Source organism: Neisseria benedictiae (assembly GCF_958267435.1).
Lineage (GTDB): Bacteria > Pseudomonadota > Gammaproteobacteria > Burkholderiales > Neisseriaceae > Neisseria > Neisseria bergeri.
The window spans coordinates 1-55,868 of sequence record NZ_CATQFV010000027.1; the positions used below are offsets into that span (position 1 = coordinate 1).

55 protein-coding genes, 2 tRNA genes, 3 pseudogenes and 1 CRISPR repeat array (1 of these 61 running past the window's edge) are annotated in these 55,868 nt (G+C 53.3%); of the genes and pseudogenes, 32 read left to right on the forward strand and 28 right to left on the reverse strand.

The features are described 5' to 3' along the window. Positions 1 to 228 precede the first annotated feature (228 nt). From lbpA to cas1c, 4 genes are all read right to left on the reverse strand, one after another. The gene (gene lbpA, locus Q3O12_RS02185; RefSeq protein ID WP_301669127.1) at positions 229 to 3,063 is read right to left on the reverse strand and encodes a lactoferrin/transferrin-binding protein LbpA; all 2,835 of its coding nucleotides are present in this window, start codon (positions 3,061 to 3,063) and stop codon (positions 229 to 231) included. Further along, the gene (locus Q3O12_RS02190) at positions 3,060 to 5,273 is read right to left on the reverse strand and encodes a transferrin-binding protein-like solute binding protein (RefSeq protein WP_301669128.1); all 2,214 of its coding nucleotides are present in this window, start codon (positions 5,271 to 5,273) and stop codon (positions 3,060 to 3,062) included. The genes lbpA and Q3O12_RS02190 overlap by 4 nt, the downstream gene beginning before the upstream one ends. Positions 5,274 to 5,506: 233 nt before the next feature. Then, positions 5,507 to 6,267: a CRISPR direct-repeat array (repeat unit 32 nt; unit sequence GTTTCAACACACAGCCGCCTGAAGGCGGCTGA). A 189-nt stretch (positions 6,268 to 6,456) separates the two neighbouring features. Beyond that, the gene (gene cas2 / locus Q3O12_RS02195) at positions 6,457 to 6,750 is read right to left on the reverse strand and encodes a CRISPR-associated endonuclease Cas2 (protein WP_301669326.1); all 294 of its coding nucleotides are present in this window, start codon (positions 6,748 to 6,750) and stop codon (positions 6,457 to 6,459) included. Positions 6,751 to 6,804: 54 nt separating this feature from the next. Continuing rightward, positions 6,805 to 7,818 carry a type I-C CRISPR-associated endonuclease Cas1c gene (cas1c, locus tag Q3O12_RS02200; protein ID WP_042508244.1) on the reverse strand — a complete coding sequence of 338 codons (1,014 nt, stop codon included), beginning with the start codon at positions 7,816 to 7,818 and terminating at the stop codon, positions 6,805 to 6,807. Positions 7,819 to 8,250: 432 nt separating this feature from the next. Here cas1c and Q3O12_RS02205 point away from each other — a divergent pair. Further along, positions 8,251 to 8,643 (forward strand): annotated as a pseudogene (locus tag Q3O12_RS02205) (heme anaerobic degradation radical SAM methyltransferase ChuW/HutW); the annotation flags it as partial. 333 nt (positions 8,644 to 8,976) lie between these two features. After that, positions 8,977 to 9,162, forward strand: a pseudogene (locus Q3O12_RS02210) (polyamine aminopropyltransferase); the annotation flags it as partial. 88 nt (positions 9,163 to 9,250) lie between these two features. On the opposite strand, the gene era reads toward Q3O12_RS02210, so the two are convergent. Continuing rightward, entirely contained in the window at positions 9,251 to 10,174 is a 924-nt protein-coding gene (era, locus tag Q3O12_RS02215; RefSeq protein ID WP_301669129.1) for a GTPase Era, read from the reverse strand. 46 nt (positions 10,175 to 10,220) lie between these two features. Next, positions 10,221 to 10,940, reverse strand: coding sequence for a ribonuclease III (rnc, locus tag Q3O12_RS02220; protein WP_301669130.1), 720 nt, complete (start codon positions 10,938 to 10,940; stop codon positions 10,221 to 10,223). Positions 10,941 to 11,105: 165 nt separating this feature from the next. On the opposite strand from rnc, the gene Q3O12_RS02225 reads away from it, so the two are divergent. The 3 genes from Q3O12_RS02225 to nusB all read left to right on the forward strand — a co-directional run bounded on the left by Q3O12_RS02225 (position 11,106) and on the right by nusB (position 12,455). Next, positions 11,106 to 11,429: a DUF2185 domain-containing protein gene (locus tag Q3O12_RS02225; protein ID WP_013449308.1), complete on the forward strand. Its 324-nt coding sequence runs from the start codon at positions 11,106 to 11,108 to the stop codon at positions 11,427 to 11,429. A gap of 46 nt (positions 11,430 to 11,475) precedes the next feature. After that, positions 11,476 to 11,952 (forward strand): 6,7-dimethyl-8-ribityllumazine synthase, encoded by a 477-nt coding sequence (ribH, locus tag Q3O12_RS02230; RefSeq protein WP_301669131.1) that lies wholly within the window; start codon positions 11,476 to 11,478, stop codon positions 11,950 to 11,952. Between the two features lie 77 nt (positions 11,953 to 12,029). Further along, positions 12,030 to 12,455 (forward strand): transcription antitermination factor NusB, encoded by a 426-nt coding sequence (gene nusB, locus Q3O12_RS02235; protein WP_301669132.1) that lies wholly within the window; start codon positions 12,030 to 12,032, stop codon positions 12,453 to 12,455. Positions 12,456 to 12,620: 165 nt separating this feature from the next. On the opposite strand, the gene Q3O12_RS02240 is transcribed toward nusB, so the two are convergent. From Q3O12_RS02240 to Q3O12_RS02255, 4 genes are read right to left on the reverse strand one after another with little or no spacing between them, the layout of a single operon-like run. Beyond that, positions 12,621 to 13,103: an immunity protein RhsI2 family protein gene (locus Q3O12_RS02240; protein WP_301669133.1), complete on the reverse strand. Its 483-nt coding sequence runs from the start codon at positions 13,101 to 13,103 to the stop codon at positions 12,621 to 12,623. An 18-nt stretch (positions 13,104 to 13,121) separates the two neighbouring features. After that, positions 13,122 to 14,156 carry a dihydroorotase gene (pyrC, locus tag Q3O12_RS02245; protein ID WP_301669134.1) on the reverse strand — a complete coding sequence of 345 codons (1,035 nt, stop codon included), beginning with the start codon at positions 14,154 to 14,156 and terminating at the stop codon, positions 13,122 to 13,124. Positions 14,157 to 14,216: 60 nt separating this feature from the next. Further along, on the reverse strand, positions 14,217 to 14,810 hold the full coding sequence (locus tag Q3O12_RS02250) for an NMCC_0638 family (lipo)protein (protein WP_441338420.1): 594 nt from the start codon (positions 14,808 to 14,810) through the stop codon (positions 14,217 to 14,219). A 12-nt stretch (positions 14,811 to 14,822) separates the two neighbouring features. Beyond that, positions 14,823 to 15,047, reverse strand: a complete 225-nt coding sequence (locus Q3O12_RS02255) for a sulfurtransferase TusA family protein (RefSeq protein ID WP_301669138.1) — start codon at positions 15,045 to 15,047, stop codon at positions 14,823 to 14,825. Between the two features lie 107 nt (positions 15,048 to 15,154). On the opposite strand from Q3O12_RS02255, the gene Q3O12_RS02260 reads away from it, so the two are divergent. Next, positions 15,155 to 15,766, forward strand: a complete 612-nt coding sequence (locus Q3O12_RS02260) for a CNP1-like family protein (RefSeq protein ID WP_301669139.1) — start codon at positions 15,155 to 15,157, stop codon at positions 15,764 to 15,766. A 59-nt stretch (positions 15,767 to 15,825) separates the two neighbouring features. Here the strand turns inward: Q3O12_RS02260 and accD are convergent, their stop codons facing one another. The 13 genes from accD to mltG all read right to left on the reverse strand — a co-directional run bounded on the left by accD (position 15,826) and on the right by mltG (position 26,242). Next, the gene (gene accD, locus Q3O12_RS02265) at positions 15,826 to 16,698 is read right to left on the reverse strand and encodes an acetyl-CoA carboxylase, carboxyltransferase subunit beta (protein WP_301669140.1); all 873 of its coding nucleotides are present in this window, start codon (positions 16,696 to 16,698) and stop codon (positions 15,826 to 15,828) included. Between the two features lie 36 nt (positions 16,699 to 16,734). Then, positions 16,735 to 17,520, reverse strand: coding sequence for a tryptophan synthase subunit alpha (gene trpA / locus Q3O12_RS02270; protein ID WP_301669141.1), 786 nt, complete (start codon positions 17,518 to 17,520; stop codon positions 16,735 to 16,737). Between the two features lie 397 nt (positions 17,521 to 17,917). After that, positions 17,918 to 18,421, reverse strand: coding sequence for a c-type cytochrome (locus Q3O12_RS02275; RefSeq protein WP_301669142.1), 504 nt, complete (start codon positions 18,419 to 18,421; stop codon positions 17,918 to 17,920). Positions 18,422 to 18,915: 494 nt separating this feature from the next. Beyond that, positions 18,916 to 19,008: transfer RNA gene (locus Q3O12_RS02280), tRNA-Ser, on the reverse strand. Positions 19,009 to 19,164: 156 nt separating this feature from the next. Then, complete coding sequence (locus tag Q3O12_RS02285; RefSeq protein WP_301669143.1) at positions 19,165 to 19,680, reverse strand: 3-deoxy-manno-octulosonate cytidylyltransferase; 516 nt, start codon at positions 19,678 to 19,680, stop codon at positions 19,165 to 19,167. A 23-nt stretch (positions 19,681 to 19,703) separates the two neighbouring features. Beyond that, the gene (kdsB, locus tag Q3O12_RS02290; protein WP_301669144.1) at positions 19,704 to 20,465 is read right to left on the reverse strand and encodes a 3-deoxy-manno-octulosonate cytidylyltransferase; all 762 of its coding nucleotides are present in this window, start codon (positions 20,463 to 20,465) and stop codon (positions 19,704 to 19,706) included. Further along, a complete protein-coding gene (locus tag Q3O12_RS02295) occupies positions 20,462 to 20,644 on the reverse strand; it encodes a Trm112 family protein (RefSeq protein ID WP_002221286.1) in 183 nt (60 codons plus the stop codon). Before Q3O12_RS02295 ends, kdsB begins: the two co-directional genes overlap by 4 nt. 211 nt (positions 20,645 to 20,855) lie before the next feature. Beyond that, positions 20,856 to 21,437, reverse strand: coding sequence for a DUF2059 domain-containing protein (locus tag Q3O12_RS02300; protein ID WP_301669145.1), 582 nt, complete (start codon positions 21,435 to 21,437; stop codon positions 20,856 to 20,858). Positions 21,438 to 21,630: 193 nt separating this feature from the next. Beyond that, a complete protein-coding gene (lpxK, locus tag Q3O12_RS02305; RefSeq protein ID WP_301669146.1) occupies positions 21,631 to 22,665 on the reverse strand; it encodes a tetraacyldisaccharide 4'-kinase in 1,035 nt (344 codons plus the stop codon). Between the two features lie 38 nt (positions 22,666 to 22,703). Continuing rightward, complete coding sequence (locus Q3O12_RS02310; RefSeq protein WP_301669147.1) at positions 22,704 to 23,048, reverse strand: hypothetical protein; 345 nt, start codon at positions 23,046 to 23,048, stop codon at positions 22,704 to 22,706. 16 nt (positions 23,049 to 23,064) lie between these two features. Further along, positions 23,065 to 24,345, reverse strand: coding sequence for a malic enzyme-like NAD(P)-binding protein (locus tag Q3O12_RS02315; RefSeq protein ID WP_301669148.1), 1,281 nt, complete (start codon positions 24,343 to 24,345; stop codon positions 23,065 to 23,067). Between the two features lie 221 nt (positions 24,346 to 24,566). Then, positions 24,567 to 25,187, reverse strand: a complete 621-nt coding sequence (tmk, locus tag Q3O12_RS02320; protein ID WP_301669149.1) for a dTMP kinase — start codon at positions 25,185 to 25,187, stop codon at positions 24,567 to 24,569. 59 nt (positions 25,188 to 25,246) lie between these two features. Continuing rightward, entirely contained in the window at positions 25,247 to 26,242 is a 996-nt protein-coding gene (mltG, locus tag Q3O12_RS02325; protein ID WP_301669151.1) for an endolytic transglycosylase MltG, read from the reverse strand. A gap of 83 nt (positions 26,243 to 26,325) precedes the next feature. Here mltG and ampD point away from each other — a divergent pair, with 83 nt between their 5' ends. The 9 genes from ampD (at position 26,326) to Q3O12_RS02370 (ending at position 36,271) form a co-directional block, all read left to right on the forward strand. Then, a complete protein-coding gene (ampD, locus tag Q3O12_RS02330) occupies positions 26,326 to 26,898 on the forward strand; it encodes a 1,6-anhydro-N-acetylmuramyl-L-alanine amidase AmpD (protein ID WP_301669152.1) in 573 nt (190 codons plus the stop codon). A gap of 193 nt (positions 26,899 to 27,091) precedes the next feature. After that, complete coding sequence (locus Q3O12_RS02335) at positions 27,092 to 28,378, forward strand: cell division protein ZipA C-terminal FtsZ-binding domain-containing protein (protein WP_301669153.1); 1,287 nt, start codon at positions 27,092 to 27,094, stop codon at positions 28,376 to 28,378. Positions 28,379 to 28,525: 147 nt separating this feature from the next. Continuing rightward, complete coding sequence (gene ligA, locus Q3O12_RS02340) at positions 28,526 to 31,051, forward strand: NAD-dependent DNA ligase LigA (protein WP_301669154.1); 2,526 nt, start codon at positions 28,526 to 28,528, stop codon at positions 31,049 to 31,051. 56 nt (positions 31,052 to 31,107) lie between these two features. Next, positions 31,108 to 32,283: a radical SAM family heme chaperone HemW gene (gene hemW / locus Q3O12_RS02345; protein WP_301669156.1), complete on the forward strand. Its 1,176-nt coding sequence runs from the start codon at positions 31,108 to 31,110 to the stop codon at positions 32,281 to 32,283. A gap of 84 nt (positions 32,284 to 32,367) precedes the next feature. After that, on the forward strand, positions 32,368 to 32,658 hold the full coding sequence (locus Q3O12_RS02350; protein WP_301669344.1) for a hypothetical protein: 291 nt from the start codon (positions 32,368 to 32,370) through the stop codon (positions 32,656 to 32,658). A 170-nt stretch (positions 32,659 to 32,828) separates the two neighbouring features. Next, positions 32,829 to 33,353 (forward strand): outer membrane beta-barrel protein NspA, encoded by a 525-nt coding sequence (nspA, locus tag Q3O12_RS02355; protein ID WP_301669157.1) that lies wholly within the window; start codon positions 32,829 to 32,831, stop codon positions 33,351 to 33,353. 149 nt (positions 33,354 to 33,502) lie between these two features. After that, positions 33,503 to 33,892 carry a RidA family protein gene (locus Q3O12_RS02360; RefSeq protein ID WP_301669158.1) on the forward strand — a complete coding sequence of 130 codons (390 nt, stop codon included), beginning with the start codon at positions 33,503 to 33,505 and terminating at the stop codon, positions 33,890 to 33,892. A 76-nt stretch (positions 33,893 to 33,968) separates the two neighbouring features. Continuing rightward, a complete protein-coding gene (locus tag Q3O12_RS02365; RefSeq protein WP_301669160.1) occupies positions 33,969 to 34,799 on the forward strand; it encodes a symmetrical bis(5'-nucleosyl)-tetraphosphatase in 831 nt (276 codons plus the stop codon). 14 nt (positions 34,800 to 34,813) lie between these two features. Next, positions 34,814 to 36,271: a TrkH family potassium uptake protein gene (locus Q3O12_RS02370; RefSeq protein WP_301669161.1), complete on the forward strand. Its 1,458-nt coding sequence runs from the start codon at positions 34,814 to 34,816 to the stop codon at positions 36,269 to 36,271. Positions 36,272 to 36,385: 114 nt separating this feature from the next. Here the strand turns inward: Q3O12_RS02370 and Q3O12_RS02375 are convergent. Next, positions 36,386 to 36,462: transfer RNA gene (locus tag Q3O12_RS02375), tRNA-Pro, on the reverse strand. Between the two features lie 208 nt (positions 36,463 to 36,670). Here Q3O12_RS02375 and nudB point away from each other — a divergent pair. From nudB to Q3O12_RS02455, 16 genes are all read left to right on the forward strand, one after another. Next, entirely contained in the window at positions 36,671 to 37,129 is a 459-nt protein-coding gene (nudB, locus tag Q3O12_RS02380) for a dihydroneopterin triphosphate diphosphatase (RefSeq protein WP_301669162.1), read from the forward strand. Between the two features lie 101 nt (positions 37,130 to 37,230). Beyond that, complete coding sequence (locus Q3O12_RS02385; protein ID WP_101134531.1) at positions 37,231 to 37,764, forward strand: inorganic diphosphatase; 534 nt, start codon at positions 37,231 to 37,233, stop codon at positions 37,762 to 37,764. Between the two features lie 111 nt (positions 37,765 to 37,875). Further along, a complete protein-coding gene (locus Q3O12_RS02390) occupies positions 37,876 to 38,109 on the forward strand; it encodes an NGO_0222 family membrane protein (RefSeq protein ID WP_003709709.1) in 234 nt (77 codons plus the stop codon). Next, entirely contained in the window at positions 38,102 to 38,701 is a 600-nt protein-coding gene (gene rdgB, locus Q3O12_RS02395) for an RdgB/HAM1 family non-canonical purine NTP pyrophosphatase (protein WP_301669164.1), read from the forward strand. The genes Q3O12_RS02390 and rdgB overlap by 8 nt, the downstream gene beginning before the upstream one ends. 27 nt (positions 38,702 to 38,728) lie before the next feature. Beyond that, a complete protein-coding gene (gene galU / locus Q3O12_RS02400) occupies positions 38,729 to 39,598 on the forward strand; it encodes a UTP--glucose-1-phosphate uridylyltransferase GalU (RefSeq protein WP_002217750.1) in 870 nt (289 codons plus the stop codon). A gap of 18 nt (positions 39,599 to 39,616) precedes the next feature. Beyond that, positions 39,617 to 40,993 carry an argininosuccinate lyase gene (argH, locus tag Q3O12_RS02405; RefSeq protein WP_301669166.1) on the forward strand — a complete coding sequence of 459 codons (1,377 nt, stop codon included), beginning with the start codon at positions 39,617 to 39,619 and terminating at the stop codon, positions 40,991 to 40,993. 56 nt (positions 40,994 to 41,049) lie between these two features. Beyond that, complete coding sequence (locus tag Q3O12_RS02410; RefSeq protein ID WP_118777892.1) at positions 41,050 to 41,520, forward strand: DMP19 family protein; 471 nt, start codon at positions 41,050 to 41,052, stop codon at positions 41,518 to 41,520. 297 nt (positions 41,521 to 41,817) lie between these two features. Continuing rightward, positions 41,818 to 42,813, forward strand: coding sequence for an iron ABC transporter substrate-binding protein (locus tag Q3O12_RS02415; protein WP_301669169.1), 996 nt, complete (start codon positions 41,818 to 41,820; stop codon positions 42,811 to 42,813). Between the two features lie 64 nt (positions 42,814 to 42,877). Next, positions 42,878 to 44,395, forward strand: a complete 1,518-nt coding sequence (locus Q3O12_RS02420) for an ABC transporter permease (protein ID WP_301669170.1) — start codon at positions 42,878 to 42,880, stop codon at positions 44,393 to 44,395. Between the two features lie 21 nt (positions 44,396 to 44,416). Then, positions 44,417 to 45,481: an ABC transporter ATP-binding protein gene (locus Q3O12_RS02425; protein ID WP_301669172.1), complete on the forward strand. Its 1,065-nt coding sequence runs from the start codon at positions 44,417 to 44,419 to the stop codon at positions 45,479 to 45,481. 241 nt (positions 45,482 to 45,722) lie between these two features. Next, positions 45,723 to 47,225, forward strand: a complete 1,503-nt coding sequence (gene pta, locus Q3O12_RS02430) for a phosphate acetyltransferase (protein WP_301669173.1) — start codon at positions 45,723 to 45,725, stop codon at positions 47,223 to 47,225. A 130-nt stretch (positions 47,226 to 47,355) separates the two neighbouring features. Then, the gene (gene hisH, locus Q3O12_RS02435) at positions 47,356 to 47,994 is read left to right on the forward strand and encodes an imidazole glycerol phosphate synthase subunit HisH (protein ID WP_301669174.1); all 639 of its coding nucleotides are present in this window, start codon (positions 47,356 to 47,358) and stop codon (positions 47,992 to 47,994) included. Positions 47,995 to 48,026: 32 nt separating this feature from the next. Next, the gene (hisA, locus tag Q3O12_RS02440; protein ID WP_301669175.1) at positions 48,027 to 48,764 is read left to right on the forward strand and encodes a 1-(5-phosphoribosyl)-5-[(5-phosphoribosylamino)methylideneamino]imidazole-4-carboxamide isomerase; all 738 of its coding nucleotides are present in this window, start codon (positions 48,027 to 48,029) and stop codon (positions 48,762 to 48,764) included. Positions 48,765 to 48,776: 12 nt separating this feature from the next. Further along, positions 48,777 to 49,544 carry an imidazole glycerol phosphate synthase subunit HisF gene (gene hisF / locus Q3O12_RS02445; protein ID WP_301669176.1) on the forward strand — a complete coding sequence of 256 codons (768 nt, stop codon included), beginning with the start codon at positions 48,777 to 48,779 and terminating at the stop codon, positions 49,542 to 49,544. A 30-nt stretch (positions 49,545 to 49,574) separates the two neighbouring features. Beyond that, positions 49,575 to 49,970 carry a phosphoribosyl-AMP cyclohydrolase gene (gene hisI / locus Q3O12_RS02450; RefSeq protein WP_301669177.1) on the forward strand — a complete coding sequence of 132 codons (396 nt, stop codon included), beginning with the start codon at positions 49,575 to 49,577 and terminating at the stop codon, positions 49,968 to 49,970. Positions 49,971 to 50,076: 106 nt separating this feature from the next. Continuing rightward, positions 50,077 to 51,672, forward strand: coding sequence for a peptide chain release factor 3 (locus tag Q3O12_RS02455; protein WP_301669178.1), 1,596 nt, complete (start codon positions 50,077 to 50,079; stop codon positions 51,670 to 51,672). 69 nt (positions 51,673 to 51,741) lie between these two features. Here the strand turns inward: Q3O12_RS02455 and Q3O12_RS02460 are convergent, their stop codons facing one another. From Q3O12_RS02460 to lolA, 4 genes and pseudogenes are all read right to left on the reverse strand, one after another. Continuing rightward, positions 51,742 to 52,278 carry a gamma carbonic anhydrase family protein gene (locus Q3O12_RS02460; protein WP_301669179.1) on the reverse strand — a complete coding sequence of 179 codons (537 nt, stop codon included), beginning with the start codon at positions 52,276 to 52,278 and terminating at the stop codon, positions 51,742 to 51,744. A 40-nt stretch (positions 52,279 to 52,318) separates the two neighbouring features. After that, positions 52,319 to 53,421 (reverse strand): annotated as a pseudogene (locus Q3O12_RS02465) (glycosyltransferase). Positions 53,422 to 53,515: 94 nt separating this feature from the next. Then, positions 53,516 to 54,655 (reverse strand): polyamine ABC transporter substrate-binding protein, encoded by a 1,140-nt coding sequence (locus Q3O12_RS02470; RefSeq protein WP_301669180.1) that lies wholly within the window; start codon positions 54,653 to 54,655, stop codon positions 53,516 to 53,518. Between the two features lie 277 nt (positions 54,656 to 54,932). Next, complete coding sequence (gene lolA / locus Q3O12_RS02475) at positions 54,933 to 55,556, reverse strand: outer membrane lipoprotein periplasmic chaperone LolA (protein WP_301669181.1); 624 nt, start codon at positions 55,554 to 55,556, stop codon at positions 54,933 to 54,935. A gap of 304 nt (positions 55,557 to 55,860) precedes the next feature. Here lolA and Q3O12_RS02480 point away from each other — a divergent pair, with 304 nt between their 5' ends. Beyond that, positions 55,861 to 55,868: the 5' portion of a ferritin-like domain-containing protein gene (locus tag Q3O12_RS02480; RefSeq protein WP_301669182.1), read on the forward strand. 820 nt of this gene lie beyond the right edge of the window; the window shows 8 of its 828 coding nt (coding positions 1-8); the start codon lies at positions 55,861 to 55,863; the stop codon falls past the right edge of the window.

The window sequence follows — 55,868 nt, forward strand, 5'->3', positions numbered from 1 at the left end:
AAGTTTCCGCACCGACAGACCTAGATTCCCGCCTGCGCGGGAATGACGGCGGAGCGGTTTCTGTTTTTTCCGATAAATTGCCTTAGCATTGAATGTCTGGATTCCCGCCTGCGCGGGAATGACGGCGGAAATCTTGTTTATATTGAATCAAAAAAACCTGCACCTTAATCAGTTGGCGGTTTAGTCCGACTTTTGGGGTGCAGATCAAGCTTTCAGACGGCATTTCCTTTAAAACTTCATTTCGAGCGCGAGGCTGAAGTTCCTGCCCGGTGCGGCATACCTTCCATAGTTACTGTCTTCGCTGCGTCGGTTTGCCGTGCTTTCCGCAGTCTGGCGCAAGGATTCCCAAGTAACGTAGCGGTAGTTGCCGATATTGTAGATAGCCGCCCTCAAGGTCAGCCGTTTTTTCAGATTCAGATAAGCGGAAACATCTGCCGTTTTCCAAGAAGACGTAACCCTTCCTGCCGAATATCGTTTTTGATCGCCTGCCAGATAAGCAAGCTCGTCAGGGTTTTTCCCTTTGGAATAGGTCAGCATAATGTTTGCCCCCCATTTCCCCTCAGGCTGGTCGTATCCGAACCCCAAAACATAACGCGACGGCTGTACCGCATCCAAAGCATAGCTGCGGAGAGACAAGTCCGGCCGGTTGGATACCGATTTCGGTTTGATGCGGTTGTACGCCAAAGTCGTGTACAAACCTTCGGGCAGTTTGCCGTATACGCCGTTCCAGTCGATTTTTCCCAAGATGTTGATGCCTTGGAGCGACATATTTTGGGCATTGTAATAATCGCGTATATCAATCTCTGTCAATCGTCCTGTTGAATCCGGCAATTTGGTTTTTTGATCGGCAACGGCAATCATATCGGTATAGCGGTTGCGGAAGCTGCTGATTTCCAAAAAGCCGAAATCGCCCTTCCACTGCAAACCGATTTCTCGGTTGGCTGCCTTTTCCGATTTCAGGGCGGGACGCTGCCAGCCTTTCGGATAATCGTGATAAATGTCTATCCCGAAAAGTTCTTGGAATGAGGGCGTTCTGAAGCCGCTGGAGGCGCGGTAAGACAAAGAAAAATGCCGGTTCGGTTTGAACACGATGCCGCTGTTCCACGAACGGTCAACATACCGCCCGCTGCGGACGAGTTCTTCCGACGTGGTGAAGTTTTGCCGGTCGTACCTGCCGCCCAAGCTGAAATCAAAATATTTGCCGATTGAAAAACGGTCGTTCAAAGAAATGTGGATATTGCTGCCGTTGATTTTTCTTGGCACGCATTTGCGGGAACGCAAGGTTTCGATGTAGCCGCAGACCGACCCTTCGACGACTTCGGGCTTACCCAAAAGATACTTATCTTGATTGTTATCATCGAATCCCGTGGATTCCGAAATCCTTGCCGCATTGTGGGAAAGCTGTTCTGGGCGGGAAACTGCTTTGGAAGCATCGTAACCGAAGCCCAAAGTCAGATGGTGTTTCGTCCATTTGTTTTTCAGCGACTTCTCAAACGAGGCATTCAAAACATTGTGCTGTTCGCGGTAGTGGAAACGGTCGCTGCTGTCGTAGGAATACGGCTTGTCTGCCGACGCGCGGCAGGATTTGTCCACAGCAGGATACACGGCGCAATTCAGCTTCAGCGTGTTGTTGTCGGTTGCCACGCCCTGTTTGTCAAACGACAACACCGCCTTGTCCGCCCAGTTGTCCGAGTATTTCTCATTTTCATAACGGTACAGCAAACCCATACGGCGGCGGCGGTGATGTTCGTCAATAAATTTGGTGCGGGAATATTTCAAACCTATGCCCTTGACCAAATTTGTATCGCCCTTCCACTCTTCTATATTCGGCCTAAAATACAAACCGTCGCGGAAATCGTTGCCGTCATACACCCCGCTCTTGTCGCTAAACTTTTTCGCCTCGTCCGTACCGTAATACTGTTTTTCCGTCATATCGCGGATGTCGTAACGCTGTTTGGTATCCTCAAACACGCCGCCGACATAATGCCTGCCGCCGAAGCGGTAGCCCAGCTTGGCAAGCCAAGAGCCGCTGCGGTAATCCATCGGATCGGGCAATATCCTGCCGCCGCCCGTGTACGATTGGGCGGACAGGTTTTCGTGGCGCGCCTGCGCCTCCCGCACCATCGCTTCTTCTTCAGCACTTAAAGGCTGATTTTTTTCAATACGTTCTTTTACCCAGCGGTTGAGCTGGTTGTTCAAATAGTTTCCGTTGCCTGCCAATTTTGCCACGGGCTTGGGCTCACGCTCGCCCTCCGCTAAGAAATATTCCGCCTTTTTATTCTGCTTCTGAATATCGTATGTCTGGCGGAATGCGTCCAAATGGTCTATGCCGTATTCCACCCCGTCCGCAATATCGCCGTGCGGGCGCGTTTCCCGCCCTTGGCGTTCGGTTCGGATTAGCAGCCCTTCCCAACCGTCTTTACTGAAACCCGCGCCGAGCGACTTCATAAATTGGCGGTTTTTACTGCCGTAGGCGGTTTTTGCCTGTATCCCCCAGCTTTTGCCGTCTGAAATCAGGTCTGCCGCTTCTTTGGTGCGGAAAGCGACCGCGCCGCCGAGTGCGCCGCTGCCGTGATCGGACGAACCGGCACCTTTGTCGATTTCCACCGTGCTGATGTTTTCATATTCGATTTCGTTGATTGCACCGCTGCCGCCGCGTCCGCCGTATCCACTCAACGATCCCTGCACGGTAAACGCCTGTATTTGGGCAACGCCGTCAACCGAAACCGCCACACGGTTTTTATCCACGCCGCGTATCGAGTAGCCGCCGCTCGCGCCGTTGCCCTGTTCGACAACCGCCACGCCCGGATCGTAGCGCGTCAGGTCGCGGATACCGAGTACCTGTTCTTTGTTCAACGTTTCCGACGTTTTGACGATTTTGCCCAAACCGGTTACTTCTTTCGATCGCCGTCCCACTTTGGCGGCACGGACGGTAACCTCTTTCAAGGATTGGGTCTGCGCGGCATCAGGTGTCGCCCCCCCCGCTTGGGCAGCATAAGCCGGAAAAGCGGTTGCAATGGCCAAGGCGGTCAAAGTCAGCGGAAAACCGTGTTTCTTATTCATTTTTCCACCTCTTTATTATCTTTCTTCGCACCGAATACCACGCCGAATTGGGGTTTAACTTCAGGTTCTAACTGTTCGCCAACACCAGCTTCAGCTTCATTTTCAACTTCAGCTTCATTTTCAGTATCTTCAGTTATATCAAGAGATTTCCCATCCTTATTGAAAATAGTACCGCCTAATTCCTCCGCCTGCGGGCCGTAAAATCCTCCTTCTACACGAAGATCATTAGCTTGGAAGGTTTTGGGATTAGTCGAACCAGTTCCCGAAAGATTGATGCCGTTATCCCGAGTGCGCGCTGTCGCGTAGAAACCGTTGCCCTCAATCTTGCCGTTTTCAATATGGAAAGCAGGTTGTACACCGTTTTTCTCCGTCAGCGTTCCGGAAATCGATTTCTCGCCGAAATCAACATTAAACTCTGCTTTTGCGGTTTTATCCGCCTGATTGTCCCATTGAATGGGTTTGCTGATACGCGCTTCCCAAGTGCCGGTATAATGCGCCGTTCCGGTTTTTGGAATGTCGGCTTCCGCCGTGCGGATACCTTTCAGGAAAAGGTCGATGTCCCTGCCTTTAGGGGCTTCCGGAGCGGGCGAGATGCCGTCTGAACCGCCACCGCCGCCTTCTTCCGGCGATTCTTCTTCGGGTTCTTCAGGTTCTTCAGCTTCATCTTCTTCGCCGCCTTCGTTTTCTGCGGCTTCGTCTTCCGCACCTCCTCCTTCATCGCCGATTTCGTCTTCGCCTCCTTCGCTGCCTTCTGCGGCTTCATCTTCCGTGCCTTCTTCGCCGTTATCAACGCCTGCACCCTCTTCATCCTTCCCTTTATCTTCCGCCTTTGGTTTACTTGCCGGGCGGTCGGTTTTTATCCGTCCGAGTTTCACATAGGTCAGAAAATCGCAACAAGCACTGACGGTCATTTTCCTGCCGTCGGCAAGATCGATGATTTGTTCTTGGTTTACCAAAGGAATTTCACGCCCTTCGACAAGAAGTTTGTCGGGATGACCAAGATCGGGCATAGAGGAAATGGCAAACGGGCGGGGATTGTTATCACTTGCCTCATCAACGGAAATTTTTAGAGAATCCAAGATTTTGGTGTGTTTTCTAGACGGCATAGCAGGATTTGTGCCTGATGCGTTTGTTTTTTGTTTGCCTGCGAATACGCCGAATACGCTGTTGTCGTTACTGATAAACCGTCCGGCAAGCTCTTCCCCCTTATCGCCGAAAAAACCGCCCTCAAGCCGCTGATTGGCATCGGTATGGAAAAACAAATATTCTTTATCAGCGTGGCTCGTCTTCAACTCGGTGTTAACTTTGGCACTGCCGGTAAAGCGGTTGCCGTCCAATGTTGCAGTAATGTCGTAAATGGTCAGTGGTTTTTTCTGCTCATTGGGTTTGACATATTGGTTTTTAATCAACTTGCCCTCTAGGGTTTTTTTGTCGAAATCAACCGTATATTCGGCAGGATGCTTTTCCCGGCTATCGGCATCCCTAGCCTCATAAGAAGCTGCCCCAATTTCATTACCATAATATGTGGTATAACCCAAATCCACACTGGAAACCGCCTGACCTGTCCGATGACGTTTGGCATCGGTCATATATTGCCAGTTACCGGAATATTGCACCGTTCCCGCGCTCGGTAAAGATTGGGAAGGATGTTCTCCGGAATAATATACAAAACCGTCATAACCTAAGCGGTGGGTAAACTGTTTACCACCTGAGTTCTGTTCGATTTCGTCTGTTCCATATTTAGTATAAACATATCCAGCCCGGACATATTTATATTGATACACAGCATCTTTTGAATCGGACGTGTAGATTTGTGCATTAGGATACCGTCCGTTGATTTCCTTTTTAAGTTTGTCGGCCTGTTCTTGTGGCGTACTGTCTAAAAACAGGATATCCTTCTCTTTGAGCGGCAGATACTCCTCTGCCTGATGCTTGTCGGGAATTTCCGTACCGTCTTTTTTATAGGAAGCGATATTCCGCCTTGGCAGCCGCATTGCCGCACCGACGGCGGGTTGATTGACCGGCGTGGTTTCTATAGAAGGTTTGGCAGGGGGCGGAGTGGGAACGTCCTCAGGTTTGGACGGTTTGGAATCTGACGGGGTTTGCGCGGTCGGCGTTGGTTTGGCAACAGGCTGCACGCCGAAATTACCGCCACAGGCTGCCAGCATCAACGGCAGCAAGGCAATGCTGAAATAATTCAGTTTACGCATCCCTACTTTTCCCCTATTTGATTAATAATAATTATCATTATATTAATATGTGCAGATAATATCAACCCGTTTTTTAACAAAGATATTCCCGATTAAAACAAAATGCCGTCTGAAACCTGTTCAGACGGCATTTTTGCTTCAACCCCGACAGAGTTTGAAGCCGTAGGGAAATCGGATTGTCCTTTAAGGGTTTACAAACCCAGTTCGCGCAGGAAGCGGATATCGTCCGCGCCGTTTCAACACACAACCGCCTGAAGGCGGCTGAAACTTGCTTCCTACAAATCCCGAAAAATTATTCAGTTTCAACACACAGCCGCCTGAAGGCGGCTGAGCACGCGTCCCAATCCTGAACCCGATCCCGATTTGTTTCAACACACAGCCGCCTGAAGGCGGCTGAAAAAATAAAGGGCTATCAAATACCGAAATAGCAAGTTTCAACACACAGCCGCCTGAAGGCGGCTGAGTTCTTCGTCCACCGAATACTTCTTACCGACAAAGTTTCAACACACAGCCGCCTGAAGGCGGCTGAATTCCTGCTTCAGTCCCGTTATTGAATCCGTACAGTTTCAACACACAGCCGCCTGAAGGCGGCTGATTTCCGCTTTGAATCCTATCTATATTAAAACGATGGTTTCAACACACAGCCGCCTGAAGGCGGCTGAGCATCATGACACGCCTCGTCAATTACCTGCTGACAGTTTCAACACACAGCCGCCTGAAGGCGGCTGACTGACAGGCTAGGATTGTCGGAAAATACCGACATAGTTTCAACACACAGCCGCCTGAAGGCGGCTGAAAATTGGATTTCTATAAAATCTCTATCATAACGATGTTTCAACACACAGCCGCCTAGAGGCGGCTGAACCATTTTGAACGCTTGACTTTATTTACCGTGTGTTTCAACACACAGCCGCCTAGAGGCGGCTGAATTTATTTTTCTGATGAATCTGTTATTTTTATAAGTTTCAACACACAGCCGCCTAGAGGCGGCTGAAGCCTCTTCCGAAAGCCTTACTACATCAGGCTTCGCAGCCCCGACTTCGCCAAACTCCCGAAAAAAGCACAAACATGAGTATAGCACAGCCTTATCCGCCATATTCACATTTGCAATATCCTGATTGTTAAAGAACAACCCAGATTCGCCAACCCTGCCGCATTTTTATGGGAACAACAGGTTGGCGATTCACACAATCAGCGTGTCCTTAAATATATCGACCGCCGGTTTTGCGCCGTGATGCTCCACTTTGCGCCGCCATTTGCTGCCCAGGTGGTAAAAGCGCAGGCTGTCTGTTTCGGGGTTGTAGGTTTTTAAAAGTTTGTCTTTTAAAACTACCCATTGGTCGGGTGCGATGTCGCATTCGAACACGGAATACTGCACGCGCACGCCGTAGTCTTGGCACAGTTTCGCTACGCGCTGCAGCCTTGCCTGCCCTTCGGCATTTTCCAGCGAAATATCATAAGTTATCAACATCAGCATTTTCTTGCCTCTCCATGCCGTCTGAAGCCGGTTGCGTTCAGACGGCATACCCGGCTACCTCATCAAAAACGGCGGATATGCCGCCAAATCTCCGCGCAGATGCCGCGCCAAAAGCATGGCTTGAATATAAGGCAGCAAACCGATTTCCACTTCTTCGCCCAAAAACGGATGGGTGATTTTTTCCTGCTTTTTCGCCTGCAAAGACTGGAACAAAAGTTTGCGCGCATCGGCTTTTAAGCTCACCGCCCCGCCTGCCTCGACAATAAAATCCTGCGGCTTGATTTGCCCGCGGTTAATCAGCGACAGTACCAGCCTGTCCGCCCACCACGCGCGGAACTCTTCCAAAATATCCTGTGCAAGGCTGTCGCGCCCGGGCCGGTCGGCGTGCAGAAAACCCACCTGCGGATCCAGCCCCACGCCTTGCAGCGCGCCGCTGATGTCCTTGCCCAAAATACTGTATAGAAAAGAAAGCAGCGCATTGACACTGTCTCTTGGCGGGCGACGGTTTCTTCCGTCAAAAGCAAACCCGCTTTCTGCCTTAACCAACTGCCCGAACACGCCGAAATAACGCGCCGCCGCATCTCCTTCAATCCCGCGTATCAAATCCAAACTGTCTGCCCGTTTCAACTGCTGCAAAGAGAAATTCAGCGCGGCAACCGCCGTCTGAATGTCCGCATTGCCGCCGTGGTTGCGAATCTGCCGCTGAAGCACCCGTTTGCCTGCCTGAATCTTCGCCGCGATGATATTGCGCGCAATCGGCACGGGATTTTGTTCCGACATCCGATACTGCGCCCGACGCAGCAGCACATTGCCGCTTTGCCGCCCCTGCAACCGCCCCAAGAAACGTCCGTTTTCGGTAAAAAACGCCAGATTCACATTATTCTCGCCGCAAAACCCCAGCAAAAACGGCGACACCAGCACGTTGCCGAAACAGAAAATATGCCCGATGGAATGCACCGGCAATTGCGCCACCTTCTTACGTTCCTGCTCCACCACCAGCGTTTCCCGCTCCTTATGCAGATAGCTGCCTTGCGTGGTGATATACAGCGTGTTTTGCAGTTTGCGCATAAGGTACTCCTTCATTTTTATTGCATTTTTGAACAGGCGGTTTGGGACGGGTGAAATCTATTGGTGCAATATTGAAGCACCGACAACTGATAATATTTTATTGAAACCGATAAGGAAAGCACCTTCAAACTGCATTTTAAGAAAATCTGAAGGACAACAAAATCCCATTATAGGCAAAACATCTTTCAGAAGGCTGATCATGATCAGGCCTGATTGTTTTTATCAACAAGACATCAAAATACGGAATATATGGGAAGTGCGATTTGCCTTATTCCTGTCCTTGTATGGACAGAAATAACGGCGGCTTTGTATTTCCTATTCCGGATTGACCACCCGATTGACAACCGTATCCGCCCCCATCCCGTCAAACGTAATGTTTATTTGAAAATAAAATTTTCACTCAATCAATATGAATTAGAAATTAATCTAGGGATGAAGCTGAACGTCAGCCAAGCCGTACCGGATATTTTTCCCGAACGCCGGACGTTGATGCCGATATGGGGCGGATTGCCCGTGCCCTCCGTGCATTGGCAGCAGCTTTGGCCGGAACAGGCGGAAACGGTTTTGCGGGAAGCTGCTTCAGCTTATCCGCATATTCCGTTTTGCGCCAACCACCGCGTATTCTGCGGCTTCTGCCGCAATGCTTGGAAAGGCGGCTACAGCCGGATTTGCACCGACAAAATCATTGCGGAGCCGGAACAGGCAGCCGAAATCCGTCAAGGAAGCGGCAAAATCCGTGCCGTCTATTTCGGAGGCGGTATGCCTACCGCTTTGCCGACCGGAGATTTGGTGCGCCTGATACGCGCGTGTTACCGCCATCTGCCGACGTTTGGGACGGAGGCGCGACGGCAGCGACACCCTGCACACTGCCGTCGATGAAATCCCGCGCGACCATATGGACAGGAAGGACTTGCCGCCGCCGTTTTGATTTCCGGCCGGACACGCCGTCAAAACAGATATTTTCCGTAACCGGCCGAACCCGTCCCAATACGCAAATGCCGTCTGAACATACTTCAGACGGTATTTTCCAATATTTTTCGCAGCTTCTACGCCCTCTTTCGAGGGCAAGGCGGGATAATGTGCGCCGCTCTGGGCTTGTATGCCGTCTGAAGCGGTGTAGGCGGCATTGTTGCCGTTGCGCCCGAAACCTTCCGCTGAAAAGACGACACCCGCCTCTACATCAACGGCAACCTGCCCCCCCCCGCGACGAAGCCCGTTACCACGAAACCCTCATCCTGCCCGCCATGCAGATGGTTCAAAACCTCCGCCGCCTTAAGCGCGCCCAACCGAGGCTCGCCGTCCCATCCCAAAACACACGTTATCAACGACGATGCCGCCAAATGGGGCGCAACGCCATCCGTTGAACGGCCAAACAAAATGCCGTCTGAAACCTGTTCAGACGGCATTTTTGCGTAAAGTTCAGCAAGAAAAACTACAAACCCAGCTCGCGCAGGAAGCGGATGTCGTCCGCCCAACCGGATTTGACTTTAACCCATACCTTCAAAAATACTTTGGTATCAAACAGTTTCTCCATATCCAACCGCGCTTCGGTGGAAATTTTCTTCAAACGTTCTCCGCCTTTACCGATCAAAATCGCCTTTTGGCTTTCCTTATCGACCAAAACCGCGATATAGATGCGGTTCAAACCGTCTTCCTCTTCAAACTGCTCCACTTCGACATTCATCGCATAAGGCAATTCCTCGCCCAAATAGCGGAACAATTTTTCACGCACGATTTCCATCGCCAAAAAACGCGCCGATTTGTCCGTAACCATATCTTCGGGATACATCGGCACGCTTTCGGGCAGATACGGCTTAATCAGCTCCAACAGGTTGGCAATCCGCAAACCGTGTTTCGCGCTGACTGCCTCCGCCGCCGCAAATTCAAATTCGGCGCGCACTTGAGTAACAAACGCCTCCAGCGCGTAACGGTCTTTCGCCTTGTCCTTGTCGATTTTGTTGACCACTAAAATGACCGGCGTGTGCTTGGGCAATTGTTTCAACACGACACGGTCGGCATCGGTAAAACGCATCGCTTCCACGACGAAAACCACCACATCCACGCCGCCGAGTGCCTCGGTAACGTTTTGATTCAGCCTGTCGTTGAGCGCGTTGCGGTGGTCGGTTTGAAAGCCCGGCGTATCGACGAACACGAACTGCGCGGTATCGTCGGTATAAATCCCCGTTACGCGGTTGCGCGTCGTCTGCGCCTTTTTGCTGGTGATGCTGATTTTCTGACCGATCAGATGGTTCATCAGCGTTGATTTGCCCACGTTCGGACGGCCGACAATCGCTACGAAGCCGCAACGGTATCCGCCGGCGGCGCGTTCCCCTGCAAGGAAGGTTTCAATATCCATATTCGCTTTCATATCCACATTTCAGACAGCATATTCACGCGCCGCCTCATTTCTTTTTCTTCTTCAGCGGCAGCTTCTCTTCCAGCCATTTCAAAGCCTCTTTCGCCGCTTCCTGTTCCGCCGCCTTGCGGCTCGTCCCTTTGGCACGGCACACGAAACCCAGTTCGCCCAAATCGCAGGAAACCACAAACATACTGTCGTTGGCATAACCGATTTGCTCTTCGATACGGTATTTCGGCAAAGCAAAGCGGCGCGCCTGCAACGCCTCCTGCAAAGCAGTTTTGCCGTCTTTTGCCTGATTTTGGAAATCGGCTCGCCGGACGCGTTCTGCAAACAAATGGCGCACCACCTTTTCCGCCGTGTTGAAATCGGCATCGAAGCTGACCGCCGCAAACATCGCCTCCATCGCGTCCGCCAGTATCGAAGGCCGTCTGAAGCCGCCGCTCTTCAACTCGCCCGCCCCCAAGTACAGGCCGTCGCCGACATTCATTTCCGCCGCCATTTCCGCCAGCACGCCCTCATTGACCAAGCTTGCCCGCAACCGCGACAACTCGCCCTCGGTCAACTTCGGAAACGCGTCAAACAGCATCCGCGCCACCGTATAATTCAAAATCGAATCACCGACAAACTCGAACCGTTCGTTGTGTTTCGCATGATGGCTCCTGTGCGTCAAAGCCTGCCGCAAAAGCGAAATATCGCGGAACGCGTAGCCCAGTCTCTTCTGTATCGCCGCGTGTGCCTGCTGTTTCAAAACATCGTCTTTCATTACCGTCTTCCGCAAAAAACAGCCCGAATGCGTTTCCATACTCCAAAAATACAGAAACACCTTAAGGCTGCAAACGGCGCACATTGTACCACCAAACCGCCGCCGTCTGCCGACAACGCAAGAATCGTGGTAAAATCCGCCCATTTCTCCCGGCGCATTCACATTATGAACGCATTTGCACAAGCACTTTCCTCGGCACTCGACCGCTGTATCGCCACCAACACCGTCGCCAAACAAAACCGGCCTGTCGGCTTCCTCTACCGCGAAGCCCCCGTTTTTGAAAACGACAGCGGCTGGCGTTTCTTCAGCGGCGACGAAACCGACGAATACACCGACGACCCCGACAACTTCAGCATCGTCAGCCTCGCCGACATCACCAAAACCAACCCTGAAACCGCCGCACTGCTTTCCCAACCCGAAGGCAGCGCGTGGGAATTGGCAGAAGACGGCACATTCCAAACCGTCGCCGACTGGCAACCTAAGGACTGACCCTTCAGACGGCATTCCGAAACCTCCGAATACCAAAGGAAACCCAATGAACACCATCGCCCCCAACCTCGACGGCAAACACCTCCGCATCGGCATCGTACAGGCACGTTTCACCAACGAAATCGGCAGTGAAATGCTCAAAGTCTGCTGCCACACCCTCCAAGAATTGGGCGTGGCAGACGAAAACATTACCGTCGCCACCGTACCCGGCGCACTTGAAATCCCCATCGCGCTGATGAACCTTGCCTCTTCCGAAAAGTTTGACGCACTGATTGCCATCGGCGTCGTCATCCGTGGCGAAACCTACCATTTCGAGCTGGTTTCCAACGAATCCGGAGCAGGGGTCAGCCGCGTCGCCCTCGACTACAACATCCCGATTGCCAATGCCGTCCTGACCACCGAAAACGACGCGCAGGCAATCGAACGGATTGAAGAAAAAGCCTCGGATGCCGCCAAAGTTGCCGTCGAATGCGCCAACCTCGTCAACCTGCTGCTCGAAGAACAGTTTGAAGACGAAGAATAACAAACAGGGCGTACACCGATGCGCCCTTTCCGTTTCAGACGGCATACCGTGCCGCCCAACCGTTTCAAGGAAAAATCATGAAAACAGCCCGCCGCCGTTCCCGCGAGCTTGCCGTACAAGCCGTTTACCAATCCCTTATCAACCGCACCGCAGCACTCGAGATTGCTAAAAACATCCGCGAAATGCCCGACTTTGCCAAAGCGGACGAAGAATTGTTCAACAAACTTTTCTTCGGCACGCAAACCAATGCGGCAGAGTACATCCGACAAATCCGCCCCCTGCTCGACCGCGATGAAAAAGACCTCAACCCCATCGAACGCGCCGTCCTGCTGACCGCCTGCCACGAGCTGTCCGCCATGCCCGAAACACCCTACCCCGTCATTATCAACGAAGCCATCGAAGTTACCAAAACCTTCGGCGGCACGGACGGGCACAAATTCGTCAACGGCATCCTCGACAAACTCGCCGCCCAAATCCGCCCCGACGAACCCAAACGCCGTTGATATGTCGGATTAAAATCAGAAATACACAAATGCCGTCTGAAAGCCCTTCAGACGGCATTTTGCTTGACCGTTCAATCAATGTTGGCCGATTTGGTTTTTGACGGCATCGGCCACTTTGCCGACGCCATCGGCCAGTTGGTAGGCTTGGGCGCCGGCGGCATCTGATTATTTTGAAATTGCCATTTCAATGACTTGCTCAACATAGTTGTTTTCCAAATCAATTACGTCTCCTTTTTTTTGTTTTGATATTTTTAATTCGTCATACGCGTAAAAAATAGCAATTTTTTTCCCTTCACAAAATAAATGTCTGTCGGATTTATTCATCATATACATACTTTCATTCCTTACGATGCCTTCACCATCTATAAAACTAAAACTATTCGGTATGTTTCTTCTTTCCATTCCTGCCTCATATATTGACGATATTACTCCGGAAACGCTTCTGGTGATAATCTGTCCGGAATCAATATTAGCCCACCATTCATCCGACGCAAACAATCCTTTGTCTTTTTTGATGCCAAAGATACTTTCGTCATTCAATGACAGTAATCTTGTATTTTCAATATATTCCTTCGTTCTTCTGTTTGTCATATCTTGCTTAAAATCATAAACCAAATACATATCATCATCTAAATTTAAATAGCTCATTTTATATCTCCAATTTTTTCAAAACTGCACCGTCCAGCCGATTTCGCCGCCCGCGCGCATCGGGACAAGTTCGCCATCGCCGTAGGGAACACTTGCGGGGACGGTTTGGCTTTGTTTGACGAGGGTAATCGTGTCGGTATTTTCGGGAATGCCGTAGAACCTTGCGCCGTTTTTTGAGGCGAAGGCTTCGAGTTTGTCCAACGCGCCTGCTTTTTCAAACACTTCGGCGTAAAGCTCGATGGCGGTCATCGCGCTGAACATACCGGCGCAGCCGCAGGCGTTTTCTTTGGCGGACTTGGCGTGCGGCGCGGAATCTGTGCCGAGGAAGAATTTATGCGCCTTCTCGCCGGTAACGGCGGCAACCAATGCCTGACGGTGGGTTTCGCGTTTGAGTACGGGCAGGCAGAAATGATGGGGGCGCACGCCGCCGACCAAGAGGTCGTTGCGGTTGAGCAGGAGGTGTTGCGGGGTCACGGAGGCGGCAACGTTGTCGCCCGCTTCCAAAACAAGGCGGGCGGCTTCGGCGGTGGTGATGTGTTCGAACACGACTTTAAGATTCGGCACTTGCGCCAAAACGGGCTTCATCACGCGCTCGATAAAGGCGGCTTCGCGGTCGAAAATGTCGATTTCGGGGTCGGTTACTTCGCCGTGAACGAGGAACAGGATGCCCTGTTTTGCCATTTCTTCCAACACGGGGATGAGCTTGAACAAGTCGGTTACGCCGGAATCAGAATTGGTGGTCGCGCCTGCGGGGTAGAGTTTGAAGGCGACGATGCCGGCAGCTTTGGCTTCGCGCACGAGTTCGGGCGTGGCGTTATCAGTCAAATAAAGCGTCATCAGCGGCTCAAACGCGCTGCCTTCGGGCAACGCCGCCATAATGCGCGCTTTGTAGGCAAGCGCATCGGCTACACTGACGACGGGCGGTTTGAGGTTGGGCATGATGACGGCACGCCCCATCTGACGGGCGGTATAGGGTGCAACGGCTTTGAGCGCGTCGCCGTCGCGCAGGTGCAGGTGCATATCGTCGGGGCGGATAATGGTCAGGGTTTGCATGGTTGTTCCTTTTTAGATTTTTGGTTTCCAGACGGCATGCCGACTTTATGCCGTCTGAAGTCAGGGAAGGACTAAAGGTGTTCCGTTGTAGGAACGGTGCGTCAGGTTCAGCACGACCTGTACGGGCAAATCGGGAGAGTCGGCAGTCTGCGCGGTCAATACGGTTTCTTCGGAGCTGCCCGTTGACCGCCAGGCATAGCTGACTTGACGGATTTCAAACGGTGTCTGCACTGCCTGTTGCGCCCTCAATTCTATATTGGCATTTTTCGGCGGCTGTCGGACAAGTCCGTCAAAATGTTCCAACAGCGCGGCACTGTCTGCCCGCTCGGCTTTCACACTGCAACTGTCGCGCGTCAGGCTCAAATAATAAATGCCGCCATCGCGTTCAAGCGTCCACAACACCTGTACATCGGGTTCTGCGACAACGGGCGGCAGACGGGACAGGTCTTCCTTTCCGACAGGGACAAAATGTCCGACAGCGGCAAACTTGGAAACTGGTTCGAAACTGCCTTGAGTCAGGACGCAGGCACTCCGAAACAAATCGACGGCTACGCGTGCGAAATCCTGATGCCGTACACCGGATTGCCGGTTTTGGGCATTACACGCAGCAAGCACAAATGCCGACAGCAATAACATCAATCGGGACATCCGCATTTCAGACGGCATTTATTTGTGTTCGACAACCAGCGTGAACACGCCGTCCTGTTCGGAAGAATCCAACAGCACATGACCGGTTTGGCGGCAAAAAGCCTCAAAATCCCCCGGCGCGCCGCCGTCGGTTGCCAGAACGGTCAACACGTCGCCCTGCCGCATTTGCGCCAAAGCCTTTTTCGCCCGCAAAATCGGCAGGGGGCATTTCAATCCGGTTACGTCTAAAATTTCGCTGTTCATGGTTCGACACCGCTTTAAAATGAAAATCAGGTCAGATTATACCCCGATTGCTTGCAGCCCTTCCCGCCAAACCATAAAATAAAGCCGTTTTCAATCTGGAGAGATTTATGCGCCGCACCGCCCTCCTGCTGCTTGCCTTCGCCGCCGGCACATCCCTTGCCACCGGCTTCAGCCAAAAAGACACGCCGATCAACACCCGCTACCGCGAAACGCCAGAAGAAGCCGCCGCCCGCGAATTTAAAGAACATACCGCCGAACTGCCGCTGCTGCCCGATGCGCACTCGGACGGCTGGTTTGACATTTATGTGGATGAAAATTACGGCAAACAGCCGAAAATCCTGCTCGACAGCCTGCAAATCATGCCCGCGCCCGACGGCAGCATCCGCTACATTCTCAATATCCGTTCCGACAAAGGCTACGACAACCTGACTGCCGAAGGCATATTCTGCGCCCGTTCCTCCATCGGGTTCGGCAACGGCAAACTTTCCTCCTACAAAGTGTTCGGCTACGGGGACACGGTCAACCGCCGCTGGATACAGCCCCGAAACGCCGAATGGAAACCGATAGGCGGCACACTTGGGCGCAACGACGCATTACGCGGCGTACTGTATGCCGCATTTTGCGAAGGCGGCGTACCCGCCGACACGCAAGGTTTGGTACAACGCCTGAAAGAACGTGCCGGACGCTATGCCCCATCAATGAAGCCGCACGACAAATAACCAGACACAAAAATGCCGTCTGAAACATCGGTTTCAGACGGCATTCGATTCATCAGCCATCAAGCGGCGGAAACTTTGTCCTGACGGCACAACAGCGTAATCAAATCACTGATGCGCCGCTTCATATCGCGGCGGTCGACAATCTGGTCGATTGCGCCTTTTTCCAGCAGGAACTCGGCACGCTGGAAGCCTTCCGGCAGCGTTTCGCGCACCGTCTGCTCAATCACGCGCGGGCCGGCAAAACCGATCAGCGCGTTCGGTTCGGCAAGCACGACATCGCCCAAAAATGCAAAGCTGGCAGATACGCCGCCCATAGTCGGATCAGTCAATACCGATATAAACGGCAGGCGTTTTTCCGTCAACAGGTGCAGTGCGGCACTGGTTTTCGTCATCTGCATCAACGAGTTCACGCCCTCCTGCATACGCGCGCCGCCGGAAGCCGCCACGCAGACAAACGGACAATTATCGGCAACCGCACGGCGGACACCCTGTACGAAACGCTCGCCCACAACCGAACCCATCGAACCGCCGATAAAGCGGAATTCAAACGCGGCAACGACGACGGGCAGGCCGTTCATCATCCCCTTCATCACCACAAGCGCGTCATCTTCCCCGGTCAGCTTGCGTGCCGCCCCCAAACGGTCGGGGTATTTTTTACTGTCTTTAAATTTCAAAGGATCGGTCGGTTTGACATTACCCGCAACTTCCTCCCTGCCTTCCTCATCCAAAAGCAGGTTCAAACGCTGGCGCGCCGATAACGGGTTGTGGTGGTTGCATTTCGGGCAAACCTGATTGTTCTGCTGCAACTCGGTCGAATAGATGGTTGCCGAACAAGACGGGCATTTGTGCCACAAACCCTCGGGAACATTGGAAGAACCGTCTTTACCACGATTCTTGATTTTGGGTGGCAGGATTTTATCTAACCAGCTCATGGACAACTCCTAAAACATTTAGAATACGCGACAGAATCAGCGCACGGCATCCTTCAACTCTTTGACCAAAGCACCGACGGCCGCAGCCTCGTTACCCGCATTGTTTTCAATCTCTTTCACAATCCGGCTGCCGACAATGACCGCATCGGCAACCCGGCCGATTTTGCGCGCGCTTTCGGCATTGCCGATGCCGAAGCCGACACCGATGGGAATATCGATATACTGACGCAAATACTCTATTTTACGCGAAACCTCATCCGTATCCAAACTTGCCGCGCCCGTTACGCCCTTGAGCGAAACATAATAGACAAATCCGCCTGCCAGCTCGGCAATGGTTTTAATACGGTCTTCCGTCGTCGTCGGCGCAATCAGGAAAATACAGTCGACTCCGTTATCCTTCAGCTCGCGATAGAGCGGATCGATGGTTTCGACAGGGGAATCCACCGTCAATACGCCGTCCACACCCGCCTTTGCGGCTTCCTGAGCAAACTCCCGATAACCCATCTTATGTATGGGATTCAAATATCCCATCAAAACAACCGGCGTTTGAGTATCGGTTTCACGAAACCTTCTGACAACATCCAAGACATCACGCAGCGAAACCCCGTTTGCCAACGCCCGCCCTACCGCACGCTGAATAGTCGGACCATCTGCCATCGGGTCAGAAAAAGGCACACCCAACTCTAAAATATCCGCACCATTTTCCACCATACTGTGCATTATTGCCAAAGTCGCCCCAATGTCCGGGTCTCCAACCGTAATATAAGGAATCAATGCCTTCTTATTACCCAATGCGGCAAAAGTCTGTTGGATTCTACTCATTTCTCTTACACTCCCAATACCGGCGAGGCTCCGGTAAACAATCGATAAATCTTTTTAAGTATAACATCTGACGCGCAGATAGGCGAATAGGCATACCACTCCGATTGTGCGACAGATTGCCGTAACCTTCTCACCGGAAACAGGCCGTTTTCCAACTGACGGTTTTTATAAACCAATACCAAACAAACCATCAGAGCAATCCGCAAAAGGAGAAAGGTATTGGGCTGATTGACCAGCCGTAAAAAATCTTGAATGCGCAACCATGCATATAGACTGCCGCACCCTTAAATAGCTTAGTTTGAAATTAAAAAAACCGGATTCCATATATTGCATGGAATCCGGTTTCATCAAATATCCGAACAGGCTTTATCACAATATCGTAGATATTGTAAACAATTCAGAATGTTGCGCCAGACTGATTGGCCATGTAATCGACTGCGGCCTTCACTTCATCATCACTCAAACCGACATTGCCGCCCTTGGCAGGCATCGCATTAAAACCTTCGATTGCATGTTTGTGCAAGGTTTCCTTGCCTTTTGCGATACGTGGTGCCCAATCGTCTTTTTTACCCACTGCAGGTGCTCCGGGAATAGTGCCGCCATGACACATTTTACAGCTGGCTTCAAATACTTTCTGACCATCGACAGCAACGGAAGCTTCTGCTTTTGCTTCCGGTTTAGCTTCCGCCGTGGGGGCTTCCGCCTTCTCCTCAGGTTTGGCTTCGGCTGAAGCCGCTTCTGCAGACGGAGCAGCCTCCTGTGCGGCCGCCTGAACTGAAGATGCCTCGGTCTGAACTTCAGAAGCAACGGCTGGAGCCGCCTCTTGCGCCTCTTGTTTGCTTTCTTGCGAACAAGCTGCCAAACCTGCCGCCATCATTAAAGTAATCAGTAGTTTGTTCATATTGTGTCTTTCTAGAGTTTTATCTTTAGATTACCGCTTTATCCAAACGGTTGGGGAATTCTAACATATGATTCCAATAATCTAGTTCTTTATAATTAGAGTTTTTAGCATAAGTCATATTTGGTGCAAAAAATATGGCTGATAACCATAATCAAACACTTTTACAAAATATATCTCATTGTTTTATAATTATAATTCATATATCTAAATACCTTAAACGAAGTTATCCCATCTGAAAATTTATCAAGCCCGTCTTTCAACTTTGCATTTTTAACCCAATCCGCCGTATTAGGAATAATAACTTTAGTCATTATGGTAAGTTGCCATTCAAAATTACCACACATTATCATAATGACTTATTGATAAAAGTTTTTACAGGCTTATATTTATGGCGTAAATTACACAAAACAAAATGAATATAATTCAATGATTCTTAATGCATGTTCAGTTTTTACGCAAAAAATAACGCCCCGTTTCGGGGCGTTTGTATTCTGTGGCGGAGTAAGAGGGATTCGAACCCTCGATGCAGGTTGACCCCACATGCTTCCTTAGCAGGGAAGTGCCTTCAGCCTCTCAGCCATTACTCCTAAGGAAGCCGTAACTATAATCAACTTTCCCGACACCGTCAAGGAAAAACAGAAAGCAAATATTAATCTTTTGAAATAAAATAAGATTTACCCTGATTATACCCAATCAGGCACTTCTTTTCTTCCTGAATGGAAATATTCCTGACCGCCACGTCCTCAAGCAAAATGCTTTTGTGCATCCTGTTTGATTTCCTGAAACCACGCGTCTTCAGGAAAACGTGCAAGTGCAGCATCCAATGTTGACAGCAGGTTTTGCGACAGGGCTTTGGTCAGGTATTCCTCCTCGTTGGCTTCTGCCGCTTTGTCGGGCTGTTGTGCCAAACCGTCGGCACGGGCTTTGTGTCCGTGTGCCAAATAATTGAGCGCGGTAATTTTCTGCGCCCAAAGCTGCGGTATGTCGGGATTATCCTCAATCATCACCGATAGGATGGATACGGCCGTCGTCAGCCGTCCGCCATTCATTCGCAGATCCAGAGAACGGTTGGGCGGCAGAGTGCTGAGTATCTCTGCCATTCTGAACCAAAATTCACCGCTAGCTTCATCAGGTGCATTCAATTTAAGCATTTCATAGTGAACCTCCTGATCATCGTTTTGCACGAGACCCCATACTTCGGCAAGGATTTTCTGTTCTTCCCGGCTCAAGTGTTGCCATTTCTCAAAATATTGCGACATATCCTTTTCCCTTTGAATCTATTTTATATAGTCTGAAATACGGCGCGGACCCTGTCCAAATCTTCCTGCGTATCCACACCGGCGGCGGGGGCTTCTTTGGCGGTTTCGACAGCAATCGGGTAGCCGTGCCACAGGACGCGCAGTTGTTCCAGCGATTCGACGGTTTCCAACGGCGAAACGCTCATTTCGGCGTAGCGTTGCAGGAAGCCGGCGCGGTAGGCGTAGATGCCGATATGGCGCAGGACGGCGGTTTTAGACGGCATTTCGCGTTTTCCGGCACGCATCGCATCGCGCGGATAGGGAATCGGGGCGCGGCTGAAGTAGATGGCGTTGCGGTTTTTGTCGAGGACGACTTTGACGACGTTGGGATTCATAAATTCGTCGAAATCGTGCAATTCGTGCGCCGCAGTCGCCATTTGTACGTTGTTTTCCACTAAGACTTCGGCAGTGCGGTCGATGAGTTCGGGGGCAATCAGCGGCTCGTCGCCCTGTACGTTGACGACAATCAGATGCTGCGGCAGCTTCAGCGCGGCGGCGGCTTCGGCAAGGCGTGTCGTGCCGCTTTCGTGCCGGTTTGAAGTCATGACGACTTCGACGCCGTGCGCCTGACAGGCCGTCTGAATGTCGGGATGGTCGGTGGCAACGACGATGCGTGCCGCTTTGCTTTTTTCCGCCTGTTCGGCAACGCGCACGACCATCGGTTTGCCGTGGATGTCTGCCAAGGCTTTTCCGGGCAGGCGCGATGAATCCAGCCGCGCCGGAATCAATACGACAAATTCGGTCATGCTTTGAGTTCCTCTTCGCTCAACGCTCGCGCTTCGTTTTCCAGCATATAGGGAATGCCGTCTTTAATCGGATACGCCAGCTTCGCCTGACGGCTCCACAATTCCTGTTTGTCCTGATGATATTCCAGCCTGCCTTTGGTAACGGGGCAGACGAGGATGTCTAAGAATTTTTTTTCCATAGGGTCTCTTTCGAGTTTATAGTGGATTAACAAAAATCAGGACAAGGCGGCGAAGCCGCAGACAGTACAAACTGATTCACTTGGTGCTTCAGCACCTTAGAGAATCGTTCTCTTTGAGCTAAGGCGAGGCAACGCCGTACTGGTTTTTGTTAATCCACTATAATGGTTTAATCAATCGGATGCCCTCTGCAATATTTCAGGCGGCTATTATTTATTTCTGATGCCTTTTCCCAACCTGTCCGGCCTGCTTGCAGCCCGCATCGGGATTTTTACCGCCGCAGATGATGCGCCGCAACTCTTCCGTAAACTCGGGCAGATGATGTCGCGCGATTTTCCCTGATAATGCAGTCCAAGATACCGCTATTTCACTCATCGATTTCTTGATTAAGCGCGGATTTTTGGCAACGACGGACTGACCGACAGGCGAACCGTAAAAGGCAATCATGCCGTTAATTTCTTCTTGCGTGTATATCTCACGGGCATTCTTCAATAAAGTATTGCGGACAGCCTGTTTCACTTCGGGCGTGATCAAATCTTTCAAAACATTCTCACGATAGCGGTTAAAGGCTTTTGCCGCCTGATCTTTTTTCTCTTCCGGCATTTCAGCAAGGGCTTTGTCCGCATACGGTTTAAATCCGGCATTAAAGCCCTCAATCATATTTTTTTCTATATCCCGGTCAAAATTCTGCGTATCCAGCCAACGCTCCAGCGACGCGTCGCTGGGCGGGGCGGCAAATGCGCCGGCACACAATGCCAGCGTGGCGAAGGGCAACAACAAGGTTTTCAGTTTCATATCCACTCCTTTAACGAATGATTAATGCAGATAAAAAATACGACCGGTTTTCTCATTCCTGCCCAAGTGGAAATCCGGAGATTTGGGATTTCTAAAGCCTCCTAGTCATTCCTGAAAATTCGAGACTTAGATTCCCGCCTGCGCGGGAATGACGGCGTGAGGCATTTTTAATAATTTCGCCCAAACCGTGCTTTCAGACGACCTTTAGCACTCCTTCCAGCCGCTCAAACACAAACGCCGCCAAATCAGGTTCGATTATCGCACAAACCGGCAGCACCCAAACATTATCGGCGCAAATGCCGTCTGAAAACTTGACCGCATCCTTTTCCGTAATAATTACCGCGTCCGCATCGGGCAAATCTGCCGCCGAAATATCAGCGTGGTCGGGCAGCGCGACGGTTTGCTTCAAGGTAATGCCCATATTCCGCAACGAATCGAAAAACCGCGCCGGCTTGGCGATACCGGCGACTGCCGCAACGGTTTGATTTCCCAAACCTGCCCAATCCAATTTTTCGGACGGCCGGTTCAAACGGTAAATTTGCCCCGTTTCGATACGGCTGTGAAACATATTTTCAGACGACCTAAACGGCGCATCCGCCTCTCCGCCGCTGACGACGACCGCATCCACGCTTTCCAATCTCGACAAAGGTTCGCGCAAACTGCCGTTGGGCAGCAAGTCCAAATCCGTACGCCCCGTATCCGCCGCCGGAAACACCGCGATTTCCACATCTCGCCGCAGGGCGTAATGCTGCAAACCGTCGTCCGCCACAATCAGTCCGATGTCGGGATGCGCCGCCAGCAACGCCCTGCCTGCCTCCGCACGGCTGCTGCCCACAGCCGTCGGCGCACCGGTTTTGCGGAACAGCAGCAAAGGCTCATCGCCCGCATCTTCCGCTCGGCTCTCGGCATTCAATACATGAACTGCCTTACCCTTGCGCCCGTAGCCTCGGCTGATGATGCCGACCTTGACGCCCTTTTCCTGCAAACCCGACACCAGCGCGGCAACAATCGGCGTTTTCCCCGTCCCACCCGCGTGAATATTGCCGACCACGACCACAGGCACGGACAGCTTTTCGCTTTGCCGTTTTCCCGATAAAAAATCCACCCGCCGTTTTACCGCAATTTTGGCAAACAGCCCGGAGAGCGGCTTAAGCAGAAAAGACAAAACCGGATAAGGTTTTTGCCAATGCCGTTCAATAAGGGTATGAAATTTGAAACAATTCGGCATATTCGATACAAATCTGCGAAGCAGAATCAGCCGGTGCCTTAATAATGCGTACCCGATGCAGATCCACCTATAAGCAATATGAAAATCAAACCGATAAGCGAACCAACAAGGTAAATAAGCAATAGTGCTTTACAGAAATTGGCACGGTTGGGGTTGCCTCTGCCGAACGCCCAAACAAAAAGCATAATGATGTTGACCAAAGGAATCATGAAAACAATCATCGTCAACACCCATTGTCCTGTCGTCATGACGGGGGCGTTGTCGTTTTGGATTTCAGGCGTGTTGTTGATGTTGTAACGGACGGGTTCCATATTTTTCCTTTTTGGGACAGGTTTCAAATCGTCGGACAGCAAAATACCGCCTGAAAACAGTTCAGACGGCATTTTAACCACAAACGGCTTACAGCTTCCATCCGCCCAGCTTGGCGGCGTAGGCTTCAAAGTCGGCAATCGGACGGGTTGCCACGCCGCTTTCCATCGCTGCTTTGGCGGCAGCCGTAGCGACGCGAGGCAGCAGGCGGGAGTCGAACGGGGTCGGAATCAGGTATTCCGCGCCGAATTCGAATTTCTTACCGTAAGCAGCAACCACTTCTTCGGTTACCTCTTCCATCGCTAAATCTGCCAGCGCATACACGCAGGCGCGTTTCATTTCTTCGTTGATGGTCGTCGCGCCGACATCCAACGCGCCGCGGAAGATGAACGGGAAGCACAATACATTGTTGACTTGGTTCGGAAAGTCTGAACGGCCGGTGCCGATAACCACGTCCGGACGGGTTTCTTTCGCCAGCGGCGGCAGGATTTCCGGATTCGGGTTGGCCATAGCGAACACGATGGGTTTTTCGTTCATGGTGTTCAACATTTCGGGGGTCAGCAGGTTCGCGCCGGACAGACCCAAGAAGATGTCTTTGCCTTTAACCGCATCGGCCAATACGCGCTGGCCGTTGTCTTCAATGGCGTAGAACTGTTTGGACTCATCCATGCGGTCTTTGTCTTCACGGGTTTGGTAAATCACGCCTTTGGAGTCGCAAACGGTTACGTTTTCGCGTTTCAAGCCCAAATCCAGCAGTTGGTTCAAGCAGGCAATCGCGGCCGCGCCCGCACCGGAACATACCAAGGTCGCTTCTTCGATTTTACGGCCGGTAAAACGCAGGGCGTTCAATACGGCGGCGGCAGTAATGATGGCCGTGCCGTGCTGGTCGTCGTGGAACACGGGGATTTTGCAGCGTTTGCGTAATTCGCGTTCGATGTAGAAACACTCGGGTGCTTTGATGTCTTCGAGGTTGATGCCGCCGAAGGTCGGCTCTAAAGCGGCGATGATGTCCACCAGTTTTTGCGGGTCTTTTTCATCGATTTCGATATCGAACACATCCACACCGGCGAATTTTTTGAACAATACGCCTTTGCCTTCCATCACGGGTTTGCCCGCCAGCGCGCCGATGTCGCCCAAGCCCAAAACGGCCGTACCGTTGGAAATAACGGCGACCAAGTTGCCTTTGGCAGTGTATTTGTAGGCAGTTTGCGGATCGGCATGGATTTCCATACAAGGAGCGGCTACGCCAGGAGAGTACGCCAACGCCAAATCTTTAGAAGTGGCCAGAGATTTGGTTGGGGTAACGGAGATTTTGCCCGGCACGGGGAATTCGTGGAACTGCAGGGCGGCTTCTTTTAATGAGTTTTCCATGTGTCAATCCTGTTGCGAGAAAAAGATTTGAATCGGACTGTCCGAAACGCTTTCGGGTCATCATGTTACGGGCGGTTCGTTAATATTGCCGACGCATCCTGCCTTGTAACTGAGCGTAATTCTATCATGCCGAAAGTTTGGCGCATACCGCCATTTTCACCTGCGGCACTGCCATTTGATTTTCGGCGCGGGCGGATGCGCTTGTTTCAATATTTGCCGCATCAACAGCCGAAATGTCCGTCCAACACGTTTTCTATGGTATTTCTGACTTCATCCAAGCTGCGGTTACTGTCGATAACGGCGTACCGTTCCGGGCAGGCGGCGGCTCGGTCGAGATAAACGCCGCGCACACGCATAAAGAAATCCGCCTGCTCCTGCTCGAACCGGTCTTTCTCGCGCGTCTGCCTGATACGCGCCATCGATACTTCCAGCGGCACATCCAACAGCAGGGTCAAATCCGGTTTCAAACCGCCCTGCACCCAATGTTCCAATATTTCAATGTCTTCAGACGGCATCCCCCGCCCGCCGCCCTGATAGGCGAAGGTCGCATCGGTAAAACGATCGGACACGACATGGATGCCGTCTAAAAGCGCGGGCAATATCACGTCTTCAATATGCTGCATTCTGGCGGCGAACATCATCAGTGTTTCCGCACGCAAACCGGCTTTGGTTTCAGGGTTGAGCAGGATTTCGCGCAAGGCCTCACCGACCGGCGTTCCGCCCGGCTCGCGCGTGAACAGCACGGGCAGCCCCCTCCGTTCAAACCATGCTTTGATGACGGCAAGGTTGGTGGATTTGCCGGCACCGTCTATGCCGTCCAAAGTGATGAATTGCGGTTTCATATTAGTTTTCCCGACAAGGATATGCCGTCTGAAAACACAAACTTTTCAGACGGCATGGTTTATTTTTTCAAAATATATTTGCGGACGGCGGCATTGTGTTCGGTCAAATCATGGCTGAACTGGCTCAAGCCCGTGCCGTCCATTTTGGACACGAAATACAGGTATTTTTCACCGGACGGATGGGCGGCGGCATCGAGTGCCGCCTTGCCGGGCAGCGCGATCGGGGTCGGCGGCAGACCGCCGCGCGTGTAGGTGTTGTACGGCGTGTCGCGGCGCAGGTCGGCTTTACGGATTTTGCCCTTGTATGCCGCACCCATGCCGTAAATCACGGACGGGTCGGTTTGCAGGCGCATACCGATTTTCAGGCGGTTGACGAAGACGGAAGCGACATGGTCGCGGTCGGCTTCATGCCCGGTTTCCTTTTCGATCAGGCTCGCCATAATCAGCATTTCATAAGGGTTTTTATAAGGCAGCCCGTCCTGCCTGCCTGCCCATGCCTCGTTCAGACGGCGTTGCATCGCCTTGTAGGCGGTTTGGTAAATCTGCAAATCGCTGCCGCCCGCATCAATTTCGTAGCTGTCGGGGAAAAACTGCCCTTCGGGATTGCCGCTGAAGGCATCGGGTGCAACTTCCGCCATCAGTTTTTCATTGCTCCAGCCTTTGGTGTCGTGTCCGATATCGGACGTTGCGTCGATGACTTTCCTCATATGCGAAAAACGCGAACCTTCGATAATCTGTACGGTAACCAAATCCGGTCTGCCGCCGCGCATTTTCTGCAAAATATCCCAAGCAGACACTTCGGACGACAGCCTGTACGTCCCCGTGTGCAGCCTGTTGTGCACACCCAAAACGTAGGCTGCCGCCGTCAAAATATGCCTGCTGAACACGATGCGGTCTTCGGCAAGTTTCCTGCCGACCGACGAAATACCCTGGTTTTTGGCAATCTTGATTCGGTATGCCCTGCCGTTGTCTTTAGGGACGAAAAGCAGCGCGGCGAAAACGGCTGCCGCCGCGATTAAAAAAACGGCAGACCATTTCAACAATTTTTTCAACATGGTAGGATTCCCAGCATTCGGAATACGTCTTAAAATTCGGGCGACAGTATAACCCAATTTGCCCGCCGGACAGGAAGAACATCATGGACAATCACGCCGAAGCACACTGGCAAAACGGCTGGCTTCAAAGCATACGCCATACCCCGTCGCCCAATTTCAGCCCGAGGGAAACGGGGGAAACGGTTTCCCTTGTCGTGTTGCACAATATCTCGCTGCCGCCGTTCAAATACGGCACGGATGCGGTGGAAAAGCTGTTTGCCAACCGGCTCGACCCCGACGGACATCCGTTCTTCAGCCTGATACACACTTTGCGCGTATCCAGCCATTTCTTAATCAAACGCGGCGGCGAAACGGTGCAGTTCGTTTCCTGCGACAATATGGCATACCATGCCGGTGTATCCTCGTTTCGCGGACGGGAAAAATGCAACGCGTTTTCCATCGGCATCGAACTGGAAGGCTGCGATTTCGAGCCGTTTGCCGAAGCGCAATACCGTTCGCTCGAAGCCTTGTTGGACGCAATCTGCCGCCGCTACCCCATCACGGCGGTAACGGGACACCAAGACATCGCACCCGGCCGCAAAACCGACCCCGGCCATTTTTTCGACTGGCGGCGGATACGGGGGAAAGGGTTTCCCGTGGACAGAAATGCCGTCTGAAAACCACAGATTTCAGACAGCATTTCGGAAAATTTCCGCTTATTTCGACACACTGCTGTCAGACCCTGCAATTTTCGTTATAATTCAAACGTTATAACCGGCCGTTCCGTCAGACTGCCGGAAACGCAAGCCCGATTTAACCGCAGTACCCGCACTTTGCGTATCCTGCATCTCGAAATTTAAAGTGATTGCCATGATTTACATCGTACTGTTCCTCGCCGCCGTCCTCGCCGTTGTCGCCTACAACATGTATCAGGAAAACCAATACCGCAAAAAAGTACGCGACCAGTTCGGACACTCCGACAAAGATGCCCTGCTCAACAGCAAAACCAGCCATGTCCGCGACGGCAAACCGTCCGGCGGGCCGGTCATGATGCCGAAACCCCAACCGGCGGTCAGAAAAACGGCAAAACCCCAAGACCCCGCCATGCGCAACCTGCAAGAACAGGATGCCGTCTACATTGCCAAGCAGAAACAGGCAAAAGCCTCCCCGTTCAAAACCGAAATCGAAACCGCCTTGGAAGAAAGCGGCATTATCGGCAACTCCGCCCACACCGTTTCCGAACCCCAAACCGGACATTCCGCACCGAAACCTGCCGACGCGCCGGCAAAACCCGTTCCCGTTCCGCAAACGCCGGCAAAACCGCTGATTACGCTCAAAGAACTGTCTAAAGTCGAATTACCTTGGTTTGATGTGCGCTTCGATTTCATTTCCTATATCGCGCTGACAGAAGCCAAAGAACTTCACGCACTGCCACGCCTCTCCAACCGCCACCGCTACCAAATCATCGGTTGCACCATGGACGACCACTTCCAAGTCGCCGAACCCATCCCCGGCATCCGCTACCAAGCCTTCATCGTCGGCATCCAAGCGGTCAGCCGCAACGGGCTCGCCTCGCAAGAAGAGCTCTCCGCCTTCAACCGTCAGGTGGATGCATTCGCACAAAGCATGGGTGGTCAGACGCTGCACACCGACCTTGCCGCCTTTATCGAAGTGGCTTCCGCACTGGACGCATTCTGCGCGCGCGTCGACCAGACCATCGCCATCCATTTGGTTTCCCCGACCAGCATCAGCGGCGTAGAACTGCGTTCCGCCGTAACGGGCGTGGGTTTCGTCTTGGAAGACGACGGCGCGTTCCACTATACCGACACGTCGGGTTCGACCATGTTCTCCATCTGCACGCTCAACAACGAGCCGTTTACCAATGCCCTTTTGGACAACCAGTCCTACAAAGGCTTCAGTATGCTGCTCGACATCCCGCACTCTCCGGCAGGCGAAAAAACCTTCGACGACCTCTTTATGGATTTGGCGGTACGCCTGTCCGGCCAGTTGAACCTGAATCTGGTCAACGACAAAATGGAAGAAGTTTCTACCCAATGGCTCAAAGACGTACGCACCTACGTTTTGGCGCGTCAGTCCGAGATGCTCAAAGTCGGTATCGAACCGGGCGGCAAAACCGCCCTACGCCTGTTCTCATAAAATCGAATGCAATCAAAGCGGATATGTCGTTACGGCATATCCGCTTTTTTTCGGGTAAAATTCAGCTGTTTTCAACCTATCATTTTTCAGACGACCTTTGCCCGTTTCATCCCGTATCAGACAAAGGTCGTCTGAAAACCTTCTCTCATGAATCCAAACTCAAAACATAACACTAACCTTACCAATCTTCTTAAACCATCTGATAGTGATATAAAACAATTTGCCGCACAACACATCCGCCGCCTCACCGACCTCCTCAACCGCTACGCCTACGAATACTACACCCTCGACGCGCCCAGCGTACCCGATGCCGAATACGACAAATTATTCCGCGAACTCGAAGCGTTGGAGTTAAACCATCCCGAGCTCAAACTGCCCGACAGCCCGACTCAGCGTGTCGGCGGCGAACCTTTGGCAGGCTTTGCCGAAGTGCGCCACGAAGTGCCGATGCTGTCGCTGACCAACGCCTTCTCCCCGCAAGATGAAAACGGCGTGTTCGACCATGCCGAAATGTACGCCTTCGACCAACGCGTGCGCGATGGTTTGGACGGCGGCAAACCCGAATACGTTATCGAACCTAAATTCGACGGCCTCGCCATCAGCCTGCTCTACCGCGACGGCGTATTGATTCAAGCAGCAACACGCGGCGACGGTACGACGGGCGAAGACGTTACCCAAAACGTCAAAACCGTCGCCAATATCCCCCTGCGGCTGCACGGCGAAAATGCGCCCGAACTCATCGAAGTACGCGGCGAAGTGCTAATGCTCAAAGCCGATTTCGCCGCCCTCAATAAACGCCAAGCCGAAAACGGGCAAAAACCCTTTGCCAATCCGCGCAACGCCGCCGCCGGCAGCCTGCGCCAACTCGATTCGCGCATCACTGCGCAACGCAAACTGCACTTTTTCCCCTACTCCGTCGCCCGCCAGCAAGGCGGTTTGATTGCGGAAGAACACATCCAAGAACTCGCCTATTTCCAAGAACTCGGCTTCAGTCTGCCCAACGGCAATTTCGGCTGTTTCAAAAATATCGACGAAGTATTGGCGTTTTACGAACAAATGCAGCAAAAACGCCCCGAACTGCCCTACGAAATCGACGGCATGGTGGTCAAAGTCAACAGCTTGGCACAACAGCGCGAACTCGGCTTCATCTCCCGCGCGCCGCGCTGGGCGATTGCCCACAAATTCCCCGCCGAAGAAGCCCTGACCGTCGTCGAAGCGATTGACGTGCAAATCGGGCGTACCGGCGCGGTTACCCCCGTCGCCCGCCTGCAACCCGTATTCGTCGGCGGCGTAACCGTAACCAACGCCACTCTGCACAATCAGGACGAAGTATCGCGCAAAGACGTGCGCGTCGGCGATACCGTCGTCGTGCGCCGCGCCGGAGACGTGATTCCCGAAGTCGTGCGCGTGATTTTCGAACGCCGCCCGATGCAGGAAACCGCCGTTGCCGTTTCAGACGGCATCAAATACCAACAAGACGACCTGTTTGCCGAAGCACCGGCTGCAAACCAAACCCAATCCGTTCCGCTCCACAAGCCCTACCGCCTGCCGACCCATTGCCCCATCTGCCGCAGCGAAATCGAACGCGAAGAAGGCGAAGCCGTCGCCCGATGCAGCGGCGGCATGCTTTGTCAGGCGCAACGCGCGCAAGGCTTAATCCACTTTGCCTCGCGCAAAGCCATGGATATCGACGGCTTGGGTGAAAAACAAATCGAACAGCTTGTCGCCCAAGACCTCGTCCGCCACTTCGCCGACCTCTACCGCCTCGATATTCCGACCCTGCAAAAAATGAAGGAAGCGGCGGACAAAACCGTTGCCGAATTGGATCAAATGCCGTCTGAAGGCAGTTCGGTCGGCGCGTCGGGCAAACATAAAAAACAGCCGGTCAAGTGGGCGGAAAACATCCTTGCAGGCATAGAAGCCAGCAAAACACCCGAACTCGCCCGCTTCCTGTTCGCGCTCGGCATCCGCCACGTCGGCGAACGCACCGCAAAAACACTGGCGCAGGCATTCGGCTCGTTGGAACACGTCCGCCGCGCCCCCGAACCCATCCTCGCCTGCCTGCCCGACATCGGCACCGTCGTCGCCCACTCCATCGCCCACTTCTTCGCCCAAGACGCACAGCAGGCGATGATAAACGAGCTGCTCGCCGCAGGCGTTGCCCCGCAAACCCAAGCCGTTACCATCCTCCCCGCCCGCCACGCCGAGCCGCAACGCTGGATCGCCCGCCTGCCCGGTTTCAAAATCAGCGAAAACAAAGCCCAAGCCTTATGGGAACTTGCCGGTCAAAGTATAGAAGGGCTGCAAACCGACAAAGCCCTCCCTGCCGACTGGCAGGCGTGGCGCAGCGAAGCACAAAACGCCGCCCTGCTCGAAAACCTGAAAACCTTCTTCGCGCAAATGCCGTCTGAAGACGAAGCGGCGCAAGGTTCAGACGGCATCAATAAAGCCGTAGCAGGCAAAACCTTCGTGTTAACCGGCACCCTGCCCACCCTCAAACGCGACCAAGCCCAAGCATTAATCGAAGCCGCAGGCGGCAAAGTTTCCGGCAGCGTGTCCAAAAAAACCGATTACGTCGTCGCCGGAGAAGCCGCTGGCAGCAAGCTGGAAAAAGCCAATACCTTGGGCGTTTCCGTCCTCAGCGAAGCCGAACTACTTACCCTGCTCGGCTGAACCTATGCCGTCTGAACCGCCTTCAGACGGCATTGCCCACTTTTCCGAACCACACCATGCACACCATTTCCTTTCCAAACCGCACCCGACTCACCGCCCTGCCGCCCCTGTCACTCTACATCCACATCCCGTGGTGCATCAAAAAATGCCCGTATTGCGACTTCAATTCCCACAGCCTGAAAAACGGATTGCCCGAAGCCGCCTATATCGACGCGCTGCTGACCGATTTGCAGCTTGAATTACCCAATATTTGGGGCAGGCCGGTGGAAACGATATTTTTCGGCGGCGGTACGCCCAGCCTGTTTCAGGCGGAGTCTATTGACCGCTTGTTAAGCGGCGTGCGTTCGCTGTTGCGCTTGCAGCCGGAAGCAGAAATTACCTTGGAAGCCAATCCGGGTACGTTTGAAATCGAGAAGTTTCAAGGATTTAAAGACGCAGGCATTACGCGGCTTTCTATTGGTGTACAAAGCTTCAACGACGATATGCTCTCAAGGCTGGGGCGCGTCCACAATGGCAAAGAAGCCTTAACCGCCATAGATACCGCCTTGAAATTATTTGATAAAGTCAATATCGACTTGATGTACGCCCTGCCGAACCAAACCGTTCAGACGGCATTGAACGACGTACAAACCGCTATCACTACGGGCGCAACCCACATCAGCGCGTATCATCTGACGATGGAACCGAACACGCCGTTCGGTCATACGCCGCCGAAAGGTTTGCCGCAAGACGAAGCGGCGTTGGACATCGAAGACGCGGTACACGGCGCATTGGAAAACGGCGGCTTTATCCACTACGAAACATCCGCTTTCGCAAAACCCGCCATGCAGTGCCGCCACAATTTGAACTACTGGCAGTTCGGCGATTATTTGGGCATAGGCGCGGGCGCGCACGGCAAAATCTCCTATCCCGACCGCATTGAGCGCACCATCCGCCGCCGCCATCCCAACGACTATCTCGCCTTAATGCAAAGCCAACCGAGTGAAGCCGTCGAACGCAAAACCGTTGCCGCCGAAGATTTGCCGTTCGAGTTTATGATGAACGCCCTGCGCCTGACCGACGGCGTACCCGCCGCGATGTTGCAGGAGCGCACGGGCGTACCGAGTGCCAAAATCATGGCGCAAATCGAAACGGCAAGGCAAAAAGGTTTGCTGGAAACCGACCCGACCGTGTTCCGCCCGACCGAAAAAGGACGCTTGTTTTTAAACGATTTGTTGCAGTGTTTTTTATAGTGGATTAACAAAAACCAGTACGGCGTTGCCTCGCCTTGCCGTACTATTTGTACTGTCTGCGGCTTCGTCGCCTTGTCCTGATTTTTGTTAATCCACTATACTAAGCGCAAACAAATCGGCGGCCGCCTGGGAAAACCCGCCCCGAACGCGGCCGGCAAATATGCCTATCGATGGAAAACGCAGCCGCATCCCCCACCGGGCGTTTCAGACGGCACAACCGCCGCCGGAAATGTCCGACGCTTAAGGCAACGCCGCACACAAAAAACCGTACGCCTGCGCCTGCAACAATCCGACAGATACCGCCGCCGCGCCTTTGCGGTTTTTTCCAAACCGTTTGCAAGTTCCACCCGTCCGCCGCGTGATGCCGCCGTTTAAGGGCAACGCGCGGGTTAACGGCTTTGCCGTCGGCAGAGCAGCCGGATGCCGCCGCGTATCTTGAGGCATTGAAAATATTACGATGCAAAAAGAAAATTTCAGTATAATACGGCAGGATTCTTTAACGGATTCTTAACAATTTTTCTCCCTAACCATAAAGGAACCAAAATATGAAAAAAGCACTTGCCGCACTGATTGCCCTCGCCCTCCCGGCCGCCGCACTGGCAGAAGGCGCATCCGGCTTTTACGTCCAAGCCGATGCCGCACACGCCAAAGCCTCAAGCTCTTTAGGTTCTGCCAAAGGCTTCAGCCCGCGCATCTCCGCAGGCTACCGCATCAACGACCTCCGCTTCGCCGTCGATTACACGCGCTACAAAAACTATAAAGCCGCATCCACCGATGTCAAACTTTACAGCATCGGCGCGTCCGCCATTTACGACTTCGACACCCAATCACCCGTCAAACCGTATCTGGGCGCGCGCTTGAGCCTCAACCGCGCCTCCGTCGACTTGGGCGGCAGCGACAGCTTCAGCCAAACCTCCACCGGCCTCGGCGTATTGGCGGGCGTAAGCTATGCCGTTACCCCGAATGTCGATTTGGATGCCGGCTACCGCTACAACTACATCGGCAAAGTCAACACTGTCAAAAACGTCCGTTCCAGCGAACTGTCCGCCGGCGTGCGCGTCAAATTCTGATATACGCCTTATTCCGCAAACCGCCGAGCCTTCGGCGGTTTTTTGTTTTCAACATCCATGCCGTCTGAAACTACACAAGCCGGCGGTTTTGTACGATAATCCGCAACACCGCGTTTCCCTTTCACACGCATCCGTTTCAGGAGAAAATCATGGCCAAAACCATCATTCACACCGACAAAGCCCCTGCCGCCATCGGCGCATATAGCCAAGCCGTGCGCGCGGGCGACACCGTTTACATGAGCGGTCAAATCCCCCTCGATCCCGCCACCATGACCGTTGTCGGCAACGGCGATTTCCGCGCCGAAGCGCGCCAGGTCTTTAAAAACCTGCAAGCCGTCGCCGAAGCGGCAGGCGGTTCGCTGGACGACATCGTCAAACTCAACGCCTATCTGACTGACTTGGGCAACTTCGCCGTCTTCAACGAAGTGATGGCAGAATTTATCGCCGAGCCGTTCCCCGCCCGCGCCGCCGTCGGCGTTGCCACGCTGCCCAAAGGCGTGCAGGTCGAAGCCGAAGCCGTCCTCGTTTTGAACGCATAATTCCACGTTCGGACGGCATAAGATTTCCAACCGTGCCGTCCGAACCGCAACACTTTCCCACTTCACAACACCCGCAATGGCACATTACGCAATCGGCGACATCCAAGGCTGTTTCGACGAACTGACCGCGCTGCTCGGCAAAATCGGCTTCAACCACGGCACAGACACCCTCTGGCTGACGGGCGACATCGTCAACCGCGGCCCGAAATCCCTCGAAACGCTGCAATTCTGCATCCGGCACGAAAACAGCGTGCAAATCGTCCTCGGCAACCACGACCTGCACCTGCTTGCCGTCGGCTGCGGCGAAGGCGCGCCCAAACGCAGCGACACAATCGAACCCATACTCAAACACCCCGACGGCAGAAAAATGCTCGACTGGCTGCGCGCGCAACCGCTGTTGATACGCGAGGGCAGCCGCGTGATGGTACACGCCGGCATCCTGCCGCAATGGCGCATAACCAAAGCCGAATCGCTCGCCGGAGAAGCCGAAGCCGAACTGCGCGGCAAAAAATACGTCAAATTCTTCTCCAAAATGTACGGCAACAAACCGGCCGCGTGGGACGAAGGTTTGGAAGGCTATGCCCGCCTGCGCTTTATCGTCAACGCCTTCACGCGGATGCGCGCCCTGACCTTTAAAAACGAACTGGATTTCGACTACAAATCCACAGTGAAAAAAATGCCGCTTTACCTGCGCCCGTGGTTCAAAGCCCCCGACCGGCAAAACCTCGACCACACCATCATCTTCGGACACTGGTCCTCGCTGGGCTACACGAATGCCGACAACGTCATCTCGCTGGACACCGGCGCGCTGTGGGGCGGGCAACTGACCGCCGTCAACCTCGAAACGGAAGAAATTACCCAAGTCCAAGCCGCCAACGGCATAGACTGGAAAAGCTTCGCAAAATAACGGACCGCCCCACTATGCACAAAATCCTGCCCATCGCCCACGTCCTCTCCCGACTGGGTATGCTGTTTTCCTTTATCCTGCTGATACCCGCCGCCCTCTCCTACGCCTTTTCGGACGGCGCGTACACCGCCTTCGCCACCACCGCGACCGTTACCCTTTCCGGCTCGTGCATCGTCCGGCTCGCCACCCTCCGGTTCAGGCGCGAACTGCGCCCGCGCGACGGCTTCACCCTCGTCCTGATGTTGTGGCTGGCGTTTGCCGCTATGGCTGCGATGCCGATGTACCTGTATTTCCCGAATATGGGCTTTACCGACGCATTTTTTGAATCGATGTCGGGACTGACCACCACCGGCGCGACCGTCATCCCCCACGTCGACGGGCTCGCCCCATCCGTCAACTTTTGGCGGCATATGCTCAACTGGCTGGGCGGGATGGGCATCATCGTCCTTGCCGTCGCCATCCTGCCTATGCTCGGCGTAGGCGGCACGCAGTTATTCAAAGCCGAAATCCCCGGCATTGACAAAGAAAGCAAAATGTCGCCGCGCATTTCCCAAGTGGCGAAAAAACTCTGGTTCGGCTACACCCTGATCACCATCCTCGCGACAGCCTGCCTGCATTTTGCCGGGATGGGCTGGTTCGATGCCGTCTGTCACGCGATGGCGACCCTCTCGCTGGGCGGGTTTTCCACCCACGATGCCAGCATAGCTTATTACAACTCCCCCCTCATCGAGGCGGTCATCATCGTTTTCACTATTTTCGGCGGCATCAATTTTGCCAGCCATTTCGCCGCCCTCAACAGCCGCAGCCTCAAAACCTATTGGAAAGACGAAGAATGCCGGACAATGCTGCTGCTGCTCTCCGGCAGCATCCTTGCCGCCGCCCTGTACCTGTGGCACACCGGCCATTACGCCGGCTTCATCGAATCCCTGCGCTACACCGCCTTCAACTTCGTCTCCATCGGATTGGCAAACGGGCTGTCCAACACCGACTTCGCACAATGGCCGCTCCTGATTTCCCTGTGGATGTTTTTCCTCGCCAACATCCTCGCCAGCTCCGGCTCGACCGGCGGCGGCATCAAAACCATACGCGCCCTCGTCCTGTTCAAATTCAGCCTGCGCGAAATGATGGTGCTGCTGCACCCCAAAGCCGTCCGCACCGTCAAAATCAGCGGCAAGGCCATACCCGACCGCCTCGCGCTGACCGTTATGTCCTTCATCTTCATCTACTTTATGACCGTCGTCCTCTTCAGCTTCCTGCTGATGGCGAGCGGTATGGAATTTACCACCGCCTTCACCGCCGTCATCGCCTGCATCACCAATTCCGGCCCCGGCCTGGGCGAAGTCGGGCCCGCCGGCAATTACGCCGGTTTGGACGTGATGCAGAAATGGATCTGCGTTACCGCCATGCTCTTGGGCAGGCTGGAAATCTTCACTGTCTTCATCCTCTTCACCCCTGCCTACTGGAAGAAATAAAAAAATGCCGTCTGAAAACTTTTCAGACGGCATTTTGAAACGCTCCGCCCGCGATACGGACGGAAAACACGGACAAAAAAGCAGCCGTTTCAAAAACGGCTGCCTTATGTTTTTTGGTCGGAGTGAAAGGATTCGAACCTTCGACCCCTTGCACCCCATGCAAGTGCGCTACCAGACTGCGCCACACTCCGACTCGATAAGTTGCGGATTATAGTTCCCACCCGACGCTTTGGCAAGCATTAAAATCACAACCGCCCTTATCTTTTTGACACAACGGAAAATTTACCGGCAAACGCCGGCGCGCGCCGCCCGGACGGGAAAGGATGCGGAAAAGGACAAACGCCATAACGTGCGGCGTTTGCTATAATCAGCCCCTTCATTACCGCAGCCCGCCGAAAGATGCCGATGGCAAAACCGCTCAAATACCCCGTCTCCGCACTGGTCGTCCTTTATAGCGGGGACGGCGGCATCCTCCTCATCGAACGCACGCATCCGAAAGGATTTTGGCAGTCGGTAACCGGCAGCCTCGAACCGGGCGAAACCGTCGCTCAAACGGCAAGGCGCGAAGTATGGGAAGAAACCGGCATCCTGCTGGCGGACGGGCAGCTTCAAGACCGGCACGACAGCACGGTTTACGAAATCTACCACCACTGGCGGCACCGCTATCCCAAAGGCGTGTTTGAAAACCGCGAACACGTCTTCTGGGCCGAAATCCCGCGCGATACGCCCATCGTCCTGCAGCCTGAAGAACACGTCTCCTACGGCTGGTTCGGCTTGGAAGAAGCGGCGGAAAAAGTGTTTTCCCCGTCCAACAGGCGCGCGATTTTGGAACTGGGCAGGTTTTTGGGCAAACGGTAACACGCGCCCGTACACCCTTTCAGACGGCATCGGGCGCATTTTCAGCCGGACGTTTGTGCTATACTTTCAAACTTCAAACCTTCCCAAATAAAGGAAACAAAATGGCAGACTTCAACCAAATCCTGACCCCGGGCGACGTGGACGGCGGCATCATCAACGTCGTCAACGAAATCCCCGCCGGCAGCAACCACAAAATCGAGTGGAACCGCAAACTCGCCGCATTCCAACTCGACCGCGTCGAACCCGCCATCTTCGCCAAACCGACCAACTACGGCTTCATCCCGCAAACTTTGGACGAAGACGGCGACGAATTGGACGTACTGCTCGTTACCGAACAACCTCTGGCAACCGGCGTATTCTTGGAAGCGCGCGTTATCGGCGTGATGAAATTCGTTGACGACGGCGAAGTAGACGACAAAATCGTCTGCGTCCCCGCCGACGACCGCAATAACGGCAACGCCTACAAAACTTTGTCCGATTTGCCGCAACAGCTCATCAAACAAATCGAGTTCCACTTCAACCACTACAAAGACCTGAAAAAAGCGGGTACGACCAAAGTCGAATCCTGGGGCGATGCGGAAGAAGCGAAAAAAGTCATCAAAGAATCCGTCGAACGCTGGAACAAACAGGCATAACATCCGCCTGCCCTGCCGTCTGAACACCCCTTCAGACGGCATTTTTCCAAGCTCTAGGGAATGCCGTCCCAATCGGATATAATCCGAACATACCGTTTCCGACCGAACGCCATGAACCGCCGAAAAATCTATCTGTTGTCTGTTGCCCTGTTCACACTGGCATTTATGCTGCTCGTCCTCTTGGGTGCTTATCTGCTGACCGCCGGCAGCAAAGCCTTTGCCGTCGCCGCCTTCCTTTTCGCATTCGGCGCGCTGTTCGGACAAATCGGCGCACTCGCCCTCTATTTGCGGCACAAATCCCTACACGCCGCCCAATCCGCCACAAAGGAAAACCGCTATGTCTGAAAAACCGGAAAAAATCGTTTTGGCAAGCGGCAATGCCGGCAAGCTCAAAGAATTCGGCAACTTATTCAAGCCTTACGGCATCACCGTATTGCCGCAATCCGAATTCGGCATACCCGAATGTCCGGAACCCTATTCCACCTTTGTCGAAAACGCGCTGGCAAAAGCACGCCATGCCGCCGAATACAGCGGGCTGCCCGCGCTTGCCGACGACAGCGGCATCTGTGCCGCCGCCTTAAACGGCGCGCCGGGCATACATTCCGCCCGATACGCCGGCAGCAATCCCAAATCCGATTCTGCCAACAACCTGAAACTTGCCGCCGAACTTGCCGGCAAAGCCGACAAAAGCTGCTGCTATGTCTGCGTATTGGTTCTTGTCCGCCATAAAGACGACCCGCGTCCGATTATTGCCGAAGGCGTATGGCACGGACGATGGCACGACACGCCGCTCGGGCAAAACGGTTTCGGTTACGACCCGTATTTTTATCTGCCCGGACACGGCAAAACCGCCGCCGAATTGGATTCGGAGGTCAAAAACCGAGAAAGCCACCGCGCACAGGCACTCGCCGATTTAATCCGCAAACTCGCCCTTTAAACATCAAAACAATACAAAGGAAAAAGAATGAAACCGATAAAAAAAGCCGTTTTCCCCGTCGCAGGGATGGGAACCCGCTTCCTGCCCGCCACCAAGGCCAGCCCGAAAGAAATGCTGCCCATCGTCGACAAGCCGCTGATCCAATACGCCGTAGAAGAAGCCGTGGAAGCCGGCTGCACGGAAATGGTGTTTGTAACCGGACGCAACAAACGCAGCATCGAAGACCATTTCGACAAGGCATACGAACTCGAAACCGAGTTGGAAATGCGCCATAAAGACAAACTTCTGGAACACGTCCGCAACATCCTGCCGCCGAACATTACCTGCCTCTACATCCGCCAGGCCGAAGCACTGGGCTTGGGACACGCCGTCTTGTGCGCCCGCGCCGCCATCGGCGACGAACCCTTCGCCGTGATTTTGGCTGACGACTTAATCGATGCCCCAAAAGGCGCGCTCAAACAAATGGTCGAAGTGTACGAACGCAGCGGCAACAGCATTTTAGGCGTAGAAACCGTTGAACCATCGCAAACCGGCTCATACGGCATCGTCGAAACCGAACAGCTCAAACAGTTCCAACGCATTACCGGCATTGTCGAAAAACCCAAGCCCGAAGACGCGCCTTCCAACCTTGCCGTTGTTGGACGCTACATCCTCACCCCGCGCATTTTCGACTTACTGACCGGACTGCCGCGCGGCGCGGGCAACGAAATCCAGCTTACAGACGGCATCGCCAAGCTGCTCGATCACGAATTTGTCCTAGCGCACCCCTTTGAAGGCACGCGCTACGACTGCGGCAGCAAACTGGGCTACCTCGAAGCCACCGTCGCCTACGGCCTGAAACACCCCGAAACCGGCGAACCCTTCCGCCGCCTTTTGGAAAAATACCGTACCGAATAACCACATCAAGGAATCCTTATGCACGACAAAACCTGGTCCGGACGCTTCAACGAACCCGTTTCCGAACTCGTCAAACAATACACCGCCTCCATCGGTTTCGACCGACGGCTTGCCGAATGGGACATCCAAGGCTCGCTGGCACACGCGCAAATGTTGAAAGAAACCGGCGTGTTGGACGAAGGCGATTTGGCGGACATCCGCCGGGGTATGGCGGAAATCCTCGAAGAAATCCGCAGCGGCAAAATCGAATGGTCGTCCGATTTGGAAGATGTCCATATGAACATCGAACGCCGCCTGACCGACAAAATCGGCGATGCGGGCAAACGCCTGCACACCGGCCGCAGCCGCAACGACCAAGTCGCTACCGACATCCGCCTGTGGCTGCGCGATCAAATTACCGTTATTCAAAGCCTGATTCAAAACCTTCAGACGGCCTTGGTTGATTTGGCGGAACAAAATGCCGAAACCGTCATGCCCGGTTTTACCCACTTACAAGTTGCCCAGCCGGTCAGCTTCGGGCATCACATGCTCGCCTACGTTGAAATGCTCGGCCGCGATTTCGAGCGCATGGCCGACTGCCGCAAACGCGTCAACCGTATGCCGCTCGGTGCCGCCGCCCTTGCCGGTACGACCTACCCGATTCGGCGCGAAATTACCGCCGAATTACTGGGTTTCGAGCAAATCTGCCAAAACTCGCTCGATGCCGTATCCGACCGCGATTTTGCCGTCGAGTTCACCGCCGCCGCCTCGCTGGTTATGGTTCACTTGAGCCGCCTGTCTGAAGAATTGATTTTGTGGATGAGTCCGCGTTTCGGCTTTATCGACATCGCCGACCGTTTCTGCACAGGTTCGTCCATCATGCCGCAGAAGAAAAATCCCGACGTGCCCGAACTCGTGCGCGGCAAATCCGGACGCGTTATCGGGCACCTTATCGGCCTGATTACCCTGATGAAATCCCAGCCCTTGGCGTACAACAAAGACAATCAGGAAGACAAAGAACCGCTGTTTGACACTGCCGACACACTCATCGACACACTGCGGATTTACGCCGATATGATGCGCGGCGTAACCGTCAAACCCGACAATATGCGCGCCGCCGTGATGCAGGGTTTTGCCACCGCCACCGACTTGGCGGATTATCTGGTCAAAAAAGGTATGCCCTTCCGCGATGCCCACGAAGTCGTCGCCCAAGCCGTGCGACACGCCGATGAAGCCGGCGTCGATTTGAGCGAATTGCCGCTCGAAGTTCTACAAGGCTTCAGCAAGCTGATTTCAGACGACGTGTACGGCGTACTGACACCCGAAGGCAGCCTCAACGCCCGCAACCACTTGGGCGGTACCGCGCCGGAACAAGTGCGCCTCCAAGTCAAACGCTGGCGTGAAGTATTGGCTTAACCCCCGATGCCGTCTGAAGAAATGTTCAGACGGCATTTTTAAAAGGCAAGAACACGATGACCGATACGGATACCCAAGCCGACCGCTTCGAACAGATGATGTGGCAGGCGGTGGACAAACTTTTTGAACAGCATGACGGCAAACTCGAAAGCATGGACGGACGAGAACAGGAGCTGGTTTTGATTTGGCGGGCGGAAGCCGATATCGGCAACGGCGGCATACTGCAATTTGTCTGCAACTGGGGTTTTCCCGCCGCCGAAAAGACTTGTTCCGTTCTGAAAAAAATCGGCGCGGTACACAGCGCAATGCTGATCCATCGGGCGGCAGACGCATTGGACAAAGAAATCCGCCACCTCCAATCGGAAGGTAAAACCCTAAAAGAAATGTGGGATATAACACAGCATCTCGACAACAAAACCGCCTCGCTGCTGAACAGTCTGGATGAACAATATTGGCAAGACCCCGACAAACTGTATCTGCTGGGATGGCAATACTATTCCGGCAACCCTGTTCAGACGGCATTTTAAAGGGAAGGGTTCTCAAGTATTCCGGCAAATCAAGATGCCGCCTTTGCCCTCATTCCGCCGCCCGTACGGCAATATGAAACAGCCCGGTTTTTGCCCGTTCCGCCACGCATTACCCGCCGCTTCCGCCTTACGGGCGCGATGCACGGAAAAAAATACAAGTCAGAACAAACCATAACCGGATTGGACAACAACAAATTTAAAAAAATAATTATTTGCATTTATAAAAAAGAAGGAATACACTACACACCGTTATGTCTTAACAAGATATACACTCTCATTCATTAGGAGAAAATCGATATGAAAACATCTATCCGATACGCACTGCTTGCCGCAGCCCTGACCGCCGCAACCCCTGCGCTGGCAGACATTACCGTGTACAACGGTCAACACAAAGAAGCCACGCAGGCACTTGCCGATGCCTTTACCCAAGCCACCGGTATCAAAGTAAAAATTAACAGCGGCAAAAGCGACCAGCTTGCCGGCCAAATCAAAGAAGAAGGCAGCCGAAGCCCCGCCGACGTATTCTATTCCGAACAAATCCCCCCGCTGGTTACGCTTTCCGCAGCCAATCTCTTAGAAACCCTCCCCGCAAAAACGATTAACGACACACGCCGCAAAGGCGTGCCGGTTGCCGCCAAAAAAGACTGGGTGGCATTGAGCGGACGTTCGCGCGTCGTCGTTTACGACACCCGCAAACTGTCTGAAAAAGATTTGGAAAAATCCGTCCTGAATTACGCCACGCCGAAATGGAAAGACCGTATCGGTTATGTGCCGACTTCAGGCGCGTTCTTGGAACAGGTTGTCGCCATCGTCAAACTGAAAGGCGAAGCAGCCGCCCTGAAATGGCTCAAAGGCTTAAAAGAAAACGGCAAACTGTATGCTAAAAACACTGTCGCGCTCCAAGCCGTCGAAAACGGCGAAGTGCCGGCCGCCCTCATCAACAACTACTACTGGTATGCGTTTGCCAAAGAAAAAGGCGTGAACAACATCCATTCCCGCCTGAACTTCGTCCGCCACAAAGACCCCGGCGCACTCGTTACCTATTCCGGCGCGGCTGTGCTGAAATCTTCCCCGAACAAAGCCGAAGCACAAAAATTCGTCGCCTTCCTTGCCGGCAAACAAGGACAGCAGGTCTTGACTTCCGTCCGCGCAGAATATCCGCTGCACGCCGGCGTGTCTTCCCCGTTCAATATGGAACCTTATGCCAAATTGGAAGCACCTGAAGTATCTGCAACCACCATTGCCGACAAAGAAAATGCCACCCGCCTCCTCGAACAGGCAGGTCTGAAATAAACTCTTTCCGTTCAAACGGTCGGACAACCCTGCTGTCCGACCGTTTTCTATCCGAATCCGATTTATGTCCCGCAACAAAATACCCTCATGGCTGACCGCCCTCATCCTGCTTATCGCCTTGCCGCTGACCCTTCCTTTCCTTTATGTCGCCATGCGTTCGTGGCAGGTTGGTGCAACACGCGCCTACGAACTGCTGTTCCGCCCACGCATGTTTGATTTGCTGGGAAACACCCTGATGCTGATGTTCGGCGTTACCCTGATTTCTATCGTTTTGGGCATTACCTGCGCCGTCCTGTTCCAACGTTACCGCTTTTTCGGCAAAACCTTTTTTCAGACGGCAATTACTCTGCCCTTATGCATACCTGCATTTGTCAGCTGCTTTACATGGATCAGCCTGACTTTCCGCGTGGAGGGATTTTGGGGAACCGTTATGATTATGAGCCTGTCGTCTTTTCCCCTCGCCTACCTACCGGTCGAGGCGGCCCTCAAACGCATCAGCCTGTCGTTTGAAGAAGTCAGCCTTTCCTTGGGTAAAAGCCGCCTGCAAACTTTCTTTTCCGCCATACTTCCCCAACTCAAACCTGCCATCGGCAGCAGCATCCTGCTGATTGCGCTGCACATGCTGATTGAATTCGGTGCAGTATCGATACTCAACTATCCTACCTTTACCACCGCCATTTTCCAAGAATACGAAATGTCGTTCGACAATAACACCGCCGCGCTGCTGTCCGCCGTTTTAATGGCAGTGTGCGGCATCGTCGTATTTGGAGAAAGCATTTTCCGCGGAAAAACCAAGCTCTATCACAGCGGCAAAGGCGTTGCCCGCCCCTACCCGGTCAAAACGATGAAGCTGCCTGCGCAAATCTGCACAGTATTTTTTCTTGGCTCGCTGCTGGTTTTAAGCATCGTCATCCCATTCGGCATCCTTATCCGCTGGATGATGGTCGGCTCGTCCGGCACATTTGAACTCGTATCCGTATTCGATGCATTTGCCCGATCGATGAGCGTATCCGCCGCCGGCGCATTATTGACCATTTTGTGCGCATTGCCCTTGGTTTGGGCATCCATACGCTACCGCAATCTGCTGACCGTATGGATAGACAGGCTGCCCTTCCTGCTGCACGCCGTACCCGGCCTGGTGATCGCCTTGTCGCTGATTTATTTCAGCATCAACTATGCACCATCCGTTTACCAAACCTTTATCGTCGTCGTCCTTGCCTATTTCATGCTTTACCTGCCGATGGCGCAAACCACCCTGAGGACTTCCTTGGAACAATTCCCCAAAGGCATGGAACAGGTCGGCGCAACATTGGGGCGCGGACACTTCTTTATTTTCAGGACGTTGGTGCTGCCGTCCATCCTGCCCGGCATTACCGCCGCATTCGCACTTGTCTTCCTCAACCTGATGAAAGAGCTGACCGCCACCCTGCTGCTGACCGCAGATGATGTCCACACGCTCTCCACCGCCGTTTGGGAATACACGTCAGACGCACAATATGCCGCCGCCACCCCGTATGCCCTTATGCTGGTACTGTTTTCAGGCCTGCCCGTATTCATACTGAAAAAATACGCCTTCAAATAACACTGCTGCGAAAGACCGACTATGACCGCGCCCGCACTCCAAATCCGCCAACTGATCAAAAACTTTCAGAACCATACCGTTCTACAAAATATCTCGCTCACACTCGGCAAAGGGGAAATCCTCTTCGTCATCGGTGCATCAGGTTGCGGCAAAACCACGCTGCTGCGCTGCCTTGCCGGTTTTGAACAGCCCGATTCCGGAGAAATCTCGCTTTACGGAAGAACAATCTATTCAGAAAATACCAACCTTCCCGTCCGCGAACGCCGTTTGGGTTACGTCGTACAAGAAGGCGTACTGTTCCCCCACCTGACCGTTTACCGCAACATCGCCTACGGACTGGGCAACGGCAAAGGCAAGACGGCGCAGGAGCGGCAACGCATCGAAGCCATGATGGCTCTGACCGGCATTTCCGAACTCTCAAACCGTCATCCGCACGAACTTTCAGGCGGACAGCAACAACGTGTCGCCCTCGCCCGCGCCCTCGCCCCCGATCCCGAACTCATCCTACTGGACGAACCCTTCAGCGCACTGGACGAACAGTTGCGCCGCCAAATCCGCGAAGAAATGATGTCTGTTTTGCGACAAAACGGCAAATCCGCCGTTTTCGTCAGCCACGACCGCGAAGAAGCCCTGCAATACGCCGACCGGATTGCCATGATGAAACAGGGGCGCATCCTCCAAACCGCAAGCCCTCACGAATTGTACCGACAACCTGCCGACCTTGATGCCGCCCTGTTTATCGGCGAAGGCATCGTGTTCCCCGCCGCACTCAACGCCGACGGTACGGCAGACTCCGAATTAGGCAGGCTCCCCGTCGGAAACACCTTACCCGCAGGCACGCGCGGCACACTGCTCATTCGCCCGGAGCAATTCAGCTTCAACTGCCCGAACACCCATGCTGCCGAATTATCCGCCACCATCCTCAACGCCATACCTAAAGCACGCCACATCCAAATCCGCCTGAAAATCGGGCAAACCGTCCTGACGCTGGACACCCCCTATGCTCCCGATTGTTCAGACGGCACACAGACACGCATCTACTTAAATTCAGAAGCCCTGTTTTTTCCCGAACCGCCTGCCCCATAAGGCAGGGGACACGATGCCGTCTGAAAGGCATAACGATGCCTGACGATATTTATCTTGTTGAAAACATAATTTATTTGTTAATATAAAAACACGCGGCAGCGTAAAACCGGCTGCCGCCCCAAAACAGAAAACACCTGTTTGCGCAAACCGGACGGGAAATAGCCTATCCCGACATTTCCCCTCAAATCCCAACACTTCCAACCACATATGCCGCACACCGCAGCATACGAAAGGATATATTATGGCAAAAGTACTCATCGTACCCGTATCTGCCGGACTGAACGCCTCCGCCGCCGCACAAGCCTTTGCAAAAGCACTGGACGCACAAATTTTCCAAGCCGTTGACGCAACCGCCGAAACCCTGCTCGCGCAAGGCAAAAGCGACGACTGGTTCGACGCACTGGTCGGCAAAGTTGCCGCACTCGATGCCGCCAACCTCGTCATCGAAGGCATCGCGCCCGATGCCGACAAAATCTACCTCGCAGGCAAAAACGTCGAACTGGCATTGTCCCTTGATGCGGCAGCCGTCTTTGCCGTCCGTTCCGACAACACCGATGCAGACGAACTGGCGCACCGGCTGAACCTTGCCAAACAGTTCTTTGCCACCGCGCCGGGCGTATTGGAAGGTTTTATTATCGACGGTGCGGCAGCCTCCGTTGCCGAAGCGGCAGCCGAAAAAACCGGCCTGACCTTCTTCGGTTCGAGCGACGCGCTGAAAGACGTATCCGTATTGGCAAACCGACAAACTAAACGCCTTTCGCCCGCCCAATTCCGCTACAACCTGATCGACTTCGCCCGCCAAGCCGACAAACGCATCGTCCTGCCTGAAGGCGCAGAACCCCGCACCGTCCAAGCCGCCGCCATCTGCCACGAAAAAGGCATTGCCCGCTGCGTCCTGCTTGCCAAACGCGAAGAAGTCGAAGCCGTTGCCAAAGAGCGCGGCATCAGCCTGCCGGACTCTTTGGAAATCGTCAATCCCGCCTCATTGGTCGAACAATACGTCGAGCCGATGTGCGAACTGCGCAAATCCAAAGGCCTGACACCCGAAGACGCGCGCAAGCAACTGCAAGATACCGTGGTACTCGGTACAATGATGATGGCGCAAAACGATGTGGACGGTCTGGTATCCGGTGCGGTTCACACCACCGCCAACACCATCCGCCCCGCTTTGCAACTGATTAAAACCGCACCGGGCGCAAGCCTCGTATCCAGCGTATTCTTTATGCTGCTGCCGAATCAGGTTCTGGTATTCGGCGACTGCGCGGTTAATCCGAACCCGACCGCACAACAGCTTGCCGACATCGCCATCCAGTCTGCCGATTCCGCAAAAGCCTTCGGCATCGACCCGAAAGTGGCCATGATTTCCTACTCTACGATCAACTCCGGCAGCGGCCCCGATGTCGATACCGTCATCGAAGCAACCAAACTTGCCCGGGAAAAACGCCCCGACCTCGCCATCGACGGCCCGCTGCAATATGATGCGGCAACCGTACCGGGCGTGGGCAAATCGAAAGCCCCGGGCAGCCCGGTGGCAGGACAGGCAACCGTTTTGGTCTTCCCCGACCTGAACACCGGCAACTGCACCTACAAAGCCGTCCAACGCAGTGCCAACGTCTTGAGCGTCGGCCCGCTGCTGCAAGGCCTGCGCAAACCGGTCAACGACCTGTCGCGCGGCGCGCTGGTGGAAGACATCGTGTTCACCATCGCCCTGACTGCCGTTCAGGCAAAACAAATGGAAGGCTGACAAACGGCTTTCCGGGTTTGAACCCTATGCCGTCTGAAGACAGATTCCCGTTTTCAGACGGCATTTTTATCAGCACGGCACATTTGTTTGTTAAAATCGCAGCCATATTGCAAAAAAAGAGGAGGAAGCCATGCAAACCGCCATTATCGATTACGGTATGGGCAACCTGCATTCCGTATTGAAATCCGTCCGGACGGCGGGGCAGCTTGCCGGAAAAAATACCGAAATCTTTTTAAGCGGCGACCCCGACCGCGTGTCCCGCGCCGACAAAGTCATTTTTCCCGGGCAGGGCGCGATGCCCGACTGTATGGCGGCACTGAAGCGCGGCGGCTTGGACGAGGCAGTCAAAGATGCCTTAAAAAACAAACCGTTTTTCGGAATCTGCGTCGGTGCGCAACTTTTATTCGACCACAGCGAAGAAGGAAACACCGACGGCTTGGGCTGGTTCGGCGGCAAAGTCAGACGCTTTGCCCGCGACCTCCGCGACCGGCAGGGATGCCGTCTGAAAGTCCCGCATATGGGCTGGAACACCGTGCGCCAAACCAAAAACCACCCGCTGTTTAAAGATATTCCCCAAGACACGCGTTTTTACTTCGTCCACAGCTACTATTTCGACCCCGAAAATCCCGAAACCATATTGGGCGAAAGCGACTACCCGTCCCCGTTTGCCTGCATCGTCGGCAAAGACAACGTATTCGCCACGCAATTTCACACCGAAAAAAGCCACGATGCCGGGCTGACGATGTTGAAAAACTTTTTAAACTGGTAAGCCGGACACACCCCCGAACAAGGAGAAAAATTATGCTGCTGATACCCGCCATCGATTTGAAAGAAGGACGCTGCGTCCGCCTGAAACAAGGGCTGATGGAAGAGGCGACCGTCTTTTCCGATTCGCCCTCCGAAACCGCGCTGCACTGGTTCAAACAGGGCGCGCGCCGCCTGCATCTGGTAGATTTGAACGGCGCGTTTGCCGGCGTTCCGCAAAACCTGCCCGCCATCAAAGACATCCTTGCCGCCGTCGCCAAAGACATCCCCGTACAGCTCGGCGGCGGCATACGCGATTTGAAAACCATCGGACAATATTTGGATTTGGGCCTGAACGACGTGATTATCGGCACGGCGGCAGTCAAAAACCCCGACTTCGTGCGCGAGGCGTGCAAAGCCTTCCCCGGCAGGATTATCGTCGGGCTGGATGCCAAAGACGGTATGGCCGCCATCGACGGCTGGGCAACCGTAACCGGGCATCATGTAATTGATTTGGCAAAACGCTTTGAAGACGACGGTGTCAACAGCATCATCTACACCGACATCGGGCGCGACGGTATGATGAGCGGCGTGAACATCGACGCGACGGTCAAACTCGCCCAAGCCGTCCGCATTCCCGTCATCGCCTCCGGCGGACTGACCGGCTTGGACGACATCCGCGCCCTGTGTGCCGCCGAAAAACGTGGCGTAGCAGGCGCGATTACCGGCCGCGCGATTTACGAGGGCAGCATCGATTTTGCCCAAGCGCAGCAACTGGCAGATTCCCTCGACTAAAGGCATCCGATTATGGCACTGGCAAAACGCATCATCCCCTGTCTCGACGTAAAAGACGGGCGCGTCGTCAAAGGCGTGAACTTCATCGGTTTGCGCGACGCGGGCGACCCCGTCGAAACCGCCAAACGCTACAACGGCGAAGGCGCGGACGAATTGACCTTCCTCGACATCACCGCCTCATCCGACAACCGCGATACCATCCTGCACATCATCGAAGAAGTTGCCGGACAAGTCTTCATTCCGCTGACCGTCGGCGGCGGCGTACGCACCGTTGCCGACATCCGCCGCCTGCTCAATGCCGGCGCGGACAAAGTCAGCATCAACACCGCCGCCGTTACCCGTCCCCACCTGATTGACGAAGCCGCCGGATTTTTCGGTTCGCAAGCCATCGTCGCCGCCGTCGATGCCAAAGCCGTCAACCCCGAAAACACACGCTGGGAAATCTTTACCCACGGCGGGCGCAATCCGACCGGTTTGGATGCGGTGGAATGGGCGGTCGAAATGCAAAAACGCGGCGCGGGCGAAATCCTGCTCACAGGTATGGACAGGGACGGGACGAAACAGGGTTTCAACCTGCCGCTGACCTGCGCCGTTGCCGAAGCCGTCGACATCCCCGTCATCGCCTCCGGCGGGGTCGGCAATGTCCGGCACCTGATTGAAGGCATAACCGAAGGCAAAGCCGATGCCGTACTTGCCGCCGGCATTTTCCATTTCGGGGAAATCTCCATCCGCGAAGCCAAACGCGCTATGCGCGAAGCCGGCATCGAAGTGCGCCTCTGACCGCCCCAACTATGCCGTCTGAAAGGAAATATGGATAAAAACCTGCTTGAAGCCGTCAAATTTGACGAAAAAGGTTTGGTTTGCGCCATCGCCCAAGATGCCGAAACCAAACGTGTTTTAATGGTGGCGTGGATGAACGCCGAAGCCCTGCAAAAAACCGTCGAAACCGGCTTTGCCCACTATTACAGCCGTTCGCGCCAAAAACAATGGATGAAGGGCGAAGAGTCGGGACACACGCAAAAAGTCCGCGAACTGCGCCTCGACTGCGACGGCGACGCCATTGTGATGCTCGTCGCCCAAAACGGCGGCATCGCCTGCCACACCGGGCGAGAAAGCTGCTTTTACAAAGTCTGGCGCGGCGGCGCGTGGGAAACCGCCGATGCCGTCCTGAAAGACGAAAAAGAGATTTACGGCAGCACGCACTGACCGCCTCCAACATTGAATTATCAGGCATTTTTTTGTACAATTTCGCCGTCTCAAACACTGTCCGGGCCGTCTGAAAAGCGGCCTGAACCTTTTTGCAAAGAAAACCATGTCCCAAGAAATCCTCGACCAAGTGCGCCGCCGCCGCACGTTTGCCATCATCTCCCACCCCGACGCGGGTAAAACCACGCTGACCGAAAAGCTGTTGCTGTTTTCGGGCGCGATTCAGAGCGCGGGTACGGTAAAAGGCAAAAAAACCGGCAAATTCGCCACCTCCGACTGGATGGACATCGAAAAGCAGCGCGGCATTTCCGTGGCATCAAGCGTGATGCAGTTCGATTACAAAGACCACACCGTCAACCTCTTGGACACGCCGGGACACCAAGACTTCTCCGAAGACACCTACCGCGTTTTAACTGCCGTGGACAGTGCCTTGATGGTCATCGACGCGGCAAAAGGCGTGGAAGCGCAAACCATCAAGCTCTTAAACGTCTGCCGCCTGCGCGATACGCCGATTGTTACGTTTATGAACAAATACGACCGCGAAGTGCGCGATTCTTTGGAACTTTTGGACGAAGTGGAAAACATCCTGCAAATCCGCTGCGCGCCCGTTACCTGGCCGATCGGTATGGGCAAAAACTTCAAAGGCGTGTACCACATCCTGAACGACGAAATCTATCTCTTTGAAGCGGGCGGCGAACGCCTGCCGCACGAGTTCGACATCATCAAAGGCATCGACAATCCCGAATTGGAACAACGCTTTCCGTTGGAAATCCAGCAGTTGCGCGACGAAATCGAATTGGTGCAAGCGGCTTCCAACGAGTTTAATCTCGACGAATTCCTCGCCGGTGAACTCACGCCCGTGTTCTTCGGCTCTGCGATTAACAACTTCGGTATTCAGGAAATCCTCAATTCATTGATTGAATGGGCGCCCGCGCCGAAACCGCGCGATGCAACCGTACGCATGGTCGAGCCGAACGAGCCGAAGTTCTCCGGATTTATCTTCAAAATCCAAGCCAATATGGACCCGAAACACCGCGACCGTATCGCCTTTTTGCGCGTCTGCTCCGGCAAATTCGAGCGCGGCATGAAGATGAAACACCTGCGCATCAACCGCGAAATCGCCGCCTCCAGCGTGGTAACCTTCATGTCGCACGACCGCGAGCTGGTGGAAGAAGCCTACGCCGGAGACATCATCGGTATCCCGAACCACGGCAACATCCAAATCGGCGACAGCTTCTCCGAAGGCGAACAACTGGCGTTTACCGGCATCCCATTCTTCGCGCCCGAACTATTTCGCAGCGTCTGCATCAAAAACCCGCTGAAAATCAAGCAACTGCAAAAAGGCCTGCAACAACTCGGCGAAGAAGGCGCGGTACAGGTTTTCAAACCGATGAGCGGCGCAGATTTGATTTTGGGCGCGGTTGGCGTGTTGCAATTTGAAGTCGTTACCTCGCGGCTGGCCAACGAATACGGCGTAGAAGCCGTGTTCGACAGCGCATCCATCTGGTCGGCACGCTGGGTATCGTGCGAAGACAAGAAAAAGCTGGCGGAGTTTGAAAAAGCCAATGCAGGCAATCTGTCGATAGACGCAGGCGGCAACCTCGCCTACCTCGCGCCTAACCGCGTGAATCTGGGACTCACGCAAGAACGCTGGCCGGACATCGTGTTCCACGAAACGCGCGAGCATTCGGTGAAGCTGTAAGGTAACAGAAAACAAACATGCCGTCTGAAACCCAAAATTTCAGACGGCATGTTTATTCAACCCAAAATCTTATTCCACTTGTCGGTATTGTTTCGACAACCTTACATAATGCGCGGCGGAATACTTCAAAAAGGCTTTTTCCTCATCGGTCAGCACGCGCACTTGTCTAACCGGCGAACCGATATAAAGGTAGCCGCCCGCCAAGCGTTTGCGCGGCGGAACGAGGCTGCCCGCACCGATCATCACTTCGTCCTCAATCACGGCATCGTCCAAAACGGTGCTGCCCATACCGACCAAGACGCGGTTGCCAATTCGGCAGCCGTGCAGCATCACTTTGTGTCCCACGGTAACGTCTTCGCCGATAACCAGCGGCGAGCCCTCGGGTTTGGCGGCGGTTTTGTGGGAAACGTGCAGGACGCTGCCGTCCTGTATATTGCTGCGCGCGCCGACGGTAATGCTGTTCACATCGCCGCGCAACACGGCGCACGGCCACACGGAAACATCTTCGGCAAGCGACACTTCGCCGATGACGACGCAGGCTTCGTCTATCATGCAGCTTTCGTGAATTTGGGGCGCGTGTTCCAAAAATTTGCGGATTGCGGTCATTTTTCCTCCTTTGGCAAGGTATATATTGTTAAGGAATTTATTAAATATTCCCTCTGATTGCTTTTAAAATCCGGCCTGTAATATCTACACCGAATAATGTGATTATCGGGAATATCAGCTTATATATCAACTTATTGGACCTTAACAGCATAAACCTTAAATGATACGCCCTTCTTTTTATATCAGAATCACACGCTATATTTTTACTCGTCATTATAAAAAGCAAAACGAGATATTCGTAGGAAAGAAAAGAATAAAGATAACTTGATATATCCCTATTAAATTCCATTTCCGCATTTTTCTCCAAAATATATAATAATGACTTTATACTTTTTTCCGAAACAGTTCCCGTAATAGAATCTTTTCTTCCCTGCCGATAATAGTAATAACAACCGTCCAAATAAGAAAAAGTTGTTGCCGCATTAAATAACCTCATTGACCATTCGATATCTTCAGAATAAATTCCCTTTTCAAAAAACAGTTTTTCTCTAATAATCAATTCTCTTTTTATAATCTTATTCCATGCCGAACCTGGAAATTTTCTAAATCGGCATAATCCTTTCAAAACTTCGACTTTGGGTTGATTGAGTATTTTTTCAGGCTGATAATCTTCGCCAAAATGTGAAACACTTCCCTTATCATATTTAACTGCATTTAAAAAAACCACATCCGGCATATCACTATCATCTTTACCAAGAAAATCCAGCAAAATCTGATAGTTAATAAAATCATCCGAATCAATAAATGCTATATATTTTCCGTTTGAATTTTTTATTCCGGTATTTCTCGCCTCCGACAATCCTTGGTTATCCTGATATATATATTTGATATTTGATATTTGATATTTGATATTTGATATTTGATATTTGATATTTGATATTTGGTGTCCGGTGTTTGTTGTTTGTTGTTTGTTGTTTGTTGTTTGTTGTTTGTTGTTTGTTGTTTGTTGTTTGTTGTTTGTTGTTTGTTGTTTGATATTTTATCTATATATTTATGACATATATCTTCACTTCCGTCTTTTGACCCGTCATTCACAAGGATAAGTTCGACATTTTCATTACTTAATATAGGTTCTATGGAACTTAAACACGCTTCCAAATAACTTTCGACATTATAAATGGGAACTACGATACTTAAATCCATATCCATATTATTATCCTAAATAATCCTAATCCTGACTTAATGCGGACACGCCGTTTCCTGCCGCCCGAAAGGTTTCAGACGGCAGGGGTTGCGGTTATTTGCCCGCTTTGAGCCCTTGCCACAGCTTCACGCCCAATTTGGCGGATTCTGAGGATTTGGGAGATACGATGAAACTTTTTTCCATAAGTTCTTTGGTCGGGAAAATCGATGAATCGTTTGTGTATTTGGCTTCCATCAAATCACGCGCGGGACGGCTGGCGGGCGCGTAGGTAACGAAGCTGCCGTTTTTCGCCGCCACCTCGGGCCGGAGCGTGTAATCGATATAGCGGTGGGCGTTGGCAACGTTTTGCGCGTCGCGCGGAATCATAAAGGAATCCACCCACACGCCCACGCCGGTTTTCGGGGTCAATACTTTGATTTCCACGCCGTTTGCGGCTTCTTCGGCACGGGTTTTGGCAATGTTCAAATCGCCGCCGTAACCGATGGCGGCACACAGGTTGCCCGCCGCCATATCGTCGATATAGCCGGAAGAGCTGAAGCGTTTCACGTCGCCCCGGACGGCTTTCATCATATCGACGGCGGCTTTGATGTCTTCGGGATTTTCACTGTTGGGGTCTTTGCCCAAATAGTGCAACGCCAAGGGAATCTGTTCGATTGCGCTGTCGAAATAGCTGATGCCGCAGGATTTGAGTTTGGCGGTGTATTCGGGGTTGAACACCAAATCCCATTCGTTTTCGGGCAGCTTGTCCGTACCCAATGCCTTTTTCACCTGCCGCGTGTTGATTGCCAAGGTGTTGATGCCCCAGAAATAGGGGACGGCGTATTCGTTGCCCGGATCGACGGCTTCCATCATTTTCAGCAAATCTTTATCGATGTTGCCGTAATGGGGGATTTGCACCTTGTCGATTTTCTGATACGCGCCCGCTTTGATTTGCCGGCCGACGTTGGCGATGGACGGCGCGGTCAGGTCATAGCCGGATTTGCCGGTCAGGACTTTTGCCTCCAGTGTTTCGTTGCTGTCGTAATAATCGGAACGCGTCTTGATGCCGGTTTCTTTTTCAAAGGCGGCAACGGTTTCGGGATCGACATAATCCGACCAGTTGTAGATGTTGAGTTTGCCCGATTGTTCGGCTTCGGGCTTGGCGGAGGGGGCTTGGGCGGCGGTATTGCTTCCGCCGCCGCACGCAGTCAAGGCGAGGCTCAGGATTGCCGCCGCCACCAGTGTTTTTTTCATGGTTTTCGACCTTTCGTTCAAAAATAAAAAACATTGCAGGGACGGCCGGGCCGCCTGCATCGGAAGCTGTGGGGGCGGCCGGTCGGCTTTCTTGGCCCTTGGTGCAGCAAGGTTTGCATTAAACGGCAAAAACAGCCGGGGCGCAACCGTTAATTTTCACGGGTTTGCCGTTCCGGCGCACAATCGGGCGGTAATGGGGGACATTGTTCCGCCTGCGTGAAAATGCCGTCTGAAACGGACGGTGTGCATTTCAGACGGCATTTTTCAAAACGGCAAATCAGTTGCTCAACACGTCCACGCCTTTGGGCGGGGTAAACTTGAACGCGCCGCGCGAAAGGCCGGGCTTGGTGTTCAGGCTGCCGAAGCTGACGGAGGTTTGGTTGCCGAAGCTGTCTTTAAGCTGCATGGCGGCGAGGCTGCCGCCTTTGAAGCCGATGCGGATGTATTGGTAGCCGGCATTGTTGCGTTTGGGCGTTGCCAGCACATAATCGATGCCGTTGGACGAACCGTCCTCTTTCAGCGTGTAGCTGCTTTCGAGGGCGGTTTTGTTCGACAGGATGGCGGCGGGGCTGCCGCCTATAGCCTGGTCTTGGGACGACTTAGTCACTTGTGCCAAATCGACATCGTAGAGCCAAACGGTTTGACCGTCGCCGACAATAGTCTGTTTGTAGGGCGAAGTGTATTCCCATTTGAAGAGGCCCGGGCGCAGGATTTTGAACGTGCCGTGCGCGGTTTGGGTTTTCTTTTTGCTTTGGACGGTTTGGGTGAAGCTGCCGCTGATACCGTCGGCGTCGTTGTTGAATTTCTTGAGTGCATCCACTGCGCCTGCCTGTGCGAAACCAATGGTTGCGCTCAGGGAGCAAGCAGCGAGGAATTTAAGCAGGTTGCGTTGTTTCATCATTATTTTTCCTTGTTGGAAGGGATGTGGCGCCCAGTATCGATGTTACAAAATAACAATGCAAGCCGCTTATGGGCGGTTTACATTTTGCAAACAGTGTTTTCCAAGGGCTAATTTTTTGAAGATTCGGGATTTTTTCCTGCGGAAAAGACAATCGGGTTTCACAATTCTTTAATGTATGCCGACTGTGCAAACTGTGGTATTTAATGGTTTTTGACGCGCAACGCCAAATTGTAAAGATTATATTCCTTATATTGTTTTTTTTAAACGCTATAATGTTTGTTTTCCGAAAAACGGCAGACTTGGAATGAAACC

What these genes read in the sequence shown, in the direction of transcription:
- lbpA (WP_301669127.1), bottom strand. Translation starts at nt 3,063, where the DNA reads ATGAATAAGAAACACGGTTTTCCGCTGACTTTGACCGCCTTGGCCATT.
- Q3O12_RS02190 (WP_301669128.1), bottom strand. Translation starts at nt 5,273, where the DNA reads ATGCGTAAACTGAATTATTTCAGCATTGCCTTGCTGCCGTTGATGCTG.
- cas2 (WP_301669326.1), bottom strand. Translation starts at nt 6,750, where the DNA reads ATGCTGATGTTGATAACTTATGATATTTCGCTGGAAAATGCCGAAGGG.
- cas1c (WP_042508244.1), bottom strand. Translation starts at nt 7,818, where the DNA reads ATGCGCAAACTGCAAAACACGCTGTATATCACCACGCAAGGCAGCTAT.
- era (WP_301669129.1), bottom strand. Translation starts at nt 10,174, where the DNA reads ATGGATATTGAAACCTTCCTTGCAGGGGAACGCGCCGCCGGCGGATAC.
- rnc (WP_301669130.1), bottom strand. Translation starts at nt 10,940, where the DNA reads ATGAAAGACGATGTTTTGAAACAGCAGGCACACGCGGCGATACAGAAG.
- Q3O12_RS02225 (WP_013449308.1), top strand. Translation starts at nt 11,106, where the DNA reads ATGAACGCATTTGCACAAGCACTTTCCTCGGCACTCGACCGCTGTATC.
- ribH (WP_301669131.1), top strand. Translation starts at nt 11,476, where the DNA reads ATGAACACCATCGCCCCCAACCTCGACGGCAAACACCTCCGCATCGGC.
- nusB (WP_301669132.1), top strand. Translation starts at nt 12,030, where the DNA reads ATGAAAACAGCCCGCCGCCGTTCCCGCGAGCTTGCCGTACAAGCCGTT.
- Q3O12_RS02240 (WP_301669133.1), bottom strand. Translation starts at nt 13,103, where the DNA reads ATGAGCTATTTAAATTTAGATGATGATATGTATTTGGTTTATGATTTT.
- pyrC (WP_301669134.1), bottom strand. Translation starts at nt 14,156, where the DNA reads ATGCAAACCCTGACCATTATCCGCCCCGACGATATGCACCTGCACCTG.
- Q3O12_RS02250 (WP_441338420.1), bottom strand. Translation starts at nt 14,810, where the DNA reads ATGCGGATGTCCCGATTGATGTTATTGCTGTCGGCATTTGTGCTTGCT.
- Q3O12_RS02255 (WP_301669138.1), bottom strand. Translation starts at nt 15,047, where the DNA reads ATGAACAGCGAAATTTTAGACGTAACCGGATTGAAATGCCCCCTGCCG.
- Q3O12_RS02260 (WP_301669139.1), top strand. Translation starts at nt 15,155, where the DNA reads ATGCGCCGCACCGCCCTCCTGCTGCTTGCCTTCGCCGCCGGCACATCC.
- accD (WP_301669140.1), bottom strand. Translation starts at nt 16,698, where the DNA reads ATGAGCTGGTTAGATAAAATCCTGCCACCCAAAATCAAGAATCGTGGT.
- trpA (WP_301669141.1), bottom strand. Translation starts at nt 17,520, where the DNA reads ATGAGTAGAATCCAACAGACTTTTGCCGCATTGGGTAATAAGAAGGCA.
- Q3O12_RS02275 (WP_301669142.1), bottom strand. Translation starts at nt 18,421, where the DNA reads ATGAACAAACTACTGATTACTTTAATGATGGCGGCAGGTTTGGCAGCT.
- Q3O12_RS02285 (WP_301669143.1), bottom strand. Translation starts at nt 19,680, where the DNA reads ATGTCGCAATATTTTGAGAAATGGCAACACTTGAGCCGGGAAGAACAG.
- kdsB (WP_301669144.1), bottom strand. Translation starts at nt 20,465, where the DNA reads ATGACCGAATTTGTCGTATTGATTCCGGCGCGGCTGGATTCATCGCGC.
- Q3O12_RS02295 (WP_002221286.1), bottom strand. Translation starts at nt 20,644, where the DNA reads ATGGAAAAAAAATTCTTAGACATCCTCGTCTGCCCCGTTACCAAAGGC.
- Q3O12_RS02300 (WP_301669145.1), bottom strand. Translation starts at nt 21,437, where the DNA reads ATGAAACTGAAAACCTTGTTGTTGCCCTTCGCCACGCTGGCATTGTGT.
- lpxK (WP_301669146.1), bottom strand. Translation starts at nt 22,665, where the DNA reads ATGCCGAATTGTTTCAAATTTCATACCCTTATTGAACGGCATTGGCAA.
- Q3O12_RS02310 (WP_301669147.1), bottom strand. Translation starts at nt 23,048, where the DNA reads ATGCCGTCTGAACTGTTTTCAGGCGGTATTTTGCTGTCCGACGATTTG.
- Q3O12_RS02315 (WP_301669148.1), bottom strand. Translation starts at nt 24,345, where the DNA reads ATGGAAAACTCATTAAAAGAAGCCGCCCTGCAGTTCCACGAATTCCCC.
- tmk (WP_301669149.1), bottom strand. Translation starts at nt 25,187, where the DNA reads ATGAAACCGCAATTCATCACTTTGGACGGCATAGACGGTGCCGGCAAA.
- mltG (WP_301669151.1), bottom strand. Translation starts at nt 26,242, where the DNA reads ATGTTGAAAAAATTGTTGAAATGGTCTGCCGTTTTTTTAATCGCGGCG.
- ampD (WP_301669152.1), top strand. Translation starts at nt 26,326, where the DNA reads ATGGACAATCACGCCGAAGCACACTGGCAAAACGGCTGGCTTCAAAGC.
- Q3O12_RS02335 (WP_301669153.1), top strand. Translation starts at nt 27,092, where the DNA reads ATGATTTACATCGTACTGTTCCTCGCCGCCGTCCTCGCCGTTGTCGCC.
- ligA (WP_301669154.1), top strand. Translation starts at nt 28,526, where the DNA reads ATGAATCCAAACTCAAAACATAACACTAACCTTACCAATCTTCTTAAA.
- hemW (WP_301669156.1), top strand. Translation starts at nt 31,108, where the DNA reads ATGCACACCATTTCCTTTCCAAACCGCACCCGACTCACCGCCCTGCCG.
- nspA (WP_301669157.1), top strand. Translation starts at nt 32,829, where the DNA reads ATGAAAAAAGCACTTGCCGCACTGATTGCCCTCGCCCTCCCGGCCGCC.
- Q3O12_RS02360 (WP_301669158.1), top strand. Translation starts at nt 33,503, where the DNA reads ATGGCCAAAACCATCATTCACACCGACAAAGCCCCTGCCGCCATCGGC.
- Q3O12_RS02365 (WP_301669160.1), top strand. Translation starts at nt 33,969, where the DNA reads ATGGCACATTACGCAATCGGCGACATCCAAGGCTGTTTCGACGAACTG.
- Q3O12_RS02370 (WP_301669161.1), top strand. Translation starts at nt 34,814, where the DNA reads ATGCACAAAATCCTGCCCATCGCCCACGTCCTCTCCCGACTGGGTATG.
- nudB (WP_301669162.1), top strand. Translation starts at nt 36,671, where the DNA reads ATGCCGATGGCAAAACCGCTCAAATACCCCGTCTCCGCACTGGTCGTC.
- Q3O12_RS02385 (WP_101134531.1), top strand. Translation starts at nt 37,231, where the DNA reads ATGGCAGACTTCAACCAAATCCTGACCCCGGGCGACGTGGACGGCGGC.
- Q3O12_RS02390 (WP_003709709.1), top strand. Translation starts at nt 37,876, where the DNA reads ATGAACCGCCGAAAAATCTATCTGTTGTCTGTTGCCCTGTTCACACTG.
- rdgB (WP_301669164.1), top strand. Translation starts at nt 38,102, where the DNA reads ATGTCTGAAAAACCGGAAAAAATCGTTTTGGCAAGCGGCAATGCCGGC.
- galU (WP_002217750.1), top strand. Translation starts at nt 38,729, where the DNA reads ATGAAACCGATAAAAAAAGCCGTTTTCCCCGTCGCAGGGATGGGAACC.
- argH (WP_301669166.1), top strand. Translation starts at nt 39,617, where the DNA reads ATGCACGACAAAACCTGGTCCGGACGCTTCAACGAACCCGTTTCCGAA.
- Q3O12_RS02410 (WP_118777892.1), top strand. Translation starts at nt 41,050, where the DNA reads ATGACCGATACGGATACCCAAGCCGACCGCTTCGAACAGATGATGTGG.
- Q3O12_RS02415 (WP_301669169.1), top strand. Translation starts at nt 41,818, where the DNA reads ATGAAAACATCTATCCGATACGCACTGCTTGCCGCAGCCCTGACCGCC.
- Q3O12_RS02420 (WP_301669170.1), top strand. Translation starts at nt 42,878, where the DNA reads ATGTCCCGCAACAAAATACCCTCATGGCTGACCGCCCTCATCCTGCTT.
- Q3O12_RS02425 (WP_301669172.1), top strand. Translation starts at nt 44,417, where the DNA reads ATGACCGCGCCCGCACTCCAAATCCGCCAACTGATCAAAAACTTTCAG.
- pta (WP_301669173.1), top strand. Translation starts at nt 45,723, where the DNA reads ATGGCAAAAGTACTCATCGTACCCGTATCTGCCGGACTGAACGCCTCC.
- hisH (WP_301669174.1), top strand. Translation starts at nt 47,356, where the DNA reads ATGCAAACCGCCATTATCGATTACGGTATGGGCAACCTGCATTCCGTA.
- hisA (WP_301669175.1), top strand. Translation starts at nt 48,027, where the DNA reads ATGCTGCTGATACCCGCCATCGATTTGAAAGAAGGACGCTGCGTCCGC.
- hisF (WP_301669176.1), top strand. Translation starts at nt 48,777, where the DNA reads ATGGCACTGGCAAAACGCATCATCCCCTGTCTCGACGTAAAAGACGGG.
- hisI (WP_301669177.1), top strand. Translation starts at nt 49,575, where the DNA reads ATGGATAAAAACCTGCTTGAAGCCGTCAAATTTGACGAAAAAGGTTTG.
- Q3O12_RS02455 (WP_301669178.1), top strand. Translation starts at nt 50,077, where the DNA reads ATGTCCCAAGAAATCCTCGACCAAGTGCGCCGCCGCCGCACGTTTGCC.
- Q3O12_RS02460 (WP_301669179.1), bottom strand. Translation starts at nt 52,278, where the DNA reads ATGACCGCAATCCGCAAATTTTTGGAACACGCGCCCCAAATTCACGAA.
- Q3O12_RS02470 (WP_301669180.1), bottom strand. Translation starts at nt 54,655, where the DNA reads ATGAAAAAAACACTGGTGGCGGCGGCAATCCTGAGCCTCGCCTTGACT.
- lolA (WP_301669181.1), bottom strand. Translation starts at nt 55,556, where the DNA reads ATGATGAAACAACGCAACCTGCTTAAATTCCTCGCTGCTTGCTCCCTG.